Below are 57,671 nucleotides of genomic sequence, written 5' to 3'. Positions count from 1 at the left end.
GAAAGGAACATCCGACAACTTGTATTTCTCCTGGATGAAAGCAGCCACACAGTTACAAGCATAGCGGTAAGATTGCGCTGTTCCCTTTTCCCGGTTCACGCCGACACGTTTTTCGAAATGTTCGATGAACGTCCGGAAATAACCCAACAGGGTTTCCTGCCCGAAAGCCGTCCCCAACAACAGATTCCTTATTTCTTCAGCCGTTACATTCTCACGGGTGGCTGACAGTTCGTCATAAATGGAAATGGCTGAAGCTCGCAAATCGTCCAGTTGCCGGTTGATTTCCCGCGCGGCGTTACTTTTACCCGTGGCACGTCCGGATGCCCACAGTGCAGCGGGTACGGACATTTTCGCACTAAAAGCCGCTTCTGAAAATTTGCCGACAACAAGTTTCGCCATGACCGGGCAATGTCCCTCGTCATTCATTTCGCTCTTTTTGAGGTAGAACGTAACCGTTACATCCGTCTGTTTCATAACTCTATTTTTTTTATGTTGCAAAATTACTTGATATATAGCTATTTACAGTTATGAAAATTATAGCGGAACAAAGAATAAAACCCCGGATGCCGGTAACATAACCTGTATTTCCATGAAAAACGGAAAAAAACGGTTATCTTTACGGGCAAAATATAGGGTTCTTTGCATGGTGAACGGTAAAACCGCAGGTGGTCAAGCGTTATTTTGCCGGATTATCCGGGGCTAAAAAAGGTAACGGATAAGTAGCAAATCTTTCTCTTAACCTTTCATTATCCTGCATTTTAGCGATTTGGAAAGGTATAGAAGAATTTGGCTTAACTCTCCTCAATACCAAACACTTACTTTATTTATCCAAATTTTGCCGTTTTTTTGCGAGTTCTTTGTATCTTTGCTGAAAAGCGAAGATTAGCTGCACCTCGGCATAAAAAATGAACAAGTTCATTTTATTCTGCTCCCGGTTTGCACTATCTTTGCAACTACAAAACAATAGGTATTTTTATGTTCGAAGAATCTATCACCCGCTATCTGGAAAAGCATGGGCACTCTAAAATACAGTTAAAAGCCATTTTGTTCGATATGGATGGCGTACTATTCAACTCGATGCCCTATCATGCCGACGCCTGGCATACAGTCATGGAACGACATGGCCTTCACCTCAGCCGCGAAGAAGCATATATGCACGAAGGACGTACGGGAGCAGCTACCATCAATATCGTTTATCAACGCCAATACGGCAAAGATGCCACGCCCGAAATGATAGAAAACATCTATGCTGAGAAAAGCAAAGAGTTTAATACTCACCCGGAACCGGAACGTATGCCCGGTGCATGGGAAACGCTGCAGAAAGTAAAAACAGAAGGAATTACGCCCGTATTAGTTACCGGTTCGGGCCAACATTCGTTATTGAACCGCCTTACCCATAACTTTCCCGGAATGTTCCAACGTGAACGTATGGTAACAGCCTTCGACGTGAAATACGGAAAGCCTCATCCGGAACCTTATCTCATTGGACTGGAAAAAGCCGGCGTGAAAGCCAATGAGGCAATTGTTGTAGAGAATGCCCCTATCGGCGTACAAGCCGGAGTAGCAGCAGGAATTTTTACCATAGCCGTCAACACAGGACCAATAGACGGGCAAGTTTTATTGGACGCCGGAGCAGATGTGCTGTTCCCTTCCATGCAGGCGCTCAACGCCAATTGGGAGAGCCTACATACAGCATTGAATCTGACCGAGCTCCCATAACCCAAGTTGCCGCCCCACATACTTCTATTCCAATAATTATAAAAAAATCCCTTTGCATAAATGTTATACAAAGGGATTTTCCATTTCAGTGACCCCGGTGCGATTCAAACGCACGACCTTCAGAACCGGAATCTGACGCTCTATTCACTAAGCTACGGAGCCGAATGCGGATGCAAAAATAGAAAAAATATTAGCATATTCCTAACATTTAAATGATTTTTCCATCATTTCTACTTATCCGTCATATTATTATTTTGAGACCTCATAACATTTCTTCTTGTACATTTTGCTATTTTTTCACTCAAAAGTCAAGCAAGTATTAATATTATTCCTATCTTTGCCATACAATTTAATACAAAATAGATAGAATAAACTTATGAGCTACCTGATAAAGCCCGAAGGCTATAAACCTTTATTAGATCTGAAACAGACGGAATTAGGAATCAAACAGATCAAAGAGTTCTTCCAATTGAACCTCTCTTCCGAACTGCGTTTGCGCCGTGTCACAGCCCCGCTTTTCGTATTAAAAGGTATGGGTATCAACGATGATCTCAACGGTGTGGAACGTGCTGTTTCTTTTCCAATCAAGGATTTAGGCGATGCACAAGCAGAAGTGGTACATTCCCTTGCCAAATGGAAACGATTGACACTCGCCGAATATCACATTGAGCCGGGTTACGGCATTTATACCGACATGAATGCTATACGCGCCGATGAGGAACTGGGCAACCTTCACTCTCTCTATGTGGACCAATGGGACTGGGAACGTGTCATTACCGCCCAAGACCGGAATGTAGAGTTCCTCAAGGAAATAGTCACCCGCATTTATGCCGCTATGGTACGTACAGAATATATGGTATATGAAATGTATCCGCAGATAAAACCTTGCCTGCCTCAAAAATTACACTTCATCCATGCAGAAGAGTTACGCCAGCTCTACCCGAACCTAGAGCCGAAATGCCGTGAACATGCCATTGCCAAAAAGTTTGGAGCAGTATTCATTATCGGCATCGGCTGTAAACTGAGCGACGGAAAGAAGCATGACGGACGTGCTCCGGACTACGATGACTACAGCACTCCCGGATTGAACGGCTTACCGGGTTTGAACGGTGATTTACTTCTGTGGGACCATGTCCTGCAACGCAGTATTGAACTTTCTTCAATGGGCATCCGCGTTGACAAGAAAGCTTTACTACAGCAACTTAAGGAGAAAAATGAAGAAGAACGCTTGAAACTATACTTCCACAAACGGCTGATGAACGACACTCTTCCACTTTCCATCGGTGGCGGTATAGGGCAATCCCGTTTATGTATGTTCTATTTGCGCAAAGCCCACATCGGTGAAATACAAGCCAGCATCTGGCCCGAAGATATGCGCCAAGAATGCAGGGAAAACAACATACATTTAATTTAATATCAGTTTATCTCATTACGAAAAATAAAGTTCAGCCCTTCAAAAGGTTGGACTTTATTTTTTATTTACTACTTTAGCATCCGAAACTATCAAAAAATCAATTATGAATGTCCAAATAGAAGAAAGCTGGAAAGTACATCTGCAACCAGAATTCGAGAAAGATTACTTTAGTATATTGACAACGTTTGTACGCGAGGAGTATAAGCATGGCCCCATATACCCTCCAGGCAGTCTGATATTCAATGCTTTTAACTTATGTCCTTTCAACAAAGTAAAAGTCGTGATTATCGGCCAAGATCCCTACCACGGTCCGGGACAAGCGCATGGGCTCTGCTTTTCCGTAAACGATGGAGTTCCCTTCCCACCTTCTTTGGTGAACATCTTCAAAGAGATAAAGAACGACATCGGTACAGATGCGCCCGCTACAGGCAATCTGACCCGTTGGGCAGAACAAGGGGTATTATTGCTCAATGCCACGCTTACTGTACGTGCACACCAGGCGGGCTCTCACCAAAACCGTGGCTGGGAAACATTCACTGATGCTGCCATACGTATTTTAGCGGAAGAAAAAGAACATCTCGTGTTTATCTTATGGGGTGCCTATGCGCAGCGCAAAGGCGCTTTTATAGACCGTAACAAACATCTGGTACTCACTTCCGCACATCCGTCCCCTCTCTCTGCCTATAATGGATTCTTCGGCAACAGACACTTCAGCAAGACAAACGAATATTTAAGGGCACACGGGGAAAAAGAAATAATCTGGTAACCTAAAGGAGGGTGTCAAAACTAAAAGGACCACTCCCCAAAGTCACAGATTATAACTATAACACTTAAAAGGGTCGCATCAAGCTCCGTATTGAGAATGATACGACCCTTTTTTTAGTCTTTTAATATGCTCAGATTCCAAATGACAAGTTCATCGTTTCAAAATTTCAGTTTTGACACCCTCTTAATACCATTGTATATTACTCTGAGTCTGGCTTCTCTGTTCCCATTTCAAGTCTTGCAGGATACTGGCATTGGCACGAATCGTAAAATTGTAATACTTCCACTGCCCAAAGGGAGAGAGACTGGCAGACATGCTGAAACAGTGCAGGTCACGGGTTATATTGAAAGAGGTCTGCACAATTTTCTTGGCCTCAAAATCATAACCCGAATTAAAGCTGATAGCCCATTTGTTAGAAATCTTAATATTACCGGACGCACTCAGGTTCTGGGTATAGCGATAAGGATAACGCATCGTTTTCCGGTTAATGGGCTTTGACCTGTCTTCCGAAACACTGAAGCTATAATTCAAATTCAAAGACCACGGCATCTTGAACACCTGATAACCGTCCGAATCGACAGCCGCCTTTTCCACTTTCTTCTTTTTAGTACCATCCGGATTGGTTTCATCCTCCGAGTCAGCCTGCTCTTCTTTATTATCCTCTTCTTTATTTTTCTTTCCCTGGAATTTTTCTTTCCATTTTTTCCACGTGTCATTATTGAATGTATAGCTGAAAGAAGAGCCATAGCCAGACCAGCGCCCGAAACGCCCATAAGACCACTCCGTACGGTTACCTACCACCACTTCACCCCGTTCATTGAACTCATAAGCATAGGTTGCGAAAGTAGAAGCCATACTGAATGTATAATTCTTGGATAATTTCAGACGAAGGTTCAACTGCAAGTCACTCCATGGACGCACTTGAGCCGCCATATTATAAGAAATACTGGCACCAAGCTCATCTATCAGGCTAACCTTGCGAATCGAGTCATTCTTATCCTTATACTTCATCTCCAGGTTATTGGAAATGCTAAACTGAATATTGCCTTGTTTTCCCCCACTGGGCGGACTGAACACTTGTCCCGCATAGTATGAATAGTTCACCGTATCCCGTACACCATCCTTGCCTTCCTTTATATAAGAATCATAGTAACCGTAGTGTGATGAAGTAAAGTCCGGAGCGGCACTGATACTGACAGAAGGCGTTATGACATGACGAATCTGAATGGCTTTTTTAGGAAGAAATACAGGCTTGTACATACCATAAATCTTGGTGTTCAGTCCCAAGCTGGCACTATAATTATATACACGGTGAAAACCATAAGTAGTATCTCTCACCACTTCTTGATGCTGCACATCCCAATCTTGTTTTACTTTCCGGGTGTACCAACGTTCTGTATAATTAACAGAAGGAGTCAGATTAAAGTATTTGAAAAGGGTAAACGTAGCACTGATAGGAATATCATGCTGCATACCGTTCTCCCAATCCCTAACCAGATTCGACTTAAACAACTTATTATCTTTCGTCGTTATACTATTTTTCATTCTACCGGTATAACGTACAGAAATCTTTTCATACCATCTTTCATTTCCCACCGGATGTTTCCTTTTAAAAGGAAAAATGGTACTTAAAGAAATATTCAAATCCGGAAGAGTTACAGCAACAGAAGAGTCACGCATGGTCTGCGCAATGTTGGTAGTTGCGGAAATGCTCAAGTGCTGGTCGGGAAAATTGCGGGAATAGCTGACACTGGAAGTCTTTGTATTTTGAGACATCGCCTGTGAGTTATACATATTACCGATATTGGTACGTTCATAACTACTGGTGGCAAAATTTACACTGGCAGAAAAAGTGGAATTAGGACTTGCTTTCAGATCCTGGCGGTGTGACCATACAATCTTGAAGTCCTTGGCTACCGAGTAGTCGGGCAAACCTTTGTCTCCGGTCTTTGTAACCTGATAACTTGCCTGCAACAAACCTGAGTATTTGTACCGTTTCACATAGTTTGTTTCCGCATTTAGCGCCCAGGAACCTTTGGTAAAGATGTCTGCCCTCAATTTCAAGTCCATCTGGTCGCTAATGGCAAAATAATATCCTCCGTCAGTCAAACCAAAACCACGACTGGAATCGTCCATATAGGTAGGCATCAAGAAGCCGGATTGATAACTGCTGGAAAACGGAAAGAAAAAGAATGGAACAGCCAAAGGCAGAGGCACGTCTTCTACTACCAAATAGGCAGGTCCCGTTACCACATTTTTCTTGGGGCGCACTTTGGCATAAGTCATTTGCATATAAAAGTGAGGGTGATCATGGTGGTCACAGGTAGTATAACGCCCGCTTTTCATATAAAGTTCGTCACCAGCCCCCTTCTTTGCATTATTGCCGGTTACATACCCTTCACCCTGCTGACTTACTACATTACTGATAATACCTTTCTTACTTTTGAAATTATAACGGATGGTATCCGTCTCATACGATGTGTCGCCGTCTTTAAAAACCGGCCTGCCTTTTACCGCATCCAATGAATCCGTCACCCCCCGTGCAAAGACTGTACTATTATCCATATCCATAGAGATAATGGCAGCTTCCAAATCCGCACCAGGGTAAGACACTTTACCATCTCCGTAAAGATGGGCAAATCCTCCCTGAGTAAAAACAATAGAATCTGAAGCCTCATAAGCGACAGGAGCATCCAAGGCTTGTTTCTTCGGTGCAGCCACAGCTGTTGTGTCCTGCCTTACCGAATCTGCCAGCAAAGTATCCCCAACCCGCAAAGAGTCCGTACGCTGACCTGCAGGCGGCAGCATCCCCTTTCCGCGACGCTGCGACACAGCCTCACCGGAAAGTAAAAGTAAGACGGATAGTAGTATAAATGATATGAATGTATTTGCTTTCAATGGCGCCATTAACTTTATAGTTTACGCTTGAAGGGGCAAAAGTACGTAATTTATACGGATAATTTCCCTTTTTAAAGAAATTTAGATTGCTACAAGAGATGTTCGCACCAACAGTCAAAACGTCGCAACCCCGCTGCACCATAACGTTCCAGGCTCTTTCGAGCTTTCTCCACTGTTTTTTCTTTATCCAAACGTGTCTTCGAATAGAACTTATCGGCAAAACAGATAACCTGTTCTTCCAGACTGACCGGAACCATTTCACGATGCGGTACCGGTAATTGCTGCGCAAGAATCTCTTCCAAAGAAAGCCCCGCTCCTGTATGGCGCTCACAAACCAATGCATGGCGCGGATAACCTTCATTACGCATCAAATCCGCTCCTAAATACCCGTGGCAGATATACGGCTTGTCACCGAAACAACGAATACCTTCGGCATCTGTTAGAAAAATACCAAGGTCGTGCAGCATGGCTGCCTCATACAAGAAGTCCTTATCCAGAGACAGTTCCGGATGCTTGTCGGCAATCCACAAAGATTTATCCGCGACGGAACGGCTATGGACTAACAGAATATATTTCAGTTCGTTCTCCTCCGGATAATATTTATTAATGATTTCTATTGGATTCACTTCACTAATTTTAAGTTATTCTTTATGTCCGAAAACCAAGTGTCAATTACCTGTTTCCATTTTTCTGAACTTATACAGGCAAATCTCGTCACGTATATCACAACTGCGCCTTTCCGTACGGAATACTTTTTCCAGTTGATATGCCTTGCCCAATTCTTCCAGCATCTCTTCTTCCAGTCTTTCCGGAACCAGCAGATACCCTTCACCGGCCGGTTTTTCTTTTTCAATATGCCGCATCCGATCATTCAAATAATAATTGGCACAATAAAAGCTCATATCCGAATAAGAATAAACCGTACCCTCCGGAATATATGTATTGACTCTATCCGCCAAATTCTTATCCGATTTCACAGCCAATACAGTAGGCTGATAGACACCGTCCAACGCAACAAACAGACAAAGCATACAACCTGCAATACCATACAACAGAGAACGGGTGTCGGCATGCTTAACGACCAGGCGCAAGGCACATACAGCCGCAATGACAGGAAGCGCAACCAACAGCCACTGAGGCACGGACAATGACACGTCTTCCAGTGCATGCATAAAAGCTATATTTTCAGCGGAATGACGTCCCGTTCCCCATACACTGTCAGGAATCAGACCGCAGCGGACCGCTATAAATACAATCGTCAACAATAGTCCCAAAGAGGCAAAAATAACCGAGCAAATTTTAAAGACTTTTGCGCCACGCTGCACCAAAGCCAACAAATATTCAGCAATCATCACTGCCATAAATGGATAGATAGGTAATAAGTAAACGCTCCGCTTACTCTTGGGGATACAATAGAAAATAAAAATAATCAGAATGACCAACCAAGTAAACAGTTGCACCGGAGACTGATTACGGAAAGCCGTCCATGCCTTCCCCAACCTTTGCACAAGCCCCTCACCTTGTGGCAAGCAACTCATAGTCTTCCATTTCAACCCAAATAAGGAAATAAGCAAAACCAACGTCCAAGGTATCCACCCCCAAATCAACGTTAAAAAATTATACCAAATGGGATTTTCATGGGATTCATAGGACATTTTATGGAAAAAACGTCCGGTATTCTCCTCAAGCATTAAATCTGAGAACTCTTTTCCTCCTTGTTGGTAAGCCGCCCAAAACCACATTCCCAATGGTACAAGCGAAAGCAATCCAATCCCCGCCAACGAAAAAAACGTTTTGGCGAACGACCGGCCACGCATCAATTGAAAAACGCCGATGACCAAACAAGGGAAAATAGAGCCTACCGGCCCTTTAGTCAGTGAAGCACATCCCATTAAAACAACTGCCAGCCAAGGAATTCCCCGGCATTCCTTTTCATCCCATCGATACAACAGACAGAGCGAAATAACAATCAACGACACCTGCAGCATGTCCAACCGACAAGCAACTGCCGCACGATGCACCTCAAAAGAAGATAAAAGAAGAACGGAAGTAAGAACAGCAGTTTTTACATCTTTACGTTTGGCAACGAATGCAAAAAACACCAACTGCATAACTAAAAAAGAAACAGCAGACGGAAGCCGGGACGAAAATTCCGTCACCCCTCCCAAAATGGCAGAAAAAGCAGCTATTGACCAATAAAGGAAAGGAGGCTTATAAGCCATATCCGTTCCATAGTTCAAGGGAAGTATCCAATTGCCACTATCCAACATAGATACCGCTACAATCGCTTCACGGGGTTCTCCTTTGGAATAAAAAATAGTCTCCCCCAAAAAAGGGATAATCACAAGTACACTCAACAGTGCAATAAACCAGAACGCCTTCTTTCTGTCTGACATATATCTATTCGTTTTTTATTTATACTTTCAGTCTGCAAAAATAGGAATAAAAAACGGATTATTAGAGCCTTTAATTAACTATCTGGCAATATCGATTCCTGTTTTCTTTTGATACTGGGAGATTCCGATTTAATTCTTTATCAAATAAAAGGCCCAATGTCATATCATACCATATCCGAAGAGACATAAAGAATGCTCACAAAAAGAATAAGCATAAGACGGGAAGATAGTCTTTCAAATTTACACGCAAGCTTTTTAAAGCCTTAATTATATGATATTCCACACCTTTAGATGTAAAATTCAATCTTTTAGCGATTTCCCCTTTAGGCAGATTCTGATAACGGCTCATCAAAAACACATTACGCGTCCTGTCAGGCAGGGCATTTAAGGTATCACGGATGATATACTCTATTTCTTTCGAATAAATATTCTCAGGCTCACAAGACCCCAAAGCTGAAATCCTAGCATTCCTCCCTCCCATGCCAACATCAGACATATTGGCTAAAGCTTCCTGACGAATGACTTCATGCCGTAAAAAATCAATAGACTTATTCTTTACAATAGACAATAAAAAGGTAAGAGGATGACGAATTTCATTCTCTCCCATTATTACCCAAAGCTTCACTAAAGCATCGGACGCAATATCCTCGGCGACATATTGATCGCGCACATATGACTTAGCAAACAAATATGCCTTTTTATAATATAACTGATAATATTTTTCTAGATTCAACCGATTAGATTTACCCACAAGAATAGTCCCATTAACCATATTCATCATTAAAACAATTAATGCTTTACATATATTATTATGTTTGTTTAAAGAATAAGTCGAGCGCAAATATAATATAAAAGAGAGGTTAATCAATACTTAATTCTATCTTTTAACTAAAAACAAAATCACTCCATACAAATTATTCCGCAACAATACCTAACTTTGCCGCCTCAACAAATAATCCATGGAACTAAAGAAATTGAAACAATTACCGGAATTTATCCGTTTTGTCATGGTGGGGATCATTGCCACCATCTTTCATTACGGAATATACTTTTCGTTGCAATGGATTATCAATGTAAACATAGCTTATACTTTAGGTTACATTCTTAGTTTTTTTGCCAACTTTTATCTGACTGCCTATTTCACTTTCAACCAAAAGCCCTCCTGGAAAAAGGCTTTTGGCTTTGGCGGAGCACATTTGTTCAATTATCTCCTGCACATGGGATTGCTGAATTTCTTTTTATGGACAGGCATTTCCAAGCCCCTGGCACCCGTTCCCGTATTCGCAATAGCTATTCCTGTCAACTTTTTATTGGTCAGATTTGTATTTAAGAGAAACGTTTGACTATTTTATGCTAAAATAATCCTAAACTGCGGCAAAAGTAATATATTTGCGAAGTATTTGCCAGACACCTAATTATAATGAAGAAAGTAACCCTATTAATCCCTGTTTACAATGAAGAAGCCATGCTTCCTTCGCTCTATGGACGTCTAATAGAACTCATCAATCGAAATGATATGTATGAATGGGAAATCCTGTTCATCAATGACGGAAGCTGTGACGGAACCTTGGATTGCCTTCATCGGTTACGGCAAGCAGACCAACGGGTTAACTATGTAAACCTATCCCGCAATTTTGGCAAGGAAATCGCTATGCTGGCTGGTTTCGACTATACCACAGGAGACTGCTGTGTAGTAATGGATGCCGATCTGCAAGACCCTCCCGAACTGGTAGATCAGATGTTGCAATACTGGGAAGAGGGGTACGATGACATTTATGCCAAACGTCGTAACCGCGGTGAAGAAAGCTGGTTGAGACGCCGGTTATCTCTTGCCTTTTATAAGATACTCCAGAAAATGAGCCGGATAGACATCTTACCGAATGTAGGAGACTTTCGTTTGTTAGACAGACGTTGTGTACTGTCTCTCCGCAATTTACGTGAACACGAGCGTTATACGAAAGGACTGTTTTGCTGGATTGGCTACAAGAAAAAGGGGATTGAATTTGACCGGGGAGATCGTTTGGCCGGACATTCTTCATGGAGTTTCTTCAAGTTGCTGAATCTCGCCATCGAAGGAATCACATCCTCTTCAACCGCCCCGTTGCGCATAGCTACCGTATGCGGCGTATTGGTTTCTTTTTCCAGTTTCATTTACGCCATCTATTTCTTGATTAAAACAATATTATACGGTGACCAAGCCGCCGGTTTCCCGACATTGATTGTCGTTATTCTTTTTCTGGGCGGTATCCAGCTCTTCTCATTAGGTGTGATAGGTGAATATATAGGACGTATCTTCAAAGAAACCAAGGGCAGGCCAACTTATATCGCATCAGATTATAATGAAACAAAATTGGGATATGACCAGCATTAGGCCATAACCGCCCTATCCGTCATACCCTTTCTGCGAGATAGTATCGCAGCCATCTACATTCATTCCTACAAATAACGTCCGGTCTCCCTCTTCACCGAAATCAACAAAACGGATTATTCGGCTTATCTGAACAAACTGTTTGCCTAAGGGAAACAAAGTGTTTGCCATAGCGAAACAAAGCGTTTGGCTTATTGACACTCATTCTTTCTCTTTTTCCACAACTGCCACGAGTTAATTATGTTTTGCCATAACACATAAGAGCCAGGTCCTACAGCAGACAAAGGATTGAGATAAGTATATGCCATCCAAATGGCAAGCACCGTATTTTTTTGCCCCAACGCCTGTCCACCGCTAATGCGTTCCTTATAATGCCCTCCTATCCTTTTTCCTAAATAAAATTGTATGCAACAAGTTACTAACCCGGCCAAAGCAATCAACACTTCTACAAAAACAGGAGCCTCACTATTCACCAATGAACGTACAGTCTGTCCCGAAACAATGGCAAGCGCCACAGCCCACAAATAAAAAGCAGCATCATGAAAACCTACTAAAAAACGGTGAACCTTGGGTGCAAATACACGTAAGAAGCAAGCCAAAAAGAATGGAAATAACAATAGAGGGAATACCTTACTTAATATCTTCAAAAAAGCGATGAAAAAGGTAAGATCCGCATTCGGTTCCACTAAGGGAAATACCAACGGGACAATTAGTGCCGCCAAAAAATTAGATAACAAAGTATAGGTAGTCAGGCTTGATGCACTTCCCCCCAATTTACCGGTAATGACTGCTGCTGCAGTTGCAGTAGGGCAGACAAGACAAACCATTGCTGCTTCAAAAATTTCCCGATAAGTTTCTTCCATGGGACAAAATACCAATAACGCTGCCACTATCAGACAGGAAAATGTCTGAAACATCAACAGCCACCCATGCCAGTATTTCGGTTTCAAATCACGTACTTCCATCTTACAGAAAGTAAGCAGTAATTGAGCAAAAATCAGAGTCGGAGTCAAAAAAGAAACCAGTCCATTTATATAGGGTTTGGCAGGAGATAAAAAAGAGACCTTTGCCAAAAAGAAATATCCTAAAGTGCCGGCAATCATTGCGAAAGGCAATGTCCAGTTCTTCAAAAAACGAAGAATCATACCCATCTATTTTTTTAATACCACTGCAAAGGTACGGATATTATCAGAAAAAGAATAAAGAAATAAAAACTAAATCCAACGAAAAAGAACGCAAAAAGTACAAAACTTAAAGGCAAAGTATGAGTTTTCTATAAATTTCCACTACATTTGCAACAATTTTTATATGAAACTATATAGACGCTACATATTATACATCAGTGTATGCTTAGGGCTGCTTGTCTTTCCTTTCTGTATCGGCAGCGCTGAAGCAAAAGACTTTATTGTCGTTATTGACGCCGGACACGGCGGACATGACCCCGGCGCTATTGGCAAAATCTCCAAAGAAAAAAACATAAATCTGAATGTAGCACTAAAACTCGGCAAATTGATCAAAAACAACTGTCCGGATGTGAAAGTTGTTTATACCCGTGACAGAGATATTTTCATTCCGCTTGACCGGCGTGCAGAAATAGCCAACAATGCCAAGGCTGATTTATTTATCTCTATACATACCAACGCATTGGCCAACAACAGAACAGCCAAAGGTGCCTCAACCTGGACATTGGGTCTTGCTAAATCAGATGCCAACCTAGAGGTAGCCAAGCGTGAAAATTCTGTTATTTTATATGAAAGCGACTATAAGACGCGCTATGCCGGATTCAATCCTAACTCAGCGGAATCATACATCATCTTTGAATTCATGCAGGACAAGTACATGTCCCAAAGTGTACATCTGGCTTCGCTTGTACAAAAACATTTCCGTAACACCTGCAAACGTGCAGACCGCGGCGTGCATCAAGCAGGTTTCCTTGTACTGAAAGCCAGCGCCATGCCTAGTATATTAGTGGAACTTGGATTTATTTCTACTCCGGAAGAGGAACGCTACTTGAATACAGAAAACGGAACAGCTTCCCTCGCCAACGGTATTTTTCGTGCATTCCTGACTTACAAGCGTGAACAGGAAATTCGCCTAAACGGAAGCAGCAACACCATAACGCCGGAAGAAGTACCTGTTCCTGCTGAAACCGCCAACTCTCCAGCCTCCAAAGTTGAAAAAGAAAGGGGTTCCCTGGAAGAGCCAAAACCGGAAGTGCAACGTCCTCCCAAAAACGAAAAGGACGCCGTTGCCCAAACAGGACCAAGCGATATTGTGTTTAAAATACAAATCCTCACCTCTTCCCGTCCTTTAGCCAAAAACGACAAAAGGCTGAAAGGTCTGAAAGGCGTTGATTACTACAAAGAAGATGGAATCTATAAATATACTTATGGTGCTTCACCTGATTATAACAAAGTATTACGAACCAAGCGCAGCATCACTACACAATTCAAAGATGCTTTTATCATAGCATTCAAGAACGGTGAAAAGACCAATATCCATGCAGCCATCAACGAATTTAAAAAGAATAGAAACAAATAACAACAAAATATATCATGAAGTATATCACTAAAGAAGTCAGAATAGGAATCGCAGGCATAGCCGCCCTCTGCATTTTAATATATGGTATCAATTACCTGAAAGGTATCAACATGTTCAAGCCTTCCAGTTATTTCTACGTGAAGTTCCAGAACGTTAATGGGCTAACTAAATCAAGCCCGGTTTTTGCCGATGGTTTCCGTGTAGGTATCGTGCGCGATTTGTATTACGACTATACCCAGCCGGGAAAGGTGGTCGCTGAAATTGACATTGATCCGGAATTACGTATTCCCAAAGGCAGTACAGCCGAACTAGCTGCTGAAATGTTGGGCGGTGTCAAGATGAACTTATTGCTCGTAAACAACCCGCATGAAAAATACCAAGTCGGCGATACCATCCCCGGTACCCTCAACAATGGAATGATGGAGAAAGTAGCCAATATGATGCCGCAAGTGGAACAGATGTTGCCTAAATTAGACTCCATCCTTGCTTCATTAAACACCATCCTTGCAGACCCCTCCATTCCTGCCACCCTGCATAACGTACAGGCGCTAACAGCCAACATGGCCGCTACGACCCAGCAATTGCAGGTACTTATGAAAAACGATATCCCGCAGCTAACAGGTAAATTAAATACCATAGGAGACAATTTCATTCTCATTTCCAACAATTTGAAAGAGATAGATTATGCTGCAGCCATGCAGAAAGTAGATTCTACATTGGCTAATGTAAAAATGATTACAGACAAATTGAACAGTAAAAACAATACCATAGGACTTTTATTCAATGACCCGGCTCTTTATAATAATTTAAACGCCACGACATCCAATGCTGCCAGTTTATTGGAAGACTTAAAATCACATCCGAAACGCTATGTCCATTTTTCTTTATTTGGTAAAAAAGACAAGTAGAAAAAGTGATTATATAGATTACGTCTAAATAAACAGCAGAAAAAACAAATTGAAAGGAAAGTGCTTAATACCTCTATCTAGAGAATGAAAAAGGGGTTTCCATTCTCAGGCCACAAGCCATAAAAAAGAGTTAAAAGCAGCATAATAATCACTATAAATCAAGACATTAGACAAATGCAACAGTAAGCAATCAGGGGTATTTTCTATGCTGTTTGATAAGTGATTGAAAGTAAAGCGCTTATTACTTTATAGAAAAATGCAAGAAAAACGCCATTTGTTTTTCTCAAATAAGATTGCCAATTTTGCATGCGTAGAAGTTTTGCTTAATTAATAAATGTATCTGTAGCCGTTATGAGTGAAATAAATCATGTCGGGCTGTGGAATCGCTGTCTTGAAATTATTAGAGACAATGTTCCGGAGCAGACATATAAAACATGGTTTCTCCCCATCATTCCTTTAAAATATGAGGACAAAACGCTAGTCGTGCAAGTGCCTAGCCAGTTCTTCTATGAGTTTTTGGAAGACAAATTCGTAGATTTGTTACGCAAAACTCTTTATAAAGTCATTGGCGAGGGGACTAAATTGATGTATAATGTAATGGTGGACAAAAGTTCCCGTCCGGAGAAAACGATAAACTTGGAATCCACACACCGCACCATTATAGCCCCACAAAAACCGGTTATCACCAAAGCCATTCCAGAAATTCCAATTCCGGAACTTGATCCGCATCTGAATCCGGAATACAATTTCGAGACATTCATTGAAGGATACAGTAATAAGCTATCGCGCAGTGTGGCAGAAGCCGTCGCTTTAAATCCGGCCAAAACGATATTCAACCCTCTATTCCTGTACGGCGCTTCGGGGGTAGGCAAAACTCACCTTGCCAATGCCATAGGAACCAAAATCAAGGAATTATATCCTGAAAAACGTGTATTATATGTATCTGCACACTTATTCCAGGTTCAATACACCGACTCTGTACGCAATAACACGACCAACGACTTTATTAACTTCTACCAAACCATTGACATATTAATCATCGACGATATTCAAGAATTTGCAGGCGTTACCAAAACACAAAACACATTCTTCCATATCTTCAATCATTTGCACCAGAACGGCAAACAACTCATCTTGACCTCAGACCGTGCCCCCGTATTATTACAAGGGATGGAAGAACGTCTCATCACACGCTTCAAATGGGGAATGGTGGCCGAGTTGGAAAGACCGACAGTAGAACTTCGCAAGAATATCCTGCGCAACAAGATACATCGTGACGGTTTACAGTTTCCACCGGAAGTAATCGACTACATCGCAGAGAATGTAGGAGACAGCGTACGTGACCTGGAAGGCATTGTTATCTCCATCATGGCACATTCCACTATCTACAATAAAGATATTGACCTGGAATTAGCGCAACGTATTGTTCGCAAAGTTGTCAACAGCGACAGCAAGGCAATTACCGTTGATGACATCATCAACACCGTATGCAAGCATTTCGGTTTGGAGACAGCTACAATTCATACCAAATCAAGAAAGCGCGAGGTAGTGCAGGCACGACAGATAGCCATGTTTTTAGCCAAAAGCTACACGGACTTCTCTACAGCCAAAATCGGAACGTTAATCGGGCATAAGGACCACGCAACCGTACTTCACGCCTGCAAAACAATCAAGGAACTGAAGGAAGTGGATAAAGCATTCCGAGCGGAATTCGATGAAATTCAAGCTGCATTAAAGAAAGGTAACTGAATGTAAACAGATACTGTCATCCTAAACTTGCCGGAGCTCCTCTTCCCTTTATCTTAAGAAAGAAAACGCCTCAGCAAGTTTAGTATGGCTAAAGAAGACTATCATACTTTTATTTGCCTATCTTTAAAACCCTTGTTTCTTCATTACTTTCCAGAGATTCTCAGACATTGCTTCACTGTCCTTCTTCGTATAGCGTACATCTGTAAAGACTTGAGCCAATGTTTCTTTATTGTTGTCCGATACAAACTGCTTATTTTCCGGGAGTGACTCCTTATAAGCATAGTACTTATTTATATCTTCCGGAGTGTAATCATGATAGGTTTCGTCGTGCACAATCGCTTCCATAGGTAAACGGTCCACCTGTTCAGGCATCTCAGCAGGCCATCCCACAGTTACAGTCGTCAAAGGAAACACCAATTCCGGAAGCTCCAAAGCCTCAACTATCATCCGAGGATTATAAGTCGTAGTCCCCAGATAGCAAATTCCCAATCCTTTTTCTTCAGCGGCTATACAAAAAGTCTGAGCCACCAATAAGGTATCTACGGCACCAGTCACAAACCACTCGAAATTATTATAACCAGGTTCAGCTTTCCGTTGCTCACACCATTTGCTAAAGCGACGCAAATCAATACAAAATGTAAGCACTACCGGAGCCGTTTGCACCATGGGTTGATTAAAATGAGCAGGGGCTAACTTTGCTTTACGCTCAGCATCACGCGTTACAATTACGCTATAAACTTGCATATTCCCTACCGTAGAGGCACGAAAAGAGGATTCAAGCAAATCATTTAACAAATCAGCAGAAATGTCTTTTTGCTGATATTTCCGTATTGTTCTCCTTTGTTTCAAACTTTCCATTCTTTCTTTTTCTTGCAAAGATATAAAAAGAATCACAGAGTGTCATTTTATGGTAAGATAAAAGTTTGGAAGACTTTCTAAAAAAGAGCAAACTTTCTATACTCATAAATTGTTTATAATTTCCTTTTTAGAGAACTTGCCTCTCTCTTTAAAGAACCAATTAATTAAAAATCAAATTATTAACATTTAGATTCAGAAAACTATCAATCGGTTAATAAAAACATTCATTTTTATTTTGTCAGATTGAAAAACATTCTCATATTTGCAAAAGCATTTGTTAGCAGTAAGTAAAGCTTCTACAAATATACTTATTTGCAACAAAATCTAAGAAACAAAGCATCGTGGAAAAAAAAACTTATTCTTATGAAGAGGCCTACGAAGAATCTTTACGATACTTCCAAGGTGACGAGTTGGCCGCTAGAGTTTGGGTAAACAAATATGCGGTCAAAGATTCTTTCGGAAATATTTACGAAAAGTCTCCGGAAGACATGCATTGGAGAATAGCCAATGAAGTAGCAAGAATTGAAGCCAAGTACCCTAACGGATTAAGTTCGGAGGAACTTTTCAATTTATTGGATCACTTTAAATACATTGTTCCCCAAGGAAGTCCGATGACCGGAATCGGTAATAACTATCAAGTGGCCTCCTTATCCAATTGTTTTGTAATCGGAGTAGATGGTGAAGCTGATTCTTACGGCGCCATCTTTAAAATAGATGAAGAACAAGTACAGCTGATGAAACGCCGTGGAGGCGTGGGACATGACTTGTCGCATATCCGCCCGAAAGGTTCTCCGGTAAAGAATTCCGCATTAACTTCTACAGGTTTGGTTCCTTTCATGGAACGCTATTCAAACTCAACCCGTGAAGTAGCCCAAGACGGTCGTCGTGGAGCATTAATGTTGAGTGTCTCCATCAAACATCCGGACTCCGAGGCATTCATTGACGCCAAAATGACGGAAGGGAAAGTGACCGGAGCCAATGTATCCGTGAAACTTGCCGACTCATTCATGCAGGCCGCCATTGAAGGCAAACCATACACGCAACAATACCCGATTGATGCGGAGGTCCCTGTTTTCAAAAAAGAAATCGACGCTTCCGCCTTATGGAAGAAAATTGTGCATAACGCATGGAAATCCGCAGAGCCCGGTGTACTTTTCTGGGATACTATCATAAGAGAGTCCGTGCCCGATTGCTATGCGGATTTGGGTTATCGTACCGTATCCACCAATCCTTGCGGTGAAATTCCTTTATGTCCGTATGATTCATGCCGCCTGCTTGCCATTAATTTATACTCTTATGTAGTAAATCCATTCAAGCCGGATGCCTATTTTGATTTCGAACTATTCGAAAAGCACGTTTCACTGGCACAGCGTATCATGGATGACATCATCGACCTGGAATTAGAGAAGATTGAACGCATCATGGAGAAAATCGATTCTGATCCGGAATGTGAAGACGTGAAACATACAGAACGCATCCTGTGGCAGAAAATATACAAAAAGAGTGGCCAAGGACGTCGTACCGGTGTCGGCATTACAGCTGAAGGCGATATGCTTGCGGCTTTAGGGCTGCGATATGGGACAGAAGAAGCTACTGAATTTTCAGAAAGAGTACATAAAGCGGTTGCCCTTAATGCTTATCGTTCCTCAGTAGAAATGGCGAAAGAACGCGGTGCATTCGAGATTTATGATACCGAGCGCGAGAAAAACAACCCGTTCATCAACCGTCTGCGTGAAGCTGATCCGGAACTGTACGAAGAAATGAAAAAGTTCGGCCGCCGCAATATCGCCTGCCTCACCATAGCTCCGACGGGTACTACCAGTTTGATGACACAAACCACCTCAGGTATCGAGCCTGTATTCTTACCGGTATATAAACGCCGCCGCAAAGTCAATCCGAACGACACCAATGTTCACGTTGATTTCATAGACGAAACCGGTGATGCATTCGAAGAATATATCGTTTTCCATCCCAAGTTTGTAACTTGGATGGAGGCACAGGGCTACAACCCGGCCAAACGCTATACTCAAGAGGAGGTTGATGCAATGGTAGCGAAATCACCTTATTATAAGGCAACTTCCAACGATGTAGATTGGCTGATGAAAGTCAAGATGCAGGGACGCATCCAGAAATGGGTAGATCACTCCATCAGTGTAACCATCAATCTGCCGAATGATGTAGATGAAGATTTAGTCAACCGCTTATATATAGAGGCATGGAAATCCGGTTGTAAAGGATGTACGGTTTATCGTGACGGTTCCCGCTCAGGCGTGCTTATTTCCACCAAGAGCGACAAGAAAGAAGGTCTTCCTCCATGCAAGCCGCCTACGGTTGTCGAAACTCGTCCTAAAGTATTGGACGCAGACGTGGTACGTTTTCAAAACAACAAAGAAAAATGGGTGGCATTTGTCGGTTTACTGGACAATCATCCTTATGAGATTTTCACCGGTGTATTGGATGATGATGAAGGTATCATTCTGCCAAAGAATGTAACCTCCGGCCATATCATCAAGAATATAGATGAAAATGGCAATAAACGCTATGACTTCCAGTTCGAGAACAAGCGCGGCTATAAAGTCACCATTGAAGGATTGTCCGAAAAGTTCAATAAAGAATATTGGAACTATGCTAAACTGATTTCCGGTGTATTGCGTTATCGCATGCCTATTGAACAGGTTATCAAATTGGTCGGTTCATTACAATTGGATAGCGAAAACATCAATACCTGGAAAAACGGTGTAGAACGTGCCTTAAAGAAATACATTCAGGACGGCACGGAAGCCAAAGGCAAGAAATGCCCCAACTGCGGCAACGAAACTTTGGTTTACCAAGAAGGTTGCCTCATTTGCAAGACCTGTGGCGCCTCCCGTTGTGGATAAGGGTCAAACAAACACAAACGTTTGCATAGGATTTTAAATGACTTGAATAACAATAGCTGCATGATTATGAAGAATAATTTCTATACTTGCATAATCATTGCAGCTATTGCTATTTATAAATCTAATATATATGACACTATCATTTAATATCGAGTATCGCACCAGTTGGGGTGAAGAAGTCAGAGTTCTAGGTTCCATTCCCGAACTCGGCAACAATGAATCCGACAAAGCTATCGCTCTCAGTACAATCGATGGCATACACTGGAGTGCCAAAGTAGGTATCCAGATACCGGAGAACGGTGTTATTCAGTACAGTTACTATATTTATCGCGATGGCAAATCCATACGTACGGAATGGGACAGTCTTCCCCGTACGCTCTATGTCACAGGCTCTTCAAAGAAGAACTATCGCATAGAAGATTGTTGGAAGAACTTGCCGGAACAACAATATTTCTACTCTTCTGCTTTCACAGAATCCTTGTTGGCACACCGTGAACGCAGTGCCGCCCCCAAAGGACACAAAAAAGGACTGCTGATAAAAGCATATGCGCCCTGCATCGACAACGAACATTGTCTGGCAATTTGCGGCAACCAGAAAATATTGGGTGACTGGGATCCGGACAAGTCCGTCCTGATGAGTGACGCCACTTTCCCTGAATGGCAGATAGAAGTGGATGCAGGCAGGATCAATTTCCCGCTGGAATACAAATTCATACTTTATAACAAGAAAGAACACCGTGCCGTAGCTTGGGAAAACAACCCCAACCGCTATATGGCCGATCCGCAAATAGATACGAACGAAACCTTGGCAATTGGTGACCGCTACGTATATTTCAGCCTTCCGTCCTGGAAAGGAGCCGGGGTAGCCATTCCTGTATTCTCCCTCCGCTCTGAGAAAAGTTTCGGAGTAGGCGATTTCGGTGACTTGAAGCGTATGATTGACTGGGCAGTCGCCACCCGTCAAAAAGCCGTACAGATTCTGCCCATCAATGACACGACAATGACCCATACATGGACAGACTCTTATCCCTACAACAGCATCTCCATCTACGCTTTCCACCCGATGTACACGGATTTAAGGCTATTGGGGAATTTAAAAGACAAGAGCCTGATGACAGCGTTCAACAAGCGCCAGAAAGAACTGAACGCCTTGCCTACAGTAGATTATGAAGCTGTAAACCAAACGAAATGGGAATATTTCCATCTCATCTTCAAGCAGGAAGGTGAAAAGGTCCTGTCCTCAAAAGCTTTCAAGGAATTTTATGAAACCAATAAAGAATGGTTACAGCCATACGCTGTATTCAGCTATTTACGGGATGCCTATAAAACACCGAATTTCCGTGAATGGCCTAAATACAGCACTTACGACGTAAAAGAAATTGAAAAGTTGTGTGAACCGGAATCAGCTGATTATCCTCATATAGCCATCTATTATTACATCCAGTTCAACCTGCACCTGCAACTGCTTGCAGCTACTGAACATGCCCGTGCCAATGGGGTGGTACTGAAAGGTGACATTCCTATCGGCATCAGCCGCAATAGTGTGGAAGCTTGGACAGAACCCTACTATTTCAATCTGAACGGGCAAGCCGGTGCTCCACCCGATGATTTTTCTGTAAACGGACAAAACTGGGGGTTCCCCACTTACAACTGGGATGTTATGGAACAAGACGGATATGCTTGGTGGATGAAGCGCTTCCGTAAAATGTCCGAATACTTCGATGCCTATCGCATTGACCATATCCTTGGTTTCTTCCGCATCTGGGAGATACCGATGAACGCCGTACATGGTCTGTTGGGACAATTTGTGCCCGCATTGCCTATGACACGTGAGGAAATAGAAAGCTACGGACTGGCATTCCGTGAAGAATTCTTAAAGCCCTACATCCATGAATATTTCCTCGGACAGATGTTCGGTCCCCATACCGACTATGTAAAACAGACTTTCATCGAACCGACCAATACGTACGAAATCTATCGGATGCGTCCGGAATTCGATACCCAGCGCAAGGTAGAAGCTTATTTTGCCGGTAAGACCGATGAAGACAGCATTTGGATCCGTGACGGATTGTATGCACTGATCAGTGATGTTTTGTTTGTGCCCGACCGCACAGATTCCCATAAATATCACCCGCGTATCGGTGTGCAACACGACTTCGTTTACCGTGCTCTGAACGATTGGGAAAAATCGGCTTTCAACCGCCTGTATGACCAGTACTATTATCATCGCCATAATGATTTCTGGGGCGAACAAGCCATGAAGAAGCTTCCCCAACTCACACAATCTACACGCATGCTGGTGTGTGGAGAAGACTTAGGCATGATTCCCGACTGTGTGGCATGGGTAATGAACGATCTGCGTATCCTATCTCTAGAAATACAGCGTATGCCGAAGGATCCATCCCAAGAATTCGGCCATCCGGACTGGTATCCTTACCGTTCCGTATGTACCATCTCCACGCATGACATGTCCACTCTCCGTGGATGGTGGGAAGAAGATTTCCAACAGACACAGAGATACTACAATACCATGCTGGGACATTACGGTACCGCACCAGCCGTGGCTACGCCCGAACTTTGTGAAGAAGTGGTACGCAATCATTTATACAGTAATTCCATTCTCAGTATCCTCTCTTTGCAGGACTGGATGTCAATGGACGGAAAGTGGCGTAACCCCAATGTGCAAGAAGAACGCATCAATATTCCTGCCAATCCGCGGCATTATTGGCGATATCGCATGCACTTGACGTTAGAACAATTGATGAAAGCAGAAAGTCTGAATGAGAAAATAAAAGGATTGATTGAGCAGACAGGCAGATAGAAAACTGCAAGAGCATACAGAAAAAGCATTTGATTCCATTTCAAGATCAAATGCTTTTTTTGCGACATGCCAGTTGTCCCCCGACCGGAAACGGCTACTTTACTCTCTTGTAAGTTTTCAAAGCCTCTTCACGAACTTCCAAAGGCAGGTTCATATTCTCACTCATCTCCTTGGCACAAGCGGCAATCTGAGGCGCTGTATACGAATATCTATGCCATCCTAATGCCTCAAGCAACATCACCTGCATCTCAGGTTGCCCGGATTCCTTCACATAAGAAAGCAGATGCGGAACCAAATAATGAGGACAATAATTACGTAAGGTACGGATGTTTGATCTACGTGCTTTGTCGGTCGTATCATCGGCAACAATGGACATTGTGTCATCCACCCATCTTTCAGAAGCTGACTTGATTGCCTTCCGGATAGTATTTCCCACTTCTTTTTTATTGATATAGCAGATACCGTCACTGCTGAATTGTTTGTCAAACTCAGCCAACAACTTATCTTCCGGATAGAAGGACAAAGCATTCAGTGCATTGAAATTACAACGTTCGGATGTATTGTTGGATATACAGATTTTTATAAGTGAAGGAATCAGACGCTCATCACCGCTTTGTCCCAAAAAACGGAGAGCCAAACGCTGGACCATCTCATAGCTATCATCCACAGCCAACTTAATCGCTTCGATAAAATAATCGTCCCTTAGTTCCGACAAAGACACGAGCGCCTGTATGCGTACAATCGCGTTGGGTGAAGTACGAAAAATGTCCAGCAATTCGGCCGATGAAACCAGACGTTCCCTATTCATCTGCTCAATAGCCATACACTGCAATTCCGGCAAGTCACTCCTATGCAGCCACTTTTTCCAAACGGAAGCATCATCATCTGCCAAGAGCTTATTCACATTTACGCCTTTCACTGCCGGAGTAAAAGCAAATGTAGGATCGCCGATTACATGAGATTCAAGATAGCCGGAATACCGCGCCACATCCCCTACACACATACCCAGTCCCAATAATCCCATATAACGGTCACTCCACTTGTCCTGTAGAACATTCACTGTATTGGCAATACATGCTATGTTCTTGCCCGCACTGAAGATGTATTCATTGGCAATACAATCTTCCTTGTGAAACGAGCCGCAGAAACAGGCATCAATCATGACAACACGGCAATTCGGTTTAAAATCATAGGTCGCAAAATCCGCCAGATGCAAATCCAAATCAGCATCCTCAACAGAATCCTTTCTGCATATTTCCGGTTCAAATGTATTTCCCAGCCATGTATGCGGAATGTCAAAACGGCGTTCCATCTTCACCATCATGCTATCCACGCTTTTCCCCTTCTCCCTGGCGGCACGGATATGCGCACGCCCGTAGCTCTGTATCATTTCCTTGGCCTGAAGCGGATTCTTCGGTCTTGGAATGTTGTTCAGATATTGAGTATCCCAATAACCGTGGTGGTGCAGGACAGCATAGTCTAGTTCCGGACGCATCAGTTCGTTCATCAAACGAAACTTTATCACATCCTCCTGCGTATGGTCTATAAAGCCGATACCGTTTTTCTGTCGCCTCAACCAGGGGAAGTGTTCATACAGTCCTTCCTTTTCATCCATACGGGCCACCATGGATTCTGAAATATACCCATGCCCCCCGAAGAACAGCATATTGTCGAGTACATTCCCGCCAAACTTTTCAGCCACCACCTTCTTCAAATAGCCGCGAAGTTTATCATAACGCGAGATTCCGTTGCAATCAGTCGGGCGTATCCTTCCTGTATAAATATCCGGACGCAGATATTGCCCTGACTCCGCCGACAAAGAATAATAGAACCAAGGAGCATCTTCATCTTTATCCAAATAAGTGAACTGAAGCCCAAAATCATCATAAAAGCGGTCTGATGGTACAGACGACTGTTTGCGGTCACGCCTTTGATCCATTTTGAAAGCACTCGTCAGATGTTGTGCATCCCGGATCATGGCAACCGGAATATCACCGATAAACACAGCTCCCTCAATGGGGTATCTTTTCTTCGTGTGCAGCCGGATCAATTCCGCCCGAATAGAGTCGGGTACCCCCCAACGATCAATTACCTTATATACCTTCAGCCCCTGAACAGCTTCTATCGCCGCTGCATACTGCTCTATTTCCAACTTAGCCTCTTTATAACTTTTCGGGTCAACGACAATAGCAAACCCACGCTGGGCATACGACGAAGTCATGGATACTACAATAAAACATACTAAAAATAAAAATCTTCTCATTTCCCTGTTATTTATTAGTTTAGAAAACATGTTAAAAATTAACCCCCATACTAAAAGTAATATAGCTTCTATGGTCAAAGCCATAATCAGACGTTTTCACATAGTCAAAGCCTGCTTTTGCAAAAATATGGGTCTTCTTGTCTGCACTATACTGTTGCGAATAGGTTATATCCGCTCCTATCCGATAGAAGTCGGAAATAAGATAGTTCTCATCCTGCGTTTCAAGTTCCGTCACAGTGAGATAATCGGCATGCGAGCCCCCATAGCGGTAACTGCCGGACAGGTTCTTGTTATATCCGGCAGCAGCACTAACCAGAAGACGCCTGTTATGCGTATTGCCGATACTCAAGTTCCTCTTCCCGCATAAGCCCCAATAAAGATTTTCCGCCCCTTTGAGAGAATTGGGCAACAGATACTCATCCTTGTTTTTTCTATACCGGATACCCACATCCACTTTCCAACTATACTCATCTCCCCTATTTTTTGAAACAGAATAGTCGGCAGACGCCACCTTAAGTCGATACGTCGAACGGATACTATGATACAAATCCATCCAGCCGTTCTGCGAATCGCTGTTGTCATACTGACTCACGTACTGGATACCATCTATATGCCGATAATAATATCCGGTCCTGAAAAAATGAGAAAACCGGTTTCCCCTACCATAAAGGCTCAAGGCAGCCTGCGCCACCCGCTCTTTGACGCTCGCATCTTTCCTGGGATCATCAAAGGAAACTTCCACATTCTCTACCTTCACTGTATAGGTTCCTTCAAACAAAACATTAACTTTCCGCACATTATAATTATACTGTATCCCTCCGCCTAGCCGGTTTCCAAAATAGTTGGCAGTCCGTCCGCTGCCGATACCCTTGACAGCAACGCCCAATCCATATAACTCATAATAATCCTGGTCAACATAATTGTTGGCATTGCTCATACGGGAATCCTCTTTGATGGATGCATATTCAAAATTCCCGCCCAATTTATGTTTTCCATTGATATTATAAGTAATGCCCGGCACAAGCTCCAATGTATAGAAACGAGTATCTGCCCTGGGATCTCTCTGCTTGGTTGCAATGGAAGCAACATATGTTCCCTCGAGTCCAAACGCCACTTTGTTCCAGTACAAAGGAGTAGCTGCCCGGAATCTCAGATTATAGTACTGGCTCCTCCACTTGCTAAGATGTGAATCGACTACATAATAGGGCATCCCCCTGAAAGGATCCGTGACGGAGGCGTTATATCCGGCATCATGTACATTCCTTTGCTCAAAAGAGAACTCTCCCCATACATAAGCATCCCTCAAATTCAGGAAACCTTCACTGCTTACATTCAAGTGTCTGGTGTCTTCCCCCTCCTGCGGACGATGAAAGTCGCCCCTTTCCATGCCATACCCAACTTTTACATTCGAATAATTCCGTGTATCATCAAACACTGTTCCGGCGGCATTCCGCGAGTAGAACCACAATTTTTGCTGCATCAGCGACTCCATGCCTGCCGGAGAGAATCCCTGCGCATGGAGTGATGTTCCCGAAAGCCAGACTAATGAAAGGATACCTAATCCTCTTGCTATATTTCTTCTCATAATATCTTTCTGTTCTAAATATGTAGTTCAACCTATTATTTACTATGATTCCACGACGGCATCCCCGTACCATATCTTCTTAACTCCGGAACCACCTTTTTCTCGAAATCATCCGTACTGTTGTTGCCATCCTGAAAAATCAAAGCCCCATTCTCTCTCCTCAGAAATTCACCGTTCTCATTCATAGACGGTTTGCGCGCCACACCCAAACCGCAATAAGTGGCACCGACATAGGTAAGCCCCGCATCAAGAACGGCCGGTATCCGCTTTGCATTGACCATCGACTCGTTATCAATGGCTTCCACCGCATCCAGCACATATCTGACAGGAATCTTCGCATAAAAGTTCTTACTGTTAGGCTTTCTCAAATCCGTCGTTTTCATGGACAGGTCATTTACCGGATCCCATGTATCACCCTCCGCTACCTTAAACAGCACGTATGCTCCTCCAAAAACAGAAGTGAGGTATTGCGGTATCCTTCCTATCTCACTTTTGCCATTATAAAACACATGAACCATATCTATGGCGGGCTGGTCGGGAAAATTGGGATTGTTCATATTAAACTCAAATTCGGACGAGCTGCAATCTACCGGAGAATCAGGATTATACTGCTGTAACTTATGATTGGCGGCAAACTGGGCAATAACACACGATTCGCCGGATGCTAACGGATACTCCTTGCCATTACCCGGAAATTTCCACACACGTTCAGCGTAAACATAGTCGTCACCGTCCTCTTCCGGCCAAAGAGGCAAAGAGGTGGTAGCCTTGCCCGGAGTAAGATTGGCGAAGTAAATGCCGTCCAAATACTGGGTTTCTGCAGAATTATTGTAAATCTCGTAGAACTGGTCACGGAAGTAAGCCGCATTCAAGGGAGTCCTTGAACCGGCATAATAAATCTCCTTGAACACTAACGGACTTATTTTGAGACCTTTCAACGGCAGTTCCAGAGAAGTCCCGTTGTCAAACAAGGCTCTATTCACCAAATTACCGTTCAAATAGTATTCACCCCCTTCCCGGTCAGTAGCCACTCCGGAGACGCTGATGGTGTAGATTCCCGGCACAATACCGTCCACCTGTACATTTTCACTCCTAAACCCTTTTTCCAGATGCAGCCCTTCATTATAGTTGTCGAACTTGACAAGCAAATCTTCAGCCAACGTCAAGTTTTCCATTTCCAGCCGCAGTTTTACAGATACGCTGATAGGAGCTATATTTTCCGCATCATTGGCTTCTCTGAACTGCTCGCACGACACCAATGCCAGCGCCGTCAAAACAAAAATAATCGTATATTTCTTCATAATCTATTCTTTATAAGGTGAGCGCTAATTCCAAACCGAAATAAAAGCGGTTGTTCATAGTAATGTAAGTACCCGGAGAACGCTTGGACTCCTTTCGTGGATAACTTCTGAACATATTGTTAGCGAAAAAGGAGACACGGAAATTATCACTGATTTCTTTCGTCACATTGATGTTGAAACAGAAAAAAGGCGAATAAGACTCCTTGATGGCATCAGAATGCGATACATTCTGTAACATATACCCGTATCCGGCCTCTTTCACAGCCTCTGCCGTAGTGTACTGTCCCGGCTTGAACATATTTACGGATGCATCCTCTACTGAAATATATCCTATAGGAATGGAGTCATTTCCAAAAGTCCTCCAGTTTGACCGCTGCCATACAGCTTGCGCAGTCAATGTCACCACAAAACCAATACTCGGAATGTTGTGTGTAGCCCGCAACGTAGTAGAGAATTGCCGGTCATGACTTATAGAGCTCTTCGGCTCATAAATGGCTACATGCTTCCTCTGCGAAGCTCCACTCCCGCTGTTGTCATAAAAGTTGTACCCATTGGTATAACTTTCAGTACACATCCAGGCACCATTCAACAAGAAAGAAGTGCGGATAGCATCAATACGTCCCAGATTCAAGTCAAATTCAACTCCTTTCGTATTGACAAACAGATTATTGCCTGGTGCATAGTACTTGGACAGTACCGGATGGCTACCTGTCAACACCAGTTGATTATCTTCATCGCGGCCATACTCGTTATACATAAAAGGCTTGAAGGTATTGAACCCCGCATCCAAAGAATACCCATTCTTCAGGCGCTCAGAAAAAGCAGTCACCGCCAAATTTACTTTTCCCGCATGCACGTCAAACCCAAGTTCCGCCTTATAGTTTCTGGCAATCTTCAAGTCCTTGTTTTCCGCATTATACACTTTTGTAGTAGTAATGAACATGCGTTCGTTTTCAGCTATTCTCTCATTGGCAAGTTCGTTGACGTTGACGTATTCAAAATAGGCCTTTTCCGGGTACAGATAAAGCAGAGTAGGCATCTTCGCCGTAATGCCATATCCCCCGCGGATAGTGAACAGATTCGGCACCAAGTCGAAAGATGCATTTATACGCGGTGACAGTGTTCCTTTCACTACAGACACATGGTCATAGCGCACGCCAGCCTGAATATTAAGCATCCGCAAACCGATCCGCCAGTTGAAGTTCTCTTCGGCAAAAAGACCGAGCTGGTTGATGAAAGGGATGTCCCTGTATGAACGGGGACGGAAAGTGGCGTTGTTCTGACTTAGATTTCTATAGGGCGGAGCGGACGGATCATAAGTTTTTCCGTTACCCATATTGCCGTCCGACCTGAAATCTGCACCGACCAACATTCTATTGTTGACACGCCCGGCCTGTTTGAAGAAATTCGTAGCCAGTTTGGCATAGACATTAATCTCTCTGCTGTCAATATTATAATGTCCCAAATAGCTACTGGGAAGATAAATGGCATAATTCTGCACATCAGCATCACCGAAACGGGTAATCTCATTTCCCCCGGCATCATAGACATGCCGGCCGGGAATATTGGAAAGAACCGTTCCATCCGCAGTAGTCATGGAATATGGAGCATTGGCCGAAGAATAAACCTGCTGGTAATAACTACTTTTACCTGTATAAGTACCCGAAACGACATAACGCACATTCTTTAACCACCCTTTGTCAATGTTCCACGAACCATTAGTATTGAGCGTCACACCCACATCCTCGCCGCGCGAAGCAGTCTTTGTTATTTCATCATCCGGATTACGGTCACGCTGGTCTTTACCATAGATAAAGTTAAGCGAGGTGTTGCTGCGTAACTTGTTGTTGAGAAAAACATTAGAATACATCACCCTTGCAGAAAGTCTCTGGTAGTGCCGGTAAGACTGCGTAGGATTGGAAATATTATAAGCATAATCACCACTGACATTCAGCGCTCCCTTATTTTCACCTAATGTAAAGCCTGTAGCCAGAGAAGCCTGATACACTTTTGGATTGGCCTTCGCATTGATACGCAAAGGTTCACGCCCTGCTTTAGCGTTGATGATAACGGCTCCGGAAGTAAGGTCACCGTATTCCACAGACGGGATTCCACGGATAATCTCCACCGACTCTATATTCTCTGTGCCGATACTGCGTACATCCAATCCTCCTGCAGGTGATGATCCACCCGACAAAGCAACCGCCTGCCCACCCACCGTAGGGCTCATAGCCTGCAGGTTCGAATTGTTCGAAACGGGAGCTCCATCTCTGATAATGGCTGTACCCAACGCATTGAAATTCGAGACTTTTGTCGCATCCGAGACCTGGCGTATGTTGATCTGCCGGGCATTGTCCAGATTGGGTTCCGAAGAAAGCCCTCCAGGCATCAAAGCCATCAAGTCATACAAACTTGTCGCCTGCACATGGTCTATGGCCGTACGCGCTATTCTGGAGGATGTAGAATTTCCCGCCTGATTGTTTTGTGCGGTAACAATGATTTCCTTAATTTTGAAATCCTCATTTTTCATTGTGAAGTCCAACGGCTCCATATCTCCTCTGACATCCACCACAACGTCAATCTGGAGTTTACCCAAAAACTGAACCCTCATCCGTGCTTTGCCTACCGGCACGTTCTTAAATATATAACGCCCCTTATTCCTACTGGTTGTTCCAATAGCATAGTCAGGAAACGAAACAGTCGCGAAATCCAGCGGCAACATTTTTGTCCCTTCCAGTTCATAAATGGTACCATGTACATCTACTCTATCAGGCGTTTGGGCCTTGGCTGAAGAAACGATCCATAGACCTGCAAAAAGCAGCATGACAGCCACTTTCTCCACATTCATTCTTGCATTTAATTTCATCTGTAACTATTTATTTATGAGATATTTATTGATTGATATATATCCTTTTTTACATTATTTTCCAATCCTAATCAAAAAGGACTTACATTTTTGTATCAGCAACGTTTGTTTGCTCTTTTTTACAAAGTTACCGCATGCAACACATCACGGCAATACCTCATAGTCGGTATATTCAGAAACCAAACGGCACAATCAATACCCATTACTGACGACCTCTAAAGAAACTATATGTTTTGCTTTGCCAACTAAGAAGTAAAACTTACTTTTGTTTCCCGACAAGTTATAATATAAATTTTAACATAATAATGGAGAGTCATATATTTCTTAATGGTATGCGCTTCTTTGCCCACCACGGAGTAGGCGAGCAAGAAACGTTAGTCGGCAATGAATTCATTGTCAACCTGAAACTTAAAGTCAATATACAGCAGGCTATGCAAACGGATGACGTGGCCGACACCGTCAGTTATGCCGATGTTTACGAAACGGTCAAAAAGGAAATGAGTGTCCCTTCCAAACTGTTGGAACATGTCGGCAAAAGAATTATCGACAGACTTTTCAGTGACTTCCCTCAGATAGAAGAGATAAGGTTCACACTTTCCAAGCGCAACCCACCGATGGGCGCCGACATAGAAGCAGCCGGAATAGAAATACACCTCTCCCGCCCTATTCTATAAAATTTTGTTTTCGCCCAATTTGGACAAGACATACGCACATTTCAGACCATCGGCATTACATCTTACAACATTTCTGAAAAAAAGTGCTTTTGTCACTAGGGGTACCTTGTCCTTATCCGCTATTATAGTAGAAAAAGGAAAAATATTATGGATAAAGATTTGTTATACCGCTTTTTCGAAAGACGCGCATCGATAGAAGAAATGAAGGAAATAAAACAATGGTCCGAACTTTCTGACGCAAACCGTGATTTGTTGTACAAAGAGCGGAAGCTGTTCGATGCGATGCAGGTATTGGCATCTCCCAATCCGGACAAGAAAAAGACAACATCCCCCCGTAGAAGTATTCATAAGTCCTTCGTCCGGGAATTTATGAAAATAGCTGCGGTTATAACAGTGACGGTCTGCATTACAGCTACTTTTCTTTCAATAGGTAATAATTATACAGATTCAGCCATGCAGACTGTCACCGTTCCTTCCGGGCAGCGTGCCAATGTTATCTTGCCCGATGGAACGGACGTTTGGTTGAATGCCGGAACCACCATACGTTACCCCATTTCTTTCATGAAAGGCAAACGTGAAATAATACTGGATGGTGAAGCTTATTTTGAGGTTGTACATAACGAGAAATGCCCGTTTGTCGTACATACCTATGCAATGGACGTGGAAGTATTGGGTACTAAATTCAATGTAGAGGCTTATTCCAAAAAAGATTTTTTTGAAACTTCTCTGATGCAAGGAAAAGTGAAAGTTGCCTCTCCGTCAAACGAAACACAATCCGTAATACTGGCTCCCAACCAGAAAACGACATTAGAAAACGGCAAATTGACAGTCAGCAACATAGATGACTATAACATGTACCGCTGGAAAGAAGGACTGTACTGCTTCCGTGACAAGCCTTTGGCTGATATAATGAAAGATCTGGAAAAATATTTCGACTTGAGTATCAGCATACACAACCGGGAAATAGAAAAAGTCATGCTAACCGGAAAATTCCGTATAGCCGAAGGACTGGATTATATATTGCGCGTCCTGCAAACAAACGTGGACTTCACCTACAAAAGAAACGTAGAAGAGAACAAAATTGATATCAACTGACCTCTAAATTTATAAACCTTTAAACTCTTATTTTTATGGCATTTCATATTAAGAAGTAAAACCTATAAAACAATAAGCCGATAGATGTTGCCCCACCCATCGACTTTTGATTAACACAATCTTATTAACAAAATCGTATTAATAACTTATTTCACAAAGGTATGAAAAACATTCCTATGTTGGACTTTCACGACCTTGAAAGTTTCAAATTTAAACATTTGTTTAGATTCGCAAGAAAATCTGCATTTTGCTTATGCTTCAGCAGCTTGACTCTAATGGCAGAAGGTGCGTACGCACAGAACGCCAAAGTAACGATCAATCAGAAGAATGTCCGGATAGAGTCTATATTGAACGATATAGAATCGCAGACAGACTATTTGTTTATCTATAAGAAGGACGTGGACGTAAAGAAGCTCAAAACCATTTCCGTACAGAACAAACCGGTGTCGGAGATACTGGCGCAGTTGTTTGCAGAGTCTTCCGTCACCTGGAAAACAGAAGGAAACCACATCGTCCTTATGCACGGCAAAGATCCGAAGCAAGCCGGAAAATCCCAATCCCGGAAAACGCTGAAAGGACAGGTGGTAGATGATGCCGGTGAACCGGTTATCGGTGCAACGGTCACTGAGGAAGGAACTACCAATGGAGCCATTACAGACATCGATGGGAATTTTACCCTGCAAGTATCGGGTGACGGAGCACTTCTGGTTTCTTTCATCGGATACCAATCTCAAACAATAAAGCCCCAAGCCGGCCAAGCACTTCAAGTTGTCTTAAAAGAAGACACCCAAATGTTGGACGAAGTAGTCGTTATAGGATTCGGTACCCAGAAGAAAGTGAACCTGACGGGATCGGTAGCAGTAATTTCGGCTGAAGAGATCCAGCAACGTCCGGTAGCTAACGTTACCCAAGCATTACAGGGTATGATTCCGGGATTACAGATTACACAATCCAATGGTAGCCTGGAAGATACGCCGAGCATCAATGTACGTGGCACAACCACCATCGGACAAGGAACCAACGGTTCTCCATTGGTATTGATTGATGGACTGGAAGGTGACTTAAACACCATTTCTCCTCAGGATATTGCCAGCATTTCCGTATTGAAAGATGCAGCGGCTTCTTCCATCTATGGTTCGCGTGCACCGTTTGGAGTCATCCTGATCACCACCAAGTCGGGTGGTGAAGAAGGCAAGGTAACTATCAACTACAACAACAGTTTCCGCTTTGGTAACCCTATCAGCATGAATCACATGATGAATTCCGTTGATTTTGCCAGCTGGATGAATGATACCATGACTAACGGGGGAAACGGTGCTTATTTCCTGCCGGATCGTATGGAGAAATTGGTAGCGTATCATAATGCAACGCCTTGCGGCCCCGGACAGCGTGTCACAAATGACGGCACCATCCTGTATTCCATCTCGGACCGCGGTGACGGAAGCAAACTATGGCAGGATGGCTATGCCCACGGTATCAATGATGAAGATTACTTTGACATTATATTCAAAAAATGGACTTTCTCACAAGAACATAACTTCAGTCTGAGCGGTGGCAACAAGAAACTTAATTACTACGCTTCTCTGAATTACTTGAATCAAGGTGGATTCATGAATTTAGGCGAAGAGGGACTGAACCGCTACAATGCCATGCTCAAAGTAAGTTCGGAACTCACGAACTGGTTGCGCTTCAATTACTCCGTTCGTTTTGTACGCAAAGATTATAAGCGTCCCGCCACACTGACTTCCAGTCTATATCGTGATATAGCGCGCCAGGGATGGCCCGTATTGCCGGTTCTTGACCGCAACGGATATTATTATTCCTCTCCGTCACCGATACTTGGATTAGCAGAAGGAGGAGTGGACAAAACGCAGAACGACAATGTTTATCATCAGGCAAGCTTTGTGATAGAGCCCGTGAAAAACTGGCTTACGCACATTGATTTCAGTTATCATACTTATGCCAACGACCAACACTGGGATTTACAGCAGTTTTACAACCATAATGTAAATGGGGAGCCCGTTCCGTTTACAAGCGAGTCCGAAGTACATGAAGGTCTATATAAGAACAATTATTATAATTTTTCAGCATATACGGAATATACCCACTTGTTCAACGAACGTCATAACTTCCATATTCTGGTAGGATTCCAGGCAGAAGAACTGAAAGAGAAACAATACGGCCTGACACGCGAAGGTATCATGTTCAGTAACAAATCCGAAATCGACATGACCACAGGGCTGGGTCCTGACGGAACAGAGGTCCCCCCATCTGTATATGGTTCACGCAATGAATGGGCTACTGCCGGTTTCTTCGGTCGCGTGAACTACAGTTACAATGACAAATACCTGTTTGAAGGCAATGTCAGAGCTGACGGCACCTCGCGTTTCCGGGCAAACAACCGTTGGAGAGTATTCCCTTCGGTATCTGTGGGATGGAATATAGCCCATGAAGAGTTTTTTGAACCGTTGACCAATGTAGTAGGGCTGTTGAAGTTACGTGCGTCCGCAGGTTCGTTGGGAAACCAAAACACCGGCAACTGGTATCAGACTTACCAGACCATGAATGTAGGTGCATCCAATGGTTATTGACTGATGAACGGCAAACGTCCCAATACCGCATACGCTCCGGGACTTGTTTCCGAAGATCTGACTTGGGAAAAGATCCAATCCATAAATATGGCATTAGACTGGGGATTATTCAACAACCGCCTGACGGGTTCTGTGGAATATTACATCCGCAATACAAAAGATATGGTGGGCTATGCTCCCGAACTTCCAGCAGTACTGGGCACGGGGGTTCCTTACACAAATAATACCGACTTGCGCACTATGGGATGGGAGTTGACCATCGGCTGGAGAGACCAACTCCAAAACGGATTGAACTATGGAGTGAATTTCAACCTCTCCGATTCGCGCGCCAAAATTACCAGATATCCCAACAACCCGACAAACAATATATGGAGCTACATCACCGGACGCTATATCGGAGAGATATGGGGATACACCACCAAAGGGCTGGCTCGTACAGACGAAGAAATGCAGCAACACTTGGCTACTCTGCCCAAGGGGGGACAAGACGCATTGGGCTCGGACTGGAAAGCCGGTGACATTATGTATGCCGACATCAATGGTGACGGAAAAATTTCTTCCGGTTCGGAAGTGTTGGGAGACTCGGGCGACTTGAGTGTGATAGGCAACAACACCCCGCGCTATCTGTTCGGTTTGGATCTGAACGCAAGTTGGAAAGGATTCGACTTCCGCGCTTTCTTCCAAGGCGTCATGAAACGCGACGTATGGAACGGCAGTGTCTATACCTTTGGCGCCAATGGTGGCGGTATGTGGCAAGCAGCCGGACTGGAAGCCGTAAGCGACTATTTCCGCGATGAGAACACCTGGTCGGTGCAAGAAGGCTATACGCAAACCAATACCGACGCCTATTTACCCCGTCCGCTGTATAATGGGAAAAATTTGAATACACAGACCCGCTATCTGCAGAATGCCGCTTATATCCGCCTGAAAAACTTGCAGGTGGGCTATACCATCCCTACGGCAATCAGTTCACGCTGGGGAATCAAGAACCTCCGTGTCTATTTCTCCGGTGAGAATTTATGGACCGGAACAGGCGTGGACAAACAGTACGACCCGGAAACCATTACAGGCGGATATTCGGGAATGGGCTATCCACTATCCAGAACCTTATCATTCGGATTAAACATAACCTTATAAACAATTTGTCATGAAAATGAGAACATTTAAAATACTATCAAGCGCACTGTTGTTGTCGGCAACATTAGTTTCCTGTGAAGACTTTTTAGACAAGGAACCTCCTTCTTACGTTATACCGGAAGACTATTACCGGTCTGACGACCAGATACAGGCCATCGCCAACGGATTTTATACCAGCGTGGCGCCTTCCACCTTAGGCGCTTTTTCTGACGGGGCTACCGATATTCAGGCAGGCATGTATGCCGATGGAAAATATGCCGAAGGACAATGGCAAGTATCTTTGGATAATGAAAACTGGAATTGGGAAACTGTCCGGAGCGTCAACTACTCTTTGAATACCACCCTGGACAGATATGCCAAAGGAGAAATCAAAGGAAGCACCCACAATATAGAACAATACATAGGTGAACTTTATTTTTTCCGTGCCTATCATTATTATTCCATGCTACGGAATTGGGGAGACCTTCCTATTATAACAGAAGCTCTGCCGGAAAATGAAGCTGCATTGATTGCTGCTTGCAAACGTCGTCCACGCAATGAGGTTGCCCGGTTTATCATTGCCAACCTGGATACTGCCCGGACTTATTTAAAGGACAATTTTGATCCGGCACGCAATCGTGTATCAAGAGACGTGGCTACACTGGTCAAGTCCCGTGTCGCACTGTTCGAAGCTTCCTGGCTGAAGTACTTCAAAGGTACTCCGTTCGTACCCAATGGTGAAGGATGGCCCGGAAAAGCCAAGGACTACAACGCCAATTATGAATACCCGTCAGGGAATATTGATAGCGAAAGCGAATATTTCTTCCGAATAGCAGCCGAAAGTGCGGAAGAAATCGCGGAGAAATATAAAGGTGTACTGACTCAGAATACGGGCATCGTTCCTCAAGAGGAAGGAGAGGTAAATCCCTATTTTTATATGTTCGGTGCAGTGGATATGTCTGTATATCCCGACATCCTGATGTGGAGAGCCTACGACAAGAGCAAGAAAGTGGTACACAGTTCTGAAGTTGGCGTACAGTTTGGCAACTGGGGCGTAGGAGTAACCCGCAATGGTGTGGAACGCTTCGTGATGCAAGATGGAAAACCTTGGTATGCCCAACACGATGGTTATACCTACGATGACTCCACCATAGGCAGTATCCGTGAATATACAGACCCGCGCCTGTCCATCTTCCTAAAAGAACCCGGACAGAAAAACGTTTTCAAGAACATGGACGCTTCGGTGACCCATGCCGTACCGGTAGAGCCTTATCCGAACATCCTGAACGGTAATGGTGACAAAGGATATTCTACCGGTTACTCACTCCGTAAAGGAGGTACTTTCGACAAAGCATTGTGCGAAAACCTCTACTCCTATAACGGGGCTATCTCTTTCCGTGCCACTGAAGCATTGCTGATTTATATGGAAGCGGAATATCAGCTGACCGGAAATATAAACTCGGGACATATCCTGGAATACTGGAAAGCGGTCCGCACTGCCGCCGGATTCTCGGGCGACGCAATAGATCCGATGACCACCATTGCCGCAACGGACTTCTCCAAAGAAAAAAGTGACTGGGCGTCTTATTCAGCCGGTGAACAATTGACCGATCCCGTAATGTACAATATCCGCCGTGAACGCTGCTGCGAATTATTGGGCGAAGGATTGAGATCCTATGATTTGGCACGCTGGCGTTCATACGACCAGATGATGGATGAACCTTATCATGTAGAAGGATTCCATCTTTGGAACACTCCGATGCAGAAGTGGTATGCCGCTTCATCATTGATTGCCGACGGTAGTTCTTCAGCCAATGTATCCAACCCGGAATTAAGCGAATACCTCCGTCCGTATGAAAAGAATATGACTTCCGGAAACTTGTACAGAAACGGTTATACCTGGAAAATGGCACACTACTTGCAACCGATGCCTATCCGCCAGTTCCTACTGACCGCACCGGACCATGCCTCCATCGAGCTGTCTCCTTTGTACCAGAATCCTTATTGGCCTACCACTGCGGATATGCCTGCCGAAAAATAAGAGCAGCACTCTTAGTGTCGCTACCGGAAATGTCAGTAGCGACACTAAGTTTTGAAAACAAATCTAATGAGAAATTTCACCCCTGTAATAGGTCGGCATGGTTATCGCTTTCATCGTTCCAACTGGGGATATTTGTTCGCTGACACAGAGGGAGCCACTTGGATGAGTGAGCTTATTGCCAAAATGCCTTTTGGAGGCATTGGTCCCCTTTATGGTTGGCGTGCAAGAGACAAGTATTTCGTACCTGTTTTCTATGCATTAAATTGGGAGATGGATTTACTTATGACTTTGGAAACTCCTGAAATGTTTCAATTCATGTATTTCTTGTCTCCTTGGTTAAATCATTTTGGAACTACTAAAGATGATTATCCCGTTGAAACGGAATTATCAAAGGAGGAGACGCTTAAATGCGTACGGATGTTGAATATACAGGCCGATGATCAAATAAGGCTTATATGCATAAAAGGAAAGCGAGATACTACACATACTTGAACGTTTGCTCCAAAAGTAGAGTGATACCCTGTTTTAAATGAAGAGTATAAAAACTATCCTTTTGAAAGACAACCTTAAAGCTTATAGCCGCCTTTTTATTAAGGCGAATCTTTAATGAATTAAAACAATTAGAATACTTAATATAATACTTAAACAAAAAAATGATATGAATTTGAAAATAGCCACGGCCTTGTGCCTGCTTTTGCTGTGTCTTCCCATCGGAGCACAGAAGAAGAATATAAATGCCGCCTGGGAATTCCAACGGCTGAATAGAACACAACGACAAGTTGAAATCAAGAACCAAGGCTCTGACTGGAGCTCGCAATACAATATAGAACACGTGAGTCAGCAAAGTAAAGGGTTGACTGTGCCGTCCGATACGTTGAGAGATGAATTTGCATTGCTTGCCAGCGGGCAGTGGGAGCGTGTGAGCCTGCCCCACACGCCTTTCATCGAGCCGCTTGTCGTGTTGCATCAGTGGCAAGGCGTGTGCTATTATCGCAAGCAACTCCGTATTGACAAGCAGGATATCAACAAGCAACTTTGGCTGGAGTTTGAGGGAGCCATGCATCTGGCTGATGTATGGGTGAACGGCAAACATCTGACACAACATTCCGGTGGTTATACGCCATTTGTAGTAGATGTTACCGGTTTGCTTCATGCCGACAGTGCCAACGATGTCTTGGTGCGTCTGGACAACCGTAACAATCCTCTTATACCTCCCGGAAAAACCTTGGAAACATTGGACTTCTGTTACTATGGAGGCTTGTATCGCGATGTAAATCTCATCGTAAACCAGCCCGTATATATCACTCATCCTATCATGGCGGATGAAATAGCGGGCGGAGGCATCTTTGTCACTTACCCAAAAGTGTCGGAACAAGAGGCAGAAGTGAATGTAAAAATACAAGTGGCCAACAAAACTGCTACGCAAAAAAAACTTACCATACGTCATACGCTCTATGAATGGAGTAAGGATAAGGAATGCGGTAAAAAAGTGGCTTCAGCAGAAAGTCCGCTCATCGCAGCGGGCGGCGCAACACTTTATAATTCGCAACAGTTCACGGTGAATGCTCCTAAACTATGGTTTCCTGACTCTCCAGCCCTCTATGTGCTCCGTACAGAGGTACTGGACGGAAAAAAGGTGACTGACCGTGAGGATACACGCATCGGAATACGTCGCATTGAAATGACACGTGAAAAGGGATTTGTCATTAATGGCAAACCGTTGAAGTTGGAAGGAAGCAATCGCCATCAAGAATATCCTTATGTGGGTAATGCCATTTCCGATCAAGCACAATATCGTGACATGTACCAAATACGTAACAATGGCTTTAATGTAGTACGCTTAGGTCATTATCTGCAAGACCCGTCGGTACTGGATGCTTGTGATGAATTAGGTTTGCTGGCTATAGAACCGATTCCCGGATGGCAATTTTTCAACAAGGCACAGGGTTTCACTGAACATACGTATAAAGATATACGCGACTTGGTACGTCGTGATCGTAATCATCCTTCCATCATTATGTGGGAAACGACGCTTAATGAATCACGACCACCCAAGGAATGGAAAGATCAAGCTATACAAACCGCTCATGAGGAATATCCGGGCGACCAATGCTATACGTCGGGAGATACTTATGGATATGATGGTTTTGATGTGTGCTATAATGATTGGGAAGAAGGCTACAACCGTCCCAACAAAACCGGAAAACCGGGATTCATCCGTGAGTATTACGATTACGAGTTTGGTGGTCACTATAGTACCACTCGTGTAACTCGTGGCGATGGTGACCGTGCTTTAATGCAAAACGCATGGAACGCTCAGTGGAGTCATAATCGCTACCGTGCTTATTATCCATGGACTATGGGTGGTGCAGTGTGGAGTATGCACGATTACAACCGGGGGTGCTGTGACAATATTTGCTACAGCGGTTTGGCCGACTTGTTCCACTTGCCTAAATTCGGGTTATTCTATTTTCGCACGCAAGTTCCGATGGGTAGCTTTACACCTGCTGGTCCTATGCCATACGAAGTATTTATCAATAGTCATTGGATAGAAAATACTTCGGACACATTGCAAGTGTATGGAAATGTAGATGAGGTTGAACTATTGCTCAACGGACGGGTAGTGGCACGGCAACATCCCGACAGCAAACCGACTACAAAAGATTATGTATCACGCCCGGATGGTGGAAATGCCACGAATATCAACTTTCCTCCCTTTACTTTTTTCAATATAAAGTGGGAACAAGGAGACCTGAAGGCTGTGGGATATAAGGATGGCAAGGCCGTAGCTGAACATGTGGTACGCACACCGGGCACTGTTGATGCAATGGACATAACTTACTTCGAAAGCGGTGTGCCTGCTTCACGCCATGATTTGCTCATTGTCTATGTCAACCTGAAAGATAGACAAGGAACAGATTGTTTTGGTGAAAATAAACAAGAAGTAAAACTTGAAGTATTGCAAGGTGGTGAATTGCGCGGTCCGGCTAAAGTAAAAGCAGAAGCAGGTGTAGCTTCATTTTTAGTGGCAACAACTGACTCTCCAGTGCTTGTTATGAAGGCAGTATCGGGAAAACTGGAAATTATAAGTAAACTGAAATTGAAATAAACTCCTAAACATCTCTACATTATGAATTTATTGAAACCTTGTATTTTTGGAGTGGCAGTGCTCATTACTGCCATATTTATGGGGTGTTCTACTTCAAATAAGTCACAGACCTTTGAAGTCGGAAACCAGACATTCCTGCTGGACGGGAAACCTTTTATTATCAAAGCTGCGGAAATGCACTATACGCGTATTCCTGCCGAGTATTGGGAACACCGCATACAGATGTGCAAAGCATTGGGCATGAACACCATCTGCATCTACGCCTTCTGGAACATCCACGAACAACGTCCCGGTGAATTCGACTTTAAAGGGCAAAACGACATCGCCGAATTCTGTCGCCTGGCACAGAAGAACGGTATGTACATCATGCTGCGCCCCGGTCCGTATGTATGCTCGGAGTGGGAAATGGGAGGACTGCCCTGGTGGCTATTGAAGAAAAAAGACATCCAGCTGCGTACCAACGATCCTTATTTCTTGGAACGTACCAAGCTTTTCATGAACGAAATAGGAAAACAATTGGCAGACTTGCAAGCACCACGCGGTGGAAACATCATCATGGTACAGGTGGAAAACGAATACGGAGGCTATGCCGTAAATAAAGAGTACATAGCCAATGTCCGCGACATCGTACGTGGCGCAGGCTTCACAGATGTACCTCTGTTCCAGTGCGACTGGAGTTCCACCTTTCAACTGAACGGGCTGGATGACCTGCTTTGGACCATCAATTTCGGTACAGGAGCCAATATCGACGCACAGTTCAAGTCCTTGAAAGAAGCACGCCCAGATGCTCCGCTGATGTGCAGCGAATTCTGGAGCGGATGGTTTGACCACTGGGGACGCAAACACGAAACGCGTGACGCCGAAACAATGGTATCTGGTCTGAAAGACATGCTGGACCGCAACATTTCTTTCTCTCTTTATATGGCTCATGGAGGTACTACCTTCGGGCATTGGGGAGGCGCCAACTGCCCTCCGTATTCTGCCATGTGCAGTTCTTACGACTACGACGCTCCTATCAGCGAAGCCGGATGGGCCACTCCGAAGTACTACAAATTGCGCGAAATGCTGATGCAATATGCCGACTCGGCACAAGTGATACCCGACGTTCCACAAGCTTATCCGCTGATAGAGATACCCGCCATCCGTTTTGAAGAGACAGCCTGCTTGTTCAAGAATCTGCCGGAACCCAAAGAAGCGGAAGAAGTGAAACCAATGGAGGACTTCGACCAGGGATGGGGAACCATTTTATACCGCACTACCCTACCCGAAGTAAAAGAAGGCACTGTTCTGCTGATAGACGAGGTGCATGACTGGGCACAAGTATATGCCGACGGCAAGTTACTGGGACGCCTGGACCGCCGTCGCAGTGAAAACAGCCTGACATTGCCGGCACTGAAGGCGGGCACACAACTGGATATTCTGGTGGAAGCGATGGGACGTGTCAATTTCGACTATGCCATCCACGACCGGAAAGGTATCACGGAAAAGGTGGAACTTCTGACCGAAGAGAGCCGCAAGGAACTGAAAGGCTGGCAAGTATATAGTTTCCCGACCGATGCAGACTTTGCCGCACAGAAAGACTTCCGGAAAGGTAACAAGGCAGAAGGACCCGCTTACTACCGCGCCTCCTTTAATCTGAAAGAAACGGGAGACGTATTCCTCGATATGCAGACTTGGGGGAAAGGCATGGTTTGGGTGAATGGAAAAGCCATCGGCCGTTTCTGGGAAATCGGTCCCCAACAAACACTCTACATGCCGGGATGCTGGTTGAAGAAAGGAAAGAACGAGATTGTAGTACTCGACCTTCTGGGACCGGACAAAGCAGAAATCAAAGGCTTAAAGCAACCCATACTGGATATGCTCCGTTCGGAAGAACCGCTCACGCATCGCAAGGAGGGAGAAAATCTGAACCTGAAGAATGAAAAGCCGGTTGCCGCCGGAGAGATGGCTGCAGGCAACGGTTGGCAAGAGGTGAAGTTCAGCCGCCCGGTAAAAGGCAGTTATTTCTGTTTGGAAGCATTGAACGCACAGGATGGAAAAGAAACGGCTTCCATTGCCGAACTCTATCTGCTGGACGAGAACGGCCAAACCCTTTCTCGCCAAAACTGGCAGATTGACTATGCAGACAGTGAAAGTACAAGTTGGGGCAACTTTACCGCCGACAAGGTGTATGACCTGCAAGAATCCACTTACTGGAGTACGTCTCGGGGAGCGAACTATCCACATTCGCTGGTTATAGACTTGAAGGAAGATTGTACCATCAGCGGTTTCCGCTATCTGCCGCGTGCCGAAGAGAATGCTCCGGGAGCCATCAAAGCCTATAAAGTATATGTAAAAGACAAACCGTTCATAAAGTAAAGACTAAAATAATGCAATTATATATCAAACGTCCTAATTTGATTCAACTAACTTAAAAAAAAGCGATCTCTATCTATCTAAAAAACGGTACATTATTGGATAAGCATGAGAACAGAGGCTCTGAGCTTCTACTCATGCTTATTATTTTAGGCAAATTCTTTGGAATCAAGAGATTCCTCCCCCTACAATCAGACAAAATTGAAAAGAATAAAGGACGGCAAATAGTCCTTCAGGATTACACGCAAAAGCTTAGTCGCTTTAGATATATGGAATTCCACTCCCTTAGTGGTAATTCCTAAAACGGCAGCTATTTCATGATACGGCTTGTTTTCATAGCGGCTCATCACAAAAACAAGGCGTGTCCGTTCCGGCAGGCTCTCAAGAGCTTCATCTACCAGTTTCTGTATTTCAGAAGTAAATATATCCGCAGGCTCAAAATTTTCCAAGGTAGCGATTCTGGTTGAAAGTTCCCAGGAATACAATTGGTAAAGTTCATTGGAAGTATCCTGGCAGACCTGTTCATGACGAAGGTAGTCTATACACCTATGCTTGACCGCGGTCAAAACATAAGCCGGGACATTAGTATCGGCCGGCAATCTATCCTTATTGTTCCAATAGTATGTAAAAGACTCGCTGACAATATCTTCAGCCGCCATACTATCAGCCACATACATATAAGCAAACCGAATGAACTTCTGCCGGTATTCATTGAAAAAATTGCTAAATTGGCGTAGATCCATATATCCCAATTCATTGAGAACAAAAGCTAAACCTTATCGATTGCATCCATCTAAGGTTAATTACCGGGTTTTATCTTTCTTTTAGGTTAACTTATGCTCGTATAATAAATGCAAAGTTATGAATATTACCGAAAGAATGGCCTAAAAACAGAATAATAACTCTATTAAAATCAAAAACTGTCTTGATTTTCATGTTTTTCGAAAAGAAAGGCATTCAAGTCAAAACAGTTTCTATCATTATATCAGACGGTTATTTCTTCCGTTTCCGTTTCTTCGCCGATTCCACCGCTTCAGCAACTACCGGCTTGTTCTCAAACCGCTTGGTATAGTTGGTGTAATCAGGAACGGTACGTTCGTAAGCCGGGTCGATAAACAACGGGCTGGAGATGATATGGTCTGCCGTACTGCGATTACAGCAGAACACGATGTTCTCCACTCCGGCAAGGCGGGTCAGCGCCTTCACATCCGTATCGTGCGGCTGGAGGGTCATCGGGTCGGTAAAAAAGAAAAGATAGTCAATCTCTCCGTCCACGATGCGCGAACCCATCTGTTGGTCGCCCCCCAAAGGACCGGATTTAAGAATGGTAAAATCCCACTCTACATCGGGATGTTTGTCTTTCAATGCTTCAAGAATAAGAGTTCCGGTAGTACCCGTACAATAGAATTTATGCCCCATCAGCAATTCCGAGTTCCAAAGCACCCACTCTATGAGGTCTTTCTTCATGGCGTCGTGTGCCACTAATCCAATCTTTCTAACTAATTTCTCCATAAATCAATGCCTTTATTTATAAACAATTAAAAATAAGCAAGGGTTCTCACAATTGGGAAAAGAACTTCTTCCCGTGTAAATAAAACTGTGCCAAGATACTGTTTTTTGTCCGTTCGGGTATAACGGAAAGGCATGTTTTTTTCATATTCTCTTTACGGGACTCTACAAAGGAAGCGCGGAGAGAGGCATAAGCACGGCGTGCGCGAAGCACCGCCAAAGCATTGGAGAACTGTCCTTTCAGGATAAAACTCAAGACAGCAACATAATCAAGGACAGCACGCACACGCATAACAGAGGCTAAATCGTCCGGCGGCAGATTCTTATAGAGCATTACAAGATTGTTACGAAAGTTGAGAAAAGTCTTACGCGGACTCTCTTTCTTCAAAGTAGCTCCCCCCACATGAAAGACGACACTTTGTGGAACACAAACCAGCAATCTGCCCCGGGCACGAAGCCGCCAACATAAATCAATCTCCTCCATGTGGGCAAAGAAGCGACCGTCCAGCCCACCGGCTTCCCTAAAATCTTTCAGACGGATAAATAAAGCAGCCCCCGTAGCCCAAAAAATCGATATAATCGTATCGTACTGCCCTTTATCGGTCTCCACTGCTCCCATTATCCGCCCACGGCAAAAAGGATACCCATACCGATCAATAAAACCTCCTGCAGCCCCGGCATATTCAAACTTCTCTTTCTGTCTCCAGCTCCGTATTTTGGGTTGGCAAGCGGCTACTTCCGGATGAACATCCATATAGCCTGCCAACGGAACAAGCCAATGCTCCGTTACCTCAACATCCGAGTTCAGCAACACCACATATTCTGCATCAACCTGCCTCAAAGCCAGATTGTACCCGTCGGCAAAGCCATGGTTTTCCTGCAATAAAATAAGTCGCACAGAAGGAAATTCAGTACGAAGCATTTCCACAGAACAGTCGGTAGAGCCGTTGTCCGCCACGTAAACCACCGCCCCGTCCGCTTCGGAGAAACGGACGACGGAAGGTAAAAATGAACGAAGCATATCACATCCGTTCCAGTTCAATATGACAACAGCTATTTTATCCATGTCGCACTACATCTTCACGTTTCAATTTCCAGCGTTTATGGGACCAGAACCAATAAGACGGCTCGCGACAAATGGTCTGCTCCAAACGCCGGGCAAAAAGTTCGGTAATCTCTCCATCAGCCGTCTGTTTCGGGGTCTCGGTTATCAAGTCGAAAAAGACCTTGCAATATCCTCGGTCTATCCTTTGAAGTTCACAATAGAAAACCGGAAACCCCATCAGCCTGGCTATGCGCTCGGCACCATCCATAAACACAGTATCCTGATTGAGAAAGGTAGTCCAATAATGAGCTTCACTACGATTAGGAGCTTGGTCCGTAATCAGACCGACCGCTATCCGCTTGCCCTCACGGCGCAACTTTATCACTTCCCGGGCCGTGGCATGCTTTCGCACATTATATCCGCCAAAACGGGCACGGATATGCTGAAACATCTCATCTAAATATTTATTGCGAAGCGGCTTATATACCTGTACCGGAAGATCTCCCGGCTCCATAATGGCCCCCATCCCTATAATCCACTCAAAATTCGCGTAATGAGGGATAAGCAAGACAATTCCTCCATATTTTTCAACCATGGCAAGGAATTCTTCTTTATTATCATATTCCATCCGGCGGCACAACTCCTTGAAAGAAATACGCAACATCTTGACCTCCTCCAACATATAGTCGCAGATATAATGGTAGAATTTCCGCTCTATTTCAGACAGTTCCTCTTTGGACTTTTCCGGAAAAGCGTTCTGCAGGTTGCAACGGACAACCTTCCTGCGATAGCATACCACATAACGCAACAAGAAATACAGACCATCGGACAGTATATAAAGCGCCCGGAAAGGGAGTAAGGCCAACAGCCACATACCTGTATAGGTCAACCAATAGAGAATTCTCGATTTCACTTTATCAAATACAAATTACGAATTATAAATTCCCGAAAGAGCGGTTCCGTCCTCATTGAAATCGCCCAAACGAACCGTTACCACTTGATTGTCCAAAGCATCATCATGAGGAACTTCCACACGAATATAATTGGGAGTAAAGCCGTGCATCGGTGTTCCCGGCTTGGAACGCTCCAACAATACCGGCATTGCCTGGCCGATGTGCCGGGCATAAAAAGCCCGTGTCTTTTCTTCTGATAGTTCCAGCAAACGCTGGCTCCGGACATGCTTTTCGGCGGGACTCACCACATGATCTATCTTTAAAGCCTGCGTTCCGGGACGTTCCGAATAGCTGAACACATGAAGCTGCGTCACATCCAGCCCTTTAATGAACTCGTATGCCTGCTCAAAATACTCTTCCGTCTCGCCACGGGTGCCCACAATGACATCCACGCCGATAAAGGAATCAGGCATCGCCTCTTTTATCTTTTTCACCTTGGAGGCAAACAAAGCGGTATCATAACGGCGGCGCATCAATTTCAATACCTCGTCGCTACCCGACTGCAAAGGTATATGAAAATGGGGCATGAAGCGCTTTGAGCGTGACACAAATTCTATAATCTCCTCTGTCAGCAGGTTGGGTTCTATGGAGGAAATGCGATAACGTTCGATTCCCTCTACCTCATCCAGAGCTTTTACCAGATCGAAGAAAGTCTCCCCCGTAGTCTTACCGAAGTCACCGATATTGACACCGGTCAACACAATCTCCCTGCCACCCTCGGCGGCGGCCTGGCGAGCCTGTTCTACCAACGAAGCGATACTTCCGTTACGGCTGCGTCCGCGGGCAAAAGGAATGGTACAATAAGAGCAATAATAATCACACCCATCCTGTACTTTCAAAAAGAACCTTGTCCGGTCACCGCGCGAACATGAAGGAGCAAACGAATGGATATCTTTCAAAGCCGAAGTATATGCCTCACCCGTTCCATGTTTCTGCAAATTACCTAAATACTGCAACAAATCCTTCTTCTGCTCAGCACCCAAAACCACATCAACCCCTTCTATCTTTGCTACCGTATCCGGTTTCAATTGCGCATAACAGCCAGTTACGACTACAAATGCCCCCGGATGCTGTTTAACCAACCGATGGATAGCCTGCCGGCATTTTTTATCTGCCACTTCCGTCACCGAACAAGTATTCACCACACAAATATCCGCCTTTTCTCCTTTGCGTGCCGTACGCACACCCGCTTCCCGCAAGATTTTACCGATAGTGGAGGTCTCTGAAAAGTTCAGCTTACACCCCAACGTATAATAAACCGCTGTCTTATCTTGAAATATATTGGTATCTATCATAAGCTTATAAACACATTTATCGCGCAAAGATATACATTATTAATCTATTTTTCCTACTTTTGCACACTCAACTAATATTTGTGCAATGATACAAGAAAATTTCATCAAACTGTACGAACATAGTTTTCGTGAGAATTGGGATCTCCCCTGCTACACCGATTACGGAGAAAACGAGAGTTATACTTATGGCCAGGTAGCACAGGAAATTGCCAGATTGCATCTGCTTTTCAAATATTGCCAGTTGCGACGCGGTGACAAAATCGCCATCATCGGCAAAAACAATGCCCGTTGGTGCATTGCCTATATGGCTACCATCACTTATGGCGGCATCGTGGTTCCCATTTTACAAGACTTCAACCCGAATGACGTACATCATATCGTCAACCATTCCGAATCCGTATTCCTTTTCACCAGTGACACCATTTGGGAGCATCTAGAAGAGGAGCGACTGACAGGCCTGCGTGGAGTATTCTCCCTGAGTGACTTCCGCTGTCTGTATCAGCGCGATGGAGAAACCATCCAACGCTTCCTAAGGCATTCTGACAGCGAAATGGAGAAAACCTATCCGGATGGGTTCCGGAAAGAAGACATCCTATATACCGACCTCTCCAATGACAAGGTCATGCTGCTGAATTACACTTCCGGAACAACAGGTTTCAGCAAAGGGGTGATGCTCACCGGCAACAACTTGGCCGGCAACGTTACTTTCGGCATCCGGACCGGATTATTAAAGAAAGGAGATAAAGTACTGTCCTTCCTGCCATTGGCACATGCATACGGTTGCGCATTCGACTTCCTCACTGCCACGGCAGTAGGAACTCATGTCACATTATTAGGCAAGATTCCTTCCCCAAAGATTTTGATGAAGGCATTTGAAGAAGTGAAACCGAATCTGATTATTACCGTTCCACTGGTCATCGAAAAGATATACAAGAATGTAATCCAGCCCATTATCAACAAGAAAAGTATGAAATGGGCATTAAGCATCCCTTTGCTGGATGGACAGATATATGCCCAGATACGCAAAAAACTCATTGATGCGCTAGGTGGCCGTTTCAAAGAAGTAATCATAGGTGGGGCTGCCATGAATTCGGAAGTGGAAGAATTCTTCCATCGCATTAAATTTCCATTTACCATCGGTTATGGCATGACCGAGTGCGCTCCACTGATCAGTTACGCTCCCTGGAACGAATTTGTGCCGACCTCTTCCGGCCGTGTGCTTGATATCATGGAAGCGCGTATTTATAAAGAAAACCCGAATGACAAGCTCGGTGAGATACAAGTACGAGGCGAAAATGTAATGACAGGCTATTACAAGAATCCCGAAGCTACCAGAGAAGTATTCACGGAAGATGGATGGCTGCGAACCGGAGACTTAGGAAGTTTGGATGAAAACAACAACCTCTATATCCGCGGGCGCAGCAAAACCATGATTCTCAGTTCCAGCGGGCAGAACATATTCCCCGAGGAAATCGAAGCACGCCTCAATAACCTGCCTTTCGTCTTAGAAAGTCTTGTGATTGAACGCAACAAGAAGTTAGTAGCTTTGGTTTATGCTGATTATGAGTCACTTGATTCTTTAGGTTTGAATCAACCCGACAATCTCAAAACCATCATGGATGAAAATCTCAAGAATCTGAATAACAGCGTTGCCTCTTACGAAAAAGTAAGCCAAATCCAGCTTTATCCGACAGAATTTGAGAAAACGCCCAAAAGAAGCATCAAGAGATACTTATACAACAGTATTGCTGAAAAGTAACATGTTGTAAAACATAGAAATAGTATTGAAAACAGGCCTAGCTCCAAAAAAAATATAAAAAAAGTTGGGGTTTGGAGAACAACCTATTCAAAAAGTACATACCTTTGCACCGTTTTAATAAAGCAATTGATTGTATTACGTTTTTAAAAGTAAAGAAAATGAAAAAATTAGTTTTGATGGCTGTAGCTATCGTAGCAGTATCTTTCGCATCTTGTGGTAACAAAGCAGCTAACGCTGAACAAGCAACTGCAGATTCAATCCGTATCGCTGACTCAATCGCAGCTGTAGAAGCAGCAGCAGCTGAAGCAGCAGCCGCAGCAGCAGCTGATACTGTAGCAGCAGATAGCGCAGTTGTAGCTGAATAATTTCAGTACAACACAGAGAGAATTGAAAGTCTGACGTGCAAAAGCACACCAGACTTTTTTTATACCCTCTTCAGAACTATTCTCTTCCTACCCAAATGTTAAGTATTGGCCATCTTTCACAAAAAGAGATATAAATTCAAAGAAAAACAGCAAAGTATAATGCAATATCCAAATTAAAGCTGTTACTTTGTGCCAACAAAACAATAAGAGGTTTATTACGATCAGCTTTTCATTATGTTTCTACTCGATTAATCACATTGAGAGTTTTCATTTCTGACTACAACTTCCTAAGACTCCTTTATTGAATTATTAATTTTTTTATTTTTGTATTTATGAACATGTACATTGGAAACCTTAGCTATAACGTTAAGGAATCAGATTTGAGACAAGTAATGGAAGAGTATGGAACAGTAGAATCAGTAAAACTGATTGTTGACCGTGACACAAGAAGATCAAAAGGCTTTGCTTTCGTAGATATGCCGGAGACATCAGAAGCTCTGAACGCAATTAAAGAATTGAACGGAGCAGAATATGTAGGCCGACAGATGGTAGTAAAAGAAGCACTGCCCAAGAACTAGAATGATTTCTAAGTTGATGATAGAACAAGGGACATGATCTGTGTATTTCAGATTATGTCCCTTCTCTATTTACCTTGCGGACAACTCCATATAACAAAGAGCCCGTTCTTTACAGAACGGGCTCTTCAATATAATTATGATGAAGTTTCTTTATGCTTCTTCAGCAACTACTTCGAAAGGAATTTCTACAGAAACTTCCTTGTGCAGCTTAACGATAGCCTTGTAGCTACCAACTTCTTTCACCGCATCCTTAACAACGATAATCTTACGATCGATGTTATGACCCAGTTTAGCCAACTCTTCAGCAATCTGAATATTACCGACAGAACCGAAGATAGTACCGGTAGAGCTAACCTTGGTAGCGATCTTCAATGATACGCCTTCCAACTTAGCAGCCAGTTCTTCAGCATCCTTCTTGATTTTCTCCAGTTTGTGAGCACGCTGTTTCAGCTCTTCAGCCAACATTTTCTTTGCAGCCGGTGAAGCAATGACAGCCTTACCAGTCGGGATGAGGTAGTTACGACCATAACCAGATTTCACTGTTACGATGTCGTTCTTATAACCCAAGTTAATAACGTCTTCTTTCAATATAATTTCCATACTTTCCTCCTCCTATTATTTCATCATGTCAGTTACATAAGGCAGCAACGCCAAGTGACGTGCTCTCTTCACAGCTTGAGCTACACGACGTTGGAACTTCAAAGAAGTACCGGTAATACGACGCGGAAGGATTTTACCTTGCTCATTCAAGAATTTCTTCAAGAATTCAGGATCTTTGTAATCGATGTACTTAATACCGCTCTTTTTGAAACGGCAGTATTTTTTCTTCTTAACATCTACTGAGGGCGGAGTTAAATATCTGATTTCTGATTGAACTTGTTGTGCCATGATTAATCCTCCTTTTTAGTTGATTTAACACTTCTTCTCTTTGCGGCATATTCAGCAGCGTACTTGTCTTGCTTGAAAGTCAAGAAACGGATAACGCGCTCGTCACGACGGAAGTTTAATTCCAGTTTCTCAATGACAGTAGGTTCTGCATTGAACTCAATCAGCTGATAAAAACCGGTTGACTTTTTCTGAATAGGATAAGCCAATTTTTTCAGTCCCCAGTTTTCTTCATTTACAATCTCAGCACCTTCAGCAGTAAGGATGCCTTTGAATTTCTCTACCGCTTCCTTCATCTGAACATCAGACAAAACGGGAGTCAAAATGAAAACGGTTTCGTATTGATTCATACTCGTTTAATTAAATAAATAAATTATTCGTTTAAAAAATGCGGTGCAAAGGTAGGCATTTTATTTTGAACTACAAACATTTAATGTTTTTTTATGTCCCGATATAGGATTTATCATGGAAGAGAAGTATCTTTGCAAAGTTGTTTAAACAATAATTTCATGATAGAGCAATTCAACTTTGATATCCGGCTGATATTTGCCATACTGAATGGCAAAGTGTCAGCGGCAATTAACCGTAAGCTATCTCGCAACTTTCGCCAGAATGGTTTGGAAATCACTCCGGAACAATGGACTGTACTCATCTTTCTATGGGAAAAAGACGGGGTCACACAACAAGAGTTGTGTAATGCAACTTTTAAAGACAAGCCCAGCATGACACGACTCATCGACAATATGGAACGCCAGCATCTCGTAGTGCGTATATCCGACAAGAAAGATCGCCGCACCAACTTGATTCATCTGACCAGAGACGGAAAAGAACTGGAAGAAAGAGCACGCGTCATCGCCAACCAAACCCTCAAGGAAGCCTTGCACGGTATCACCATCGAAGAGTTAAGCGTAAGTCAGGAAGTACTGAGAAAAATATTCTTCAACACCAAAGACTGAGACATTATTTAGTGACATGGACAATGACGCTCCATCAGTGAACAACGTCAAATCAAGGCTATAAATGAGCTCCAAAGCCTCGTTTTTCGTTCTTCACCTTCCATTCTTCATTAAAATATAGTTTTTTTGCAAAAATAATTTCGCTTGTTAAAGAATTATGCTTTTCTTTGTGACAATAATACGAAAGAAAATAATAATCTATTAAAATACACACACATGAAAGGCTTATTAAAAAATCTGGGATTGATATTAGTCGTGATAGGAGCTGTAATTCTCGTTGCATGTTCTTTTACCGGCAATGTTAACAACAACGCCATTTTGGGAACATCAGCAGTATTAGTTGTCGTTGGATTGATTTCTTACATCGCCATCAACAAAAGAATTGCAGATTGATATCAAAAAAAGGAAATAAAAAGGGCGGTTGCAATGCAACCGCCCTTTTTATTTCCAATCTCCGGCAGAAGCCAGCCTCATCAAGCTTCAGCTTCCGGAGTAATCAGTTTGTATCCTTTCCCGTGGATGTTGATAATTTCAATAGAATCATCCTCTTTCAAATGCTTGCGTAGTTTTGTGATATACACATCCATGCTACGTGCATTGAAATAATTGTCGTCAATCCAGATCGTTTTCAAGGCAAAGTCACGTTGCAGGATTTCATTGGCATGCGCACAAAGCAACCCCAACAGTTCGGATTCTTTAGTGGTCAGCTTGGTCTGCTTCTCAGACGTTGACAGAATCTGTTTCTGAGTATCAAACGTAAACTTGCCGATCTTATAGATATTGCTTTCTTTGTTTTTCTTGCCACGAACACGTCTCAAGATAGCTTCAATTCTGAAAGTCAGCTCTTCCATACTGAACGGCTTTGTAATATAGTCGTCGGCACCGATCTTGAAACCTTCCAGAATATCTTCTTTCAACGTTTTTGCCGTCAGGAAGATGATTGGAATTTCAGCGTTTGCGGCACGAACTTCCTGAGCCAATGTGAAACCGTCTTTTTTCGGCATCATCACATCAAACACGCACAAGTCATATTTATTCTTCAAGAAAGCCTTGTATCCGGCTTCTCCATCGGGATATAACTCGGCAGCGTAGCCTTTGGCCTGTAAATATTCTCTTAAAAGCATGCCAAGATTCTCATCATCTTCGCACAATAAAATACGCAGTTTCTCGTCCATATCAATCAATTTTTTAATAAAGGTAATGCAATAATAAATTTAGTTCCTACATTAAGTTCGCTTTCCGCCCGGATGGTCCCCTTATGATCTACGATAATTTTCCTCACATAAGCCAAACCCAAACCAAAGCCCTTAACATCGTGCAGATTACCTGTATGCACACGATAGAACTTTTCAAATATCTTTTTCAAATTCTCTTTCTTAATACCGATACCGTTGTCCTGAACGGAAATCATCAGTTTTCCCGGTTCATTCCAAGTCTTCACAACCAGCAGCAGATCCGCATCCGGACGTTTATACTTCACCGCATTGTCCATAAGGTTGAAAATCACGTTGGTGATATGCATCTCGTCTGCAAAGATAATCGGATCGGCAGCATTGAGTTCCGACTCAATCTTGCCGTTATAACGTTCCACTTTCAACGCAAACGTATTGATGACACCCGTTATCAGTTCATTGGCATCCAGTTCCTTCATCTTCAAAGTGGCCTTCTGACGGTCGAACATCGACATCTGCAGCACCTTTTCAACCTGGAACCTCAGCCTCTTCGTCTCATCATTGATAACGCCCGATATATGCTGGAACATAGCCGGTGACTTTCCTACAGCCGGATCTTTCAACATTTGCGCCGCCAACGAAATGGTCGATATCGGCGTCTTGAACTCGTGCGTCATGTTGTTGATAAAATCATTCTTCATCTCCGTCAGCTTCTTCTGGCGGAACACGATATAAATCGTGAAGATAAATGTAACCAACAATACAAGAGTGAATATCATGGACGGTATCATAAAACTTACCGAGTCGAAAATATAATCCCTTTTACCCGGGAAATGTATTTTCACGATACTCATACGGGCAGGAGGGTCATTCAGGAACAACGGTTGTGAATAAGAGTTCTCACTCCCCTCGTCACTGTAATCCGAACAGCGGTAAACCTCTCTGCCGTCCTTATCCACCACTCTGAAATGATAGGTCAGGTCAATGCCGTTATCAATCAGCCCGGCTTTCAGATGCTGATCTAAATTCTTAAAGTTGACACGCTCGCTAATCGGCTTGTCCTTGGCATTATACACCATATCCAAAACCACTTCATCCACCAACGCCCGTTGGTAAAGATAGCGGTGTTTAAGCATCTCTACCTGAGAACGTGAAGTCTGGGGAATTGTTTTCGCGCCATGCTTCCGTGAAATCATCGCCCTTGGCAGTTCGGAAGGCTCATTACTGAATGTTTTCAGTTCTATGGAAGAACGGACACTGCCGTCCGGGGCCGTCATCACGAACCGCTGGGTCTGCAACACCCCGTTGCCGCTTTGCGAGCGCTCCCATGCTTTCTTTTCCGCCTCGGAGATATCCTCGTTCAACCAACGCACAACCTCATCGGACTCTACACCCTTAGAAGCAGCCATCAATGCACGCTTCACCGATTCATCAAATTGCTCGTTACGCATCTTCACCATCTCCTCTATATAGCTGATCTGCAGATACAGCAAGCTAAGGAAGGAGAGACCCATCACGATGCCTAATATCCATATTGTTGACTTTTTCATAGTCACAAAATTAACACTCCCTAATTAACACTCCTAACAAATTAACCTGATTTAACCGGACGTTCTCGTAAATTAACCGAAGGTCGTTTTTTAGGTCACATTACGAGCATTATAACAAAAAGAAAGACCTTTGGTTTGCAAATTTAATAAAAAATTAATCATTCGTGTTCACAATTCCCTATGTTCTTAATCAGCGTTAATAAAAAAAGCCGTCATTTCCTGCTACGAGGCAACAACGGCTTTAACTATTTATAAAAAACAGACGAAGTGATTCTTATTCTTCAGCTTGTTTAGCTTCAAATTCCTTTATCAGCTTATCTTGCACATCGCTCGGAACAAGTTCATAGCTTGCAAACTTCATAATAAAGGAAGCACGTCCTCCGGTCAACGAGCTCAGTGCCGTCGAGTAGGAAGACATCTCTTTAAGAGGCACCTTGGCAATCAGCTTTTCATATCCGGCCTCACTGCTCATGCCCATAATCATGGCGCGGCGTCCCTGCAAGTCACCCATTACATCGCCCATCTTGTCGGACGGCACAAAGACTTCCACATCATAAATAGGCTCCAGAATCTTGGGACCGGCATTCTTGAACGCTTCACTGAACGCATTACGTCCTGCCAACATGAAAGAGATTTCATTAGAGTCAACCGGATGCATCTTCCCGTCATATACAATCACGCGTACGTCACGGGCATACGAGCCTGTCAACGGACCTTGTTCCATACGGGACATGATGCCTTTCAAGATAGCCGGCATGAAACGGGCGTCAATGGAGCCGCCTACGATACTGTTGACAAACACCAGCTTGCCCCCCCACTCCAATGGCACCTCTTCGGTACCCTTGACATTCATCTTGAACTCCTGACCACCAAATTTATAAGTCTCCGGCATCGGCATACCCTCGTAATAAGGCTCCACAATCAGATGGACTTCACCAAACTGGCCTGCACCACCCGACTGCTTTTTATGACGATAATCGGCACGGGCAGCCTTCGTGATCGTTTCACGATATGGAATTCTCGGCTCTTCAAACTTAATCTGGAGCTTTTCATTGTTTTCCAGCCGCCACTTCAACGTACGCAGATGGAATTCACCCTGACCGTGCACAATGGTCTGGCGCAGTTCTTTGGACTGGTCAATCACCCAGGTCGGATCTTCCTCGCGCATACGGTTCAAGACAACCATCATTTTCTCCGTATCGGCCTCATTCACCGGTTTGATGGCACGTGAATATTTGGAATTCGGATACTTGATGAAATTGAAACGGTTCTCCGTTCCCTTGCCATTCAA

At 43.7% G+C, this 57,671-nt stretch carries 44 protein-coding genes, 1 tRNA gene and 1 pseudogene (2 of these 46 cut by a window edge); 22 read left to right on the top strand and 24 right to left on the bottom strand.

Translation table 11 applies throughout. The annotated features are described in order from the left end of the window. Positions 1-474 carry the 5' end (the start) of a site-specific integrase gene (locus HMPREF9446_RS01205; protein ID WP_004303751.1) on the bottom strand. Its footprint begins 750 nt before the window's first position, so only the first 474 of its 1,224 coding nucleotides appear in the window; the start codon lies at positions 472-474; its stop codon lies beyond the left edge, outside the window. A gap of 501 nt (positions 475-975) precedes the next feature. On the opposite strand from HMPREF9446_RS01205, the gene HMPREF9446_RS01200 reads away from it, so the two are divergent. Beyond that, a complete protein-coding gene (locus HMPREF9446_RS01200) occupies positions 976-1,719 on the top strand; it encodes an HAD-IA family hydrolase (protein WP_009123629.1) in 744 nt (247 codons plus the stop codon). A gap of 89 nt (positions 1,720-1,808) precedes the next feature. Here the strand turns inward: HMPREF9446_RS01200 and HMPREF9446_RS01195 are convergent. Next, positions 1,809-1,881: transfer RNA gene (locus HMPREF9446_RS01195), tRNA-Arg, on the bottom strand. Between the two features lie 214 nt (positions 1,882-2,095). Between HMPREF9446_RS01195 and asnA the strand changes: the two genes are divergently transcribed. Further along, positions 2,096-3,133 carry an aspartate--ammonia ligase gene (gene asnA / locus HMPREF9446_RS01190; protein ID WP_009123628.1) on the top strand — a complete coding sequence of 346 codons (1,038 nt, stop codon included), beginning with the start codon at positions 2,096-2,098 and terminating at the stop codon, positions 3,131-3,133. 103 nt (positions 3,134-3,236) lie between these two features. Beyond that, positions 3,237-3,899 carry a uracil-DNA glycosylase gene (ung, locus tag HMPREF9446_RS01185; protein ID WP_009123627.1) on the top strand — a complete coding sequence of 221 codons (663 nt, stop codon included), beginning with the start codon at positions 3,237-3,239 and terminating at the stop codon, positions 3,897-3,899. A gap of 183 nt (positions 3,900-4,082) precedes the next feature. Here the strand turns inward: ung and HMPREF9446_RS01180 are convergent, their stop codons facing one another. The 4 genes from HMPREF9446_RS01180 to HMPREF9446_RS01165 all read right to left on the bottom strand — a co-directional run bounded on the left by HMPREF9446_RS01180 (position 4,083) and on the right by HMPREF9446_RS01165 (position 9,974). Further along, positions 4,083-6,806 carry a putative LPS assembly protein LptD gene (locus HMPREF9446_RS01180; RefSeq protein WP_009123626.1) on the bottom strand — a complete coding sequence of 908 codons (2,724 nt, stop codon included), beginning with the start codon at positions 6,804-6,806 and terminating at the stop codon, positions 4,083-4,085. An 80-nt stretch (positions 6,807-6,886) separates the two neighbouring features. Then, positions 6,887-7,423, bottom strand: coding sequence for an HD domain-containing protein (locus tag HMPREF9446_RS01175; RefSeq protein WP_009123625.1), 537 nt, complete (start codon positions 7,421-7,423; stop codon positions 6,887-6,889). Positions 7,424-7,465: 42 nt separating this feature from the next. After that, positions 7,466-9,193, bottom strand: coding sequence for an ArnT family glycosyltransferase (locus HMPREF9446_RS01170; RefSeq protein ID WP_009123624.1), 1,728 nt, complete (start codon positions 9,191-9,193; stop codon positions 7,466-7,468). 196 nt (positions 9,194-9,389) lie between these two features. Next, the gene (locus HMPREF9446_RS01165) at positions 9,390-9,974 is read right to left on the bottom strand and encodes an RNA polymerase sigma-70 factor (protein WP_009123623.1); all 585 of its coding nucleotides are present in this window, start codon (positions 9,972-9,974) and stop codon (positions 9,390-9,392) included. A 178-nt stretch (positions 9,975-10,152) separates the two neighbouring features. Between HMPREF9446_RS01165 and HMPREF9446_RS01160 the strand changes: the two genes are divergently transcribed. Together HMPREF9446_RS01160 and HMPREF9446_RS01155 are read left to right on the top strand one after the other, a co-directional pair. Next, positions 10,153-10,536, top strand: coding sequence for a GtrA family protein (locus HMPREF9446_RS01160; RefSeq protein WP_009123622.1), 384 nt, complete (start codon positions 10,153-10,155; stop codon positions 10,534-10,536). A gap of 77 nt (positions 10,537-10,613) precedes the next feature. Then, positions 10,614-11,564, top strand: a complete 951-nt coding sequence (locus HMPREF9446_RS01155; protein WP_009123621.1) for a glycosyltransferase family 2 protein — start codon at positions 10,614-10,616, stop codon at positions 11,562-11,564. A 12-nt stretch (positions 11,565-11,576) separates the two neighbouring features. Here HMPREF9446_RS01155 and HMPREF9446_RS18580 read toward each other — a convergent pair whose 3' ends face one another. Together HMPREF9446_RS18580 and HMPREF9446_RS01150 are read right to left on the bottom strand one after the other, a co-directional pair. Further along, positions 11,577-11,732: a hypothetical protein gene (locus tag HMPREF9446_RS18580; RefSeq protein ID WP_009123620.1), complete on the bottom strand. Its 156-nt coding sequence runs from the start codon at positions 11,730-11,732 to the stop codon at positions 11,577-11,579. A 20-nt stretch (positions 11,733-11,752) separates the two neighbouring features. Then, positions 11,753-12,706: a transporter gene (locus tag HMPREF9446_RS01150; RefSeq protein WP_039968223.1), complete on the bottom strand. Its 954-nt coding sequence runs from the start codon at positions 12,704-12,706 to the stop codon at positions 11,753-11,755. Between the two features lie 163 nt (positions 12,707-12,869). Here HMPREF9446_RS01150 and HMPREF9446_RS01145 point away from each other — a divergent pair, with 163 nt between their 5' ends. From HMPREF9446_RS01145 to dnaA, 3 genes are all read left to right on the top strand, one after another. Continuing rightward, complete coding sequence (locus HMPREF9446_RS01145) at positions 12,870-14,102, top strand: N-acetylmuramoyl-L-alanine amidase family protein (RefSeq protein WP_009123617.1); 1,233 nt, start codon at positions 12,870-12,872, stop codon at positions 14,100-14,102. Between the two features lie 14 nt (positions 14,103-14,116). Continuing rightward, positions 14,117-15,010, top strand: coding sequence for an MlaD family protein (locus tag HMPREF9446_RS01140; protein ID WP_009123616.1), 894 nt, complete (start codon positions 14,117-14,119; stop codon positions 15,008-15,010). A 351-nt stretch (positions 15,011-15,361) separates the two neighbouring features. Further along, positions 15,362-16,759, top strand: a complete 1,398-nt coding sequence (gene dnaA / locus HMPREF9446_RS01135; protein ID WP_009123615.1) for a chromosomal replication initiator protein DnaA — start codon at positions 15,362-15,364, stop codon at positions 16,757-16,759. A gap of 123 nt (positions 16,760-16,882) precedes the next feature. On the opposite strand, the gene HMPREF9446_RS01130 is transcribed toward dnaA, so the two are convergent. Further along, entirely contained in the window at positions 16,883-17,617 is a 735-nt protein-coding gene (locus HMPREF9446_RS01130; protein WP_039968207.1) for an NADPH-dependent oxidoreductase, read from the bottom strand. Positions 17,618-17,958: 341 nt separating this feature from the next. Between HMPREF9446_RS01130 and HMPREF9446_RS01125 the strand changes: the two genes are divergently transcribed. Next, positions 17,959-20,496, top strand: a complete 2,538-nt coding sequence (locus HMPREF9446_RS01125) for an adenosylcobalamin-dependent ribonucleoside-diphosphate reductase (protein WP_009123613.1) — start codon at positions 17,959-17,961, stop codon at positions 20,494-20,496. Between the two features lie 130 nt (positions 20,497-20,626). Continuing rightward, positions 20,627-23,317 carry a 4-alpha-glucanotransferase gene (locus HMPREF9446_RS01120; protein WP_009123612.1) on the top strand — a complete coding sequence of 897 codons (2,691 nt, stop codon included), beginning with the start codon at positions 20,627-20,629 and terminating at the stop codon, positions 23,315-23,317. A gap of 94 nt (positions 23,318-23,411) precedes the next feature. Here HMPREF9446_RS01120 and HMPREF9446_RS01115 read toward each other — a convergent pair whose 3' ends face one another. From HMPREF9446_RS01115 to HMPREF9446_RS01100, 4 genes are read right to left on the bottom strand one after another with little or no spacing between them, the layout of a single operon-like run. Next, complete coding sequence (locus tag HMPREF9446_RS01115) at positions 23,412-25,580, bottom strand: HEAT repeat domain-containing protein (RefSeq protein WP_039968205.1); 2,169 nt, start codon at positions 25,578-25,580, stop codon at positions 23,412-23,414. 31 nt (positions 25,581-25,611) lie between these two features. Further along, a complete protein-coding gene (locus HMPREF9446_RS01110; protein ID WP_009123610.1) occupies positions 25,612-27,165 on the bottom strand; it encodes a DUF6850 family outer membrane beta-barrel protein in 1,554 nt (517 codons plus the stop codon). Positions 27,166-27,200: 35 nt separating this feature from the next. Next, positions 27,201-28,466: a DUF4876 domain-containing protein gene (locus tag HMPREF9446_RS01105; protein WP_009123609.1), complete on the bottom strand. Its 1,266-nt coding sequence runs from the start codon at positions 28,464-28,466 to the stop codon at positions 27,201-27,203. A 10-nt stretch (positions 28,467-28,476) separates the two neighbouring features. Continuing rightward, the gene (locus HMPREF9446_RS01100; RefSeq protein ID WP_009123608.1) at positions 28,477-31,332 is read right to left on the bottom strand and encodes a TonB-dependent receptor; all 2,856 of its coding nucleotides are present in this window, start codon (positions 31,330-31,332) and stop codon (positions 28,477-28,479) included. 305 nt (positions 31,333-31,637) lie between these two features. On the opposite strand from HMPREF9446_RS01100, the gene folB reads away from it, so the two are divergent. The 7 genes and pseudogenes from folB (at position 31,638) to HMPREF9446_RS01065 (ending at position 44,316) form a co-directional block, all read left to right on the top strand. Then, on the top strand, positions 31,638-32,006 hold the full coding sequence (gene folB / locus HMPREF9446_RS01095; protein ID WP_009123607.1) for a dihydroneopterin aldolase: 369 nt from the start codon (positions 31,638-31,640) through the stop codon (positions 32,004-32,006). A 147-nt stretch (positions 32,007-32,153) separates the two neighbouring features. Then, positions 32,154-33,101, top strand: a complete 948-nt coding sequence (locus HMPREF9446_RS01090) for a FecR family protein (RefSeq protein ID WP_009123606.1) — start codon at positions 32,154-32,156, stop codon at positions 33,099-33,101. Positions 33,102-33,277: 176 nt separating this feature from the next. Then, positions 33,278-36,829 (top strand): annotated as a pseudogene (locus tag HMPREF9446_RS01085) (TonB-dependent receptor). Positions 36,830-36,839: 10 nt separating this feature from the next. Next, entirely contained in the window at positions 36,840-38,849 is a 2,010-nt protein-coding gene (locus tag HMPREF9446_RS01080; RefSeq protein WP_009123603.1) for a RagB/SusD family nutrient uptake outer membrane protein, read from the top strand. A gap of 66 nt (positions 38,850-38,915) precedes the next feature. Beyond that, positions 38,916-39,341: a hypothetical protein gene (locus HMPREF9446_RS01075; protein ID WP_009123602.1), complete on the top strand. Its 426-nt coding sequence runs from the start codon at positions 38,916-38,918 to the stop codon at positions 39,339-39,341. Between the two features lie 166 nt (positions 39,342-39,507). Next, positions 39,508-41,958: a glycoside hydrolase family 2 protein gene (locus HMPREF9446_RS01070; protein WP_039968203.1), complete on the top strand. Its 2,451-nt coding sequence runs from the start codon at positions 39,508-39,510 to the stop codon at positions 41,956-41,958. Positions 41,959-42,036: 78 nt separating this feature from the next. Next, positions 42,037-44,316, top strand: a complete 2,280-nt coding sequence (locus HMPREF9446_RS01065; RefSeq protein WP_172634236.1) for a beta-galactosidase — start codon at positions 42,037-42,039, stop codon at positions 44,314-44,316. A gap of 188 nt (positions 44,317-44,504) precedes the next feature. Here HMPREF9446_RS01065 and HMPREF9446_RS01060 read toward each other — a convergent pair whose 3' ends face one another. From HMPREF9446_RS01060 to mtaB, 5 genes are all read right to left on the bottom strand, one after another. Then, on the bottom strand, positions 44,505-45,056 hold the full coding sequence (locus HMPREF9446_RS01060) for an RNA polymerase sigma-70 factor (RefSeq protein WP_009123598.1): 552 nt from the start codon (positions 45,054-45,056) through the stop codon (positions 44,505-44,507). 250 nt (positions 45,057-45,306) lie between these two features. Then, positions 45,307-45,825 carry a methylglyoxal synthase gene (locus HMPREF9446_RS01055; RefSeq protein WP_009123596.1) on the bottom strand — a complete coding sequence of 173 codons (519 nt, stop codon included), beginning with the start codon at positions 45,823-45,825 and terminating at the stop codon, positions 45,307-45,309. 46 nt (positions 45,826-45,871) lie between these two features. After that, entirely contained in the window at positions 45,872-46,888 is a 1,017-nt protein-coding gene (locus HMPREF9446_RS01050; protein ID WP_009123595.1) for a glycosyltransferase family 2 protein, read from the bottom strand. Then, positions 46,881-47,780: a lysophospholipid acyltransferase family protein gene (locus HMPREF9446_RS01045; protein ID WP_039968201.1), complete on the bottom strand. Its 900-nt coding sequence runs from the start codon at positions 47,778-47,780 to the stop codon at positions 46,881-46,883. The genes HMPREF9446_RS01050 and HMPREF9446_RS01045 overlap by 8 nt, the downstream gene beginning before the upstream one ends. Positions 47,781-47,795: 15 nt before the next feature. Continuing rightward, positions 47,796-49,115, bottom strand: coding sequence for a tRNA (N(6)-L-threonylcarbamoyladenosine(37)-C(2))-methylthiotransferase MtaB (gene mtaB / locus HMPREF9446_RS01040; protein ID WP_009123593.1), 1,320 nt, complete (start codon positions 49,113-49,115; stop codon positions 47,796-47,798). Between the two features lie 85 nt (positions 49,116-49,200). Between mtaB and HMPREF9446_RS01035 the strand changes: the two genes are divergently transcribed. The 3 genes from HMPREF9446_RS01035 (at position 49,201) to HMPREF9446_RS01025 (ending at position 51,817) form a co-directional block, all read left to right on the top strand. Next, positions 49,201-50,874, top strand: coding sequence for a long-chain fatty acid--CoA ligase (locus tag HMPREF9446_RS01035; protein WP_009123592.1), 1,674 nt, complete (start codon positions 49,201-49,203; stop codon positions 50,872-50,874). 158 nt (positions 50,875-51,032) lie between these two features. Beyond that, entirely contained in the window at positions 51,033-51,239 is a 207-nt protein-coding gene (locus tag HMPREF9446_RS01030) for a hypothetical protein (protein ID WP_039968218.1), read from the top strand. A gap of 332 nt (positions 51,240-51,571) precedes the next feature. After that, a complete protein-coding gene (locus HMPREF9446_RS01025) occupies positions 51,572-51,817 on the top strand; it encodes an RNA recognition motif domain-containing protein (protein ID WP_009123590.1) in 246 nt (81 codons plus the stop codon). Between the two features lie 150 nt (positions 51,818-51,967). Here the strand turns inward: HMPREF9446_RS01025 and rplI are convergent, their stop codons facing one another. Genes rplI through rpsF form a run of 3 tightly spaced genes read right to left on the bottom strand, consistent with a single transcriptional unit; the run spans position 51,968 to position 53,052 of the window. Beyond that, complete coding sequence (rplI, locus tag HMPREF9446_RS01020) at positions 51,968-52,417, bottom strand: 50S ribosomal protein L9 (protein ID WP_009123589.1); 450 nt, start codon at positions 52,415-52,417, stop codon at positions 51,968-51,970. A gap of 15 nt (positions 52,418-52,432) precedes the next feature. Continuing rightward, positions 52,433-52,705 carry a 30S ribosomal protein S18 gene (gene rpsR, locus HMPREF9446_RS01015; RefSeq protein WP_004288442.1) on the bottom strand — a complete coding sequence of 91 codons (273 nt, stop codon included), beginning with the start codon at positions 52,703-52,705 and terminating at the stop codon, positions 52,433-52,435. Positions 52,706-52,707: 2 nt separating this feature from the next. Continuing rightward, on the bottom strand, positions 52,708-53,052 hold the full coding sequence (gene rpsF, locus HMPREF9446_RS01010) for a 30S ribosomal protein S6 (RefSeq protein WP_004288441.1): 345 nt from the start codon (positions 53,050-53,052) through the stop codon (positions 52,708-52,710). 159 nt (positions 53,053-53,211) lie between these two features. Between rpsF and HMPREF9446_RS01005 the strand changes: the two genes are divergently transcribed. Together HMPREF9446_RS01005 and HMPREF9446_RS18860 are read left to right on the top strand one after the other, a co-directional pair. Further along, positions 53,212-53,658, top strand: a complete 447-nt coding sequence (locus HMPREF9446_RS01005; protein WP_009123588.1) for a MarR family winged helix-turn-helix transcriptional regulator — start codon at positions 53,212-53,214, stop codon at positions 53,656-53,658. A gap of 216 nt (positions 53,659-53,874) precedes the next feature. Beyond that, positions 53,875-54,051, top strand: a complete 177-nt coding sequence (locus HMPREF9446_RS18860) for a hypothetical protein (RefSeq protein ID WP_009123586.1) — start codon at positions 53,875-53,877, stop codon at positions 54,049-54,051. A gap of 80 nt (positions 54,052-54,131) precedes the next feature. Here the strand turns inward: HMPREF9446_RS18860 and rprY are convergent, their stop codons facing one another. The 3 genes from rprY to HMPREF9446_RS00985 form a co-directional block, all read right to left on the bottom strand. Beyond that, positions 54,132-54,833, bottom strand: a complete 702-nt coding sequence (gene rprY / locus HMPREF9446_RS00995; protein WP_009123585.1) for a response regulator transcription factor RprY — start codon at positions 54,831-54,833, stop codon at positions 54,132-54,134. A 5-nt stretch (positions 54,834-54,838) separates the two neighbouring features. After that, on the bottom strand, positions 54,839-56,380 hold the full coding sequence (locus HMPREF9446_RS00990) for a sensor histidine kinase (RefSeq protein WP_009123584.1): 1,542 nt from the start codon (positions 56,378-56,380) through the stop codon (positions 54,839-54,841). A 274-nt stretch (positions 56,381-56,654) separates the two neighbouring features. Then, a protein-coding gene (locus HMPREF9446_RS00985; RefSeq protein ID WP_009123583.1) for an elongation factor G crosses the window boundary here: on the bottom strand, positions 56,655-57,671 show its 3' portion. 1,140 nt of this gene lie beyond the right edge of the window; the window shows 1,017 of its 2,157 coding nt (coding positions 1,141-2,157); its start codon lies off the right edge, out of view; its stop codon occupies positions 56,655-56,657.

The organism is Bacteroides fluxus YIT 12057, assembly GCF_000195635.1.
In the GTDB taxonomy this organism is placed as follows: domain Bacteria; phylum Bacteroidota; class Bacteroidia; order Bacteroidales; family Bacteroidaceae; genus Bacteroides; species Bacteroides fluxus.
This window is presented reverse-complemented; position numbering and strand designations above follow the sequence as displayed.

Excerpts from the sequence above, each read along its gene's own strand:
- HMPREF9446_RS01200 (WP_009123629.1), top strand. The coding sequence starts at position 976 with ATGTTCGAAGAATCTATCACCCGCTATCTGGAAAAGCATGGGCACTCT.
- asnA (WP_009123628.1), top strand. The coding sequence starts at position 2,096 with ATGAGCTACCTGATAAAGCCCGAAGGCTATAAACCTTTATTAGATCTG.
- ung (WP_009123627.1), top strand. The coding sequence starts at position 3,237 with ATGAATGTCCAAATAGAAGAAAGCTGGAAAGTACATCTGCAACCAGAA.
- HMPREF9446_RS01180 (WP_009123626.1), bottom strand. The coding sequence starts at position 6,806 with ATGGCGCCATTGAAAGCAAATACATTCATATCATTTATACTACTATCC.
- HMPREF9446_RS01170 (WP_009123624.1), bottom strand. The coding sequence starts at position 9,193 with ATGTCAGACAGAAAGAAGGCGTTCTGGTTTATTGCACTGTTGAGTGTA.
- HMPREF9446_RS01165 (WP_009123623.1), bottom strand. The coding sequence starts at position 9,974 with ATGATGAATATGGTTAATGGGACTATTCTTGTGGGTAAATCTAATCGG.
- HMPREF9446_RS01160 (WP_009123622.1), top strand. The coding sequence starts at position 10,153 with ATGGAACTAAAGAAATTGAAACAATTACCGGAATTTATCCGTTTTGTC.
- HMPREF9446_RS01155 (WP_009123621.1), top strand. The coding sequence starts at position 10,614 with ATGAAGAAAGTAACCCTATTAATCCCTGTTTACAATGAAGAAGCCATG.
- HMPREF9446_RS18580 (WP_009123620.1), bottom strand. The coding sequence starts at position 11,732 with ATGGCAAACACTTTGTTTCCCTTAGGCAAACAGTTTGTTCAGATAAGC.
- HMPREF9446_RS01150 (WP_039968223.1), bottom strand. The coding sequence starts at position 12,706 with ATGATTCTTCGTTTTTTGAAGAACTGGACATTGCCTTTCGCAATGATT.
- HMPREF9446_RS01145 (WP_009123617.1), top strand. The coding sequence starts at position 12,870 with ATGAAACTATATAGACGCTACATATTATACATCAGTGTATGCTTAGGG.
- HMPREF9446_RS01140 (WP_009123616.1), top strand. The coding sequence starts at position 14,117 with ATGAAGTATATCACTAAAGAAGTCAGAATAGGAATCGCAGGCATAGCC.
- dnaA (WP_009123615.1), top strand. The coding sequence starts at position 15,362 with ATGAGTGAAATAAATCATGTCGGGCTGTGGAATCGCTGTCTTGAAATT.
- HMPREF9446_RS01130 (WP_039968207.1), bottom strand. The coding sequence starts at position 17,617 with ATGGAAAGTTTGAAACAAAGGAGAACAATACGGAAATATCAGCAAAAA.
- HMPREF9446_RS01120 (WP_009123612.1), top strand. The coding sequence starts at position 20,627 with ATGACACTATCATTTAATATCGAGTATCGCACCAGTTGGGGTGAAGAA.
- HMPREF9446_RS01115 (WP_039968205.1), bottom strand. The coding sequence starts at position 25,580 with ATGAGAAGATTTTTATTTTTAGTATGTTTTATTGTAGTATCCATGACT.
- HMPREF9446_RS01110 (WP_009123610.1), bottom strand. The coding sequence starts at position 27,165 with ATGAGAAGAAATATAGCAAGAGGATTAGGTATCCTTTCATTAGTCTGG.
- HMPREF9446_RS01105 (WP_009123609.1), bottom strand. The coding sequence starts at position 28,466 with ATGAAGAAATATACGATTATTTTTGTTTTGACGGCGCTGGCATTGGTG.
- HMPREF9446_RS01100 (WP_009123608.1), bottom strand. The coding sequence starts at position 31,332 with ATGAAATTAAATGCAAGAATGAATGTGGAGAAAGTGGCTGTCATGCTG.
- folB (WP_009123607.1), top strand. The coding sequence starts at position 31,638 with ATGGAGAGTCATATATTTCTTAATGGTATGCGCTTCTTTGCCCACCAC.
- HMPREF9446_RS01090 (WP_009123606.1), top strand. The coding sequence starts at position 32,154 with ATGGATAAAGATTTGTTATACCGCTTTTTCGAAAGACGCGCATCGATA.
- HMPREF9446_RS01080 (WP_009123603.1), top strand. The coding sequence starts at position 36,840 with ATGAAAATGAGAACATTTAAAATACTATCAAGCGCACTGTTGTTGTCG.
- HMPREF9446_RS01075 (WP_009123602.1), top strand. The coding sequence starts at position 38,916 with ATGAGAAATTTCACCCCTGTAATAGGTCGGCATGGTTATCGCTTTCAT.
- HMPREF9446_RS01070 (WP_039968203.1), top strand. The coding sequence starts at position 39,508 with ATGAATTTGAAAATAGCCACGGCCTTGTGCCTGCTTTTGCTGTGTCTT.
- HMPREF9446_RS01065 (WP_172634236.1), top strand. The coding sequence starts at position 42,037 with ATGGGGTGTTCTACTTCAAATAAGTCACAGACCTTTGAAGTCGGAAAC.
- HMPREF9446_RS01060 (WP_009123598.1), bottom strand. The coding sequence starts at position 45,056 with ATGGATCTACGCCAATTTAGCAATTTTTTCAATGAATACCGGCAGAAG.
- HMPREF9446_RS01055 (WP_009123596.1), bottom strand. The coding sequence starts at position 45,825 with ATGGAGAAATTAGTTAGAAAGATTGGATTAGTGGCACACGACGCCATG.
- HMPREF9446_RS01050 (WP_009123595.1), bottom strand. The coding sequence starts at position 46,888 with ATGGATAAAATAGCTGTTGTCATATTGAACTGGAACGGATGTGATATG.
- mtaB (WP_009123593.1), bottom strand. The coding sequence starts at position 49,115 with ATGATAGATACCAATATATTTCAAGATAAGACAGCGGTTTATTATACG.
- HMPREF9446_RS01035 (WP_009123592.1), top strand. The coding sequence starts at position 49,201 with ATGATACAAGAAAATTTCATCAAACTGTACGAACATAGTTTTCGTGAG.
- HMPREF9446_RS01030 (WP_039968218.1), top strand. The coding sequence starts at position 51,033 with ATGAAAAAATTAGTTTTGATGGCTGTAGCTATCGTAGCAGTATCTTTC.
- HMPREF9446_RS01025 (WP_009123590.1), top strand. The coding sequence starts at position 51,572 with ATGAACATGTACATTGGAAACCTTAGCTATAACGTTAAGGAATCAGAT.
- rplI (WP_009123589.1), bottom strand. The coding sequence starts at position 52,417 with ATGGAAATTATATTGAAAGAAGACGTTATTAACTTGGGTTATAAGAAC.
- rpsR (WP_004288442.1), bottom strand. The coding sequence starts at position 52,705 with ATGGCACAACAAGTTCAATCAGAAATCAGATATTTAACTCCGCCCTCA.
- rpsF (WP_004288441.1), bottom strand. The coding sequence starts at position 53,052 with ATGAATCAATACGAAACCGTTTTCATTTTGACTCCCGTTTTGTCTGAT.
- HMPREF9446_RS01005 (WP_009123588.1), top strand. The coding sequence starts at position 53,212 with ATGATAGAGCAATTCAACTTTGATATCCGGCTGATATTTGCCATACTG.
- HMPREF9446_RS18860 (WP_009123586.1), top strand. The coding sequence starts at position 53,875 with ATGAAAGGCTTATTAAAAAATCTGGGATTGATATTAGTCGTGATAGGA.
- rprY (WP_009123585.1), bottom strand. The coding sequence starts at position 54,833 with ATGGACGAGAAACTGCGTATTTTATTGTGCGAAGATGATGAGAATCTT.
- HMPREF9446_RS00990 (WP_009123584.1), bottom strand. The coding sequence starts at position 56,380 with ATGAAAAAGTCAACAATATGGATATTAGGCATCGTGATGGGTCTCTCC.